This is a genomic window from Ligilactobacillus apodemi DSM 16634 = JCM 16172, from assembly GCF_001434405.1.
Classification (GTDB): Bacteria; Bacillota; Bacilli; order Lactobacillales; family Lactobacillaceae; genus Ligilactobacillus; species Ligilactobacillus apodemi.
Genome location: NZ_AZFT01000030.1, coordinates 1,396 through 59,066, shown reverse-complemented (window position 1 = coordinate 59,066; position 57,671 = coordinate 1,396). Strand labels below are relative to the sequence as shown.

Genomic DNA, 57,671 nt, shown 5'->3' with positions numbered 1-57,671 from the left:
TCGGCTAAAACAAGTGAGATCCCACCAAGCCAAGGGCCAAGGTAGTACCCGATCAAAGTTGTGCCGATAAAGCCGATCCCGATCTTTACCATTGAATCCGAACCAAACGATAACTTGCTTAAAACGGTTTGCAATGCGATCAACATCGCCGCAAGTGTGATCGTTCTTGTGTTGAGTTTAGGACTTCTCCAAGTTAAATTCGTCATAAAAAACATCTCCCTAAAATTTTTGGGGGGAGACAAGCACCAGCAATGGTTAGATTATTGGTGAATGCGGAAGATACACGCAGCTAAAATGACGGTTTAGCTTTCTGCCTGTGTTCACATTCCGTTCCACAAGCCCGTAACGCATAAATTCCTACCCCTACAAGCGTTGATTTTAGCATTTATTACCTAATAAATCTACTGGTAAAACACGAACAATAAGAAAAAATATCTGTCTAATATTTTGTTTGCTACTAAACATTAACTTGATCGTCCTTCAAAATAAGTATTAATTAGCAGTTGTTAGTTCTATAATAAGGGCAGCATCGTGAAAAAGTTTGGGAGTGAAATTAATGTTATATCCATATGCCGAATTTTCAGGAACTCTAATTGTAACTTATTCACAAGAATTAGAAGATGGTACGATTTTTGTCCATTTTGAACACCCCTGTGATTGGGGATTCAAGGAAGCAAGATATATTTTATCGAGTAAAGAAAATCTCTATAGTGAGGGATTTACTGAAGCTGAAAAAAAGAATAATGAAAGAATACTCAATAACAATGCACGACTGATCAGTAAATATGCCAAATTAGGTGGTATTCCATTTGCCTAGTGGGATTGGGGGACTTAATAATAAAAGACCCACGTCGCATTTTTTGACGTGAGTCTTTTATTTATCCTAACTATTGTTAGCGAAAATTATTTTTGATGGTTAGCAATATGTTCTTTTAATAATGCTGCTCCGTAGATCAAGGCTTCGATCACAGTAATAAAGAAGCTGACCGGCCAATCGGTCAAGTAGCTAAGATATAAGCCAAACCAAACACCAAAGAGGATGAAAATAAAGTTTAAGATGATCATTTGGTGTAAACGATGGGCAAAGTACTTAGTTGCCGAAGCTGGGATCGTCAAAAGTACAAAGATCAATAATGCCCCCACGATTTGGGCAGTGATACTGATCGTTAGCGCGAGCATCACTAAAAAGATGATCGAGATCGTTTTGTTTAAGCGCTGGTTGTATTGTGCCCCTTGTGAATCAAAGGAATTATACGCTAAACGCTTGAATAACAAGGTGATGATCACAAGCAAAAAGATACTTAAAGCGACTAACACTTCAATATCACTTTGATCGATCCCAACAATACTCCCAAACAAGATGCTTGTCGCATAATTAGCTTGCTTATCTGACAGGGATAAAAATAAGATCCCTAGCCCTAAAAAGATCCCAGAAAAGACACTGATCGAAGCTTCACGTCGGCCTAAACGTTCACCGGAAAGACCGATCAACAAGGCGCTGGCACTTGTGAAAAGTAACATCCCCGCTAAAGGCGAGATCCCGATGAAGATCCCAAATGAAGCCCCCGAAAAGCCAATTTCAGATAAGGTATGGGTGAAAAATGACGTCTGTCTAGCAACGACAAACGTTCCCATCACACTACAGATCAAGGCGATAAAGACGCCAGCGATAAAAGCATAGCGCATAAAATCATAATCAAACATTATTTAGCCTCCTTACTGATCAAAGTACCCCTCTGATTTTCTAGATGCAATTCGTAATCAGCATACATTTCGATCAACTCAGGATCATGGGTGATAAACAAGATCGTCAAGCCGTGTTGTTGCATGACTTGTTTAAGCAAGCGCAAGAGCTCGTGTTTATTGGTCGTATCAAGGCTAGCCGTTGCTTCATCTAAGATCAATAATTTAGGGTCAGCACATAAGGCTTGCGCTAAATAAGCCCGTTGTTTTTCGCCCCCCGAAGCACGTCCTAGCGGTTGTATTTGGATCTGCGTGAGTTTTGTTTCTGCGAGAATTTGAGCTAATTTAGCTTCGTTTTCTTTTTTATGTCTGAAAAAAGAACGCTTCTTTAACCCAAACGCAACGAAATCACGAATACATAACGGATATTCATCATCGATACTACGATGTTGGGGAACATATTGAACTTCATCACGTGAAACAGCAAAATGGGTGTGGGCGGTGTAATTGCTAGTCAGATCTTGCAAGAGATGTTTGACTAACGTTGTTTTACCAACACCATTTTCGCCGGTGATGCACGTCAAAGCCCCTTGAGGGATCTCAAAGGATAACTTTGAAAAAAGGGTCCGATTAGGGATCACAAGATCTAACTCTTGGACGGTAAGGATCGGTTTCATAGCTTAACGCTTCTCTCTACTTTTATTTTGAACTGCTTTGGGCCTTTAAGACCGCTTGATATTCACTTTGAAGCCAAGTTACGTAAGTTTTTCCTTTAGGTAAAGTTTCGGTGACTTTTACGACCGGAACACCATATTTTTTACATAACTTAACGATGTTTTTGATCACAGAACTATCGCTTTGAGTGTTTTGCACAAAGAAAGCGATCTTTTTGTTTTTGATGTCATTTTGCAATTTCCGAATATCGGAGTAAGATGGGTCGCTACCTTCTTCAGTAGCTTGGGCAAAGTGTGTATTTGAGATCTTATAACCCATCTTTTGTAAGGAATAATCAAAAACAGGTTCAGAGACTGCGACTTTTTGATTATTACTGTTTTTCTTGATTTTGTCTAGTAGCGTCGTTAGTTTCGTTAAACTTTTTTTATATTTAGCGGCATTTTTCTTGAAAGTAGCCTTGTTTTCAGGCTGCAATTTTGAAAATTCTGTTACTAAACGATCAGCTAATTTTGACATTGTTTCGGGATCATACCAAACGTGTTCGTTGTCGCCATCTTTGACGTTCATCAAGCTTGCAACGGAAAGGGTCTTTTTAGGATTCAATTTAGTTACCCAATCGTCATAACCGGCACCATTGTAGATCACTAAGTCAGCTTTGGCGACGGTTTTAGCTGTTTTAGTAGTTGGCTCAAAATCATGGGGATCAACACTAGAACTAGTGATCAATGAAGTGACTTTGCCGTGATCACCTAGAACTGCTTCGGCAACTTCGCCGTAAAAATCAAGCGTCGAAACGACATTGATTTGGTCACTGGCAGCTTGGACCGTATTTTTGAGACTTGAGAAACTAAAGCATGCTAGCAAAGCGCTAGCGAATAAAAGAAAGTTGCGTAACTTTTTCGTCATTTTTGAATAAATTCCTCTCTGTTAAATTGTAATGATTACCATTAAAAATACTAACGTTTGCAAAATGAACTGTCAACCCTAAAAATGGCGTCAAATCAAGGGATTACGATTAAGCGAAAGTAAAAAATCACGTTATTTAGCCCCAAAATTTAGGTTCATTACGCTTTAAAAAAATTACAACTTATCTAAAAAGACGAAGGGATGCGCCCTTCGTCTTTTATTAAGTGAGATCTTATTCGGTTGGTGCTTCGTAAAAGTCAGTCTCATCACTAGTTTCAGTGCTACTTGAATTGCTGCTACTTTGACTGCTCGAAGATTTGAGCGTTTGTTCGGTCGTTGTCGTTTGGTTGAGCAACTCATTTAATTTGCCGATCGGATTCCAAAGCCATAGAAAAAGACTAATAATAACTAAATTGATCAAAGTGATGATCAAATACCAGTTGAATAATGCATGCATAACTCCGTTAGTAGTGGCTTTGGCTTTAAGATAAGCATGACGATAAGGATCGTTTTGACGTTCCATCATCCCTCCTCCTTTCACTAAGATTTTGCTAAGCCTTTTGATTATATCAAGAAAAAAAGTATTTTGGGCAATAAAAAACCCCCGTAAAAAATTACGGAGGAAAAAAGGAGTATGTTACCTGTAAGCAAGGGGGGCTTATCAGGTAATGTTTCAGCTATAGGACTACACCTGTGTGATGCTTTGCTTTAGCTTATGGTTATAGTATATGCTCGCGTTATAAAGAAAAGGTAATCGTTTACTTAAGGAATATATATAAAACGGTTAAAAAAATATAAACAATAAATATTTATATTACTAAACCCATTCTTCTTTCACAGCAGTCACAAATGAGCGCATCAAAGCTTGTCTTTGGGTCGCAATTTCTTTAGCTGCAGCAGTATTTAGCAGATCTTTTATTTTAAAAAGTTTCTCATAAAAGTGGTTGATGATCGTTTCATCGGCTAAATTACGATATTGTTCCTTGGTGAGATTTTCGCGGGGCAAGATCGCTGGGTCGTAGAGTTTCTCGTGGTGTTTAGCGCCGTAATAGATCGCCCGCGCAATTCCGATCGCACCGATCGCATCTAACCAGTCGGCATCTTGAACGATTTGACCTTCAAGACTTAACGTTGGACGATTCTCAAGCGAGTGCGCAAATGACATGTTGGAAATAATGTCAAAGATCGCCGTTTGTGTTTTTGCAGGGACCGCGATCTGCGTTAAAAAGTCTTTGACAGAAGCTTTAGCAGCGGTAATGTCAGTAAAGAGTTTTTCATCAATGACATCATGTAATAAGGCAGCTGCTTCAATAATGAATGGGTCGCCTAAATTATCTTGGTTTAGCTGTTTAGCCATCTTAACGACCCGTTTGATGTGTGCCATGTCGTGGCCAGTTTGGTCGTTACCTAATTTACTGGCAGTAAAGTCGTAGATTGCAGTCAATTGTTGTTGTTTATCCATGAGATCACGTTCCTTATCATTTTTTGGCAAAACTAGCAGAAATAAAATCAAACAGTAGATCTAAACTATATGGGGTGAAAAAGGCATCAGACGTACGCGTAGCTTCATCGAAGCAATAACGCGCTGTTTTTGGTTGTAAACTCGTCAAAGCCTCCGCCAGCTCTGCAAGCGAGACGTTTTCTTGTTTAGCTTCTAATAAGAGAAAAGGTGGCAATTTTTTGGGCGCAGTAGTTGTAGCGGTAACTAGTTGGTCGGGCGTGCGCGGTGCCAGTAAAATCGCGCCTTGATAACGCAACGGTGAACGACGGACGTCTTCGTCATTGAAACTTTGTTGTCCCTGATTAAAAATGCTAAGCGCGCTGAGATCGGCACCTTGTCCTTGCCCAAATAAAAGATAGCGGTAAGGATCAAGGTGGTATTTAAAGGAATGATCCAACAAAAAGCGCGTTGCCGAGTGGATATCTTTGACCATTTGGGTTTGATCGTCAAGGCGGTAAGAAACTAAAGCGACCGCATAGCCACGAGTAGTCAAAGTTAATAATTGTGCGAACCGCGCATCAGGACGTAAAGTACCAGTCTCATCCAAATCAGGTACCCAAACGATCAAGGGAAAATGGGGCTTAGTGTTTGGTAAAACTGGGGGAGTCATCAAAGTCAGTGTCAAGCTTTGGTGCTCTTTAGTCGCGTAGACTAGATCTGAGTAGATCTTGGGGTAACGTGGTGTTGTTGGCTCGGTCAATTCGAGTAGATTTTTTGAGGAAATAACGCTCACTCCAAACTACGATAAAATTATTGATTTAACGGGGCGGATACTTGTATTTCACCATTAAATAAATTACTATTATAATAGCACGTGAAACATAGAAATAAAACAATGTTTCACAATTAGATTTGGATAGGGGAACTAGATGACACCAGAAGAATTCAGAGCAGCAGTTGCTAAAAAAGGTGTAGTACTCACCGACCAACAAATGCAACAGTTTCAAACGTATTACGAATTTTTAGTTCAAACAAATGAACATGTCAATTTAACAGCGATCACGAAACAAAATGAGGTCTACTTAAAACATTTTTATGATTCCTTATTACCAGCGCTTGAAGTGACAGATCTCCAAACAAAAGAATTGAGTATCTGTGATGTTGGCGCGGGCGCAGGTTTTCCTTCGATCCCAATGAAGATCGTTTTTCCTAATTTGCGCGTGACGATCGTTGATTCATTGAACAAGCGAATCAAATTTTTAGAAGAATTAGCCCAGAAGTTAGCGTTGACTGACACCCACTTTTACCATGCGCGGGCAGAGGAATTTGCAGCTAAGAAAAGTGAATTTCGGGAAAGCTTTGATGTGGTAACGGCCCGTGCGGTAGCGCGTTTAAGCGTCTTAAGTGAGTTTTGCTTACCATTAGTAAAACAAGGTGGGCGTTTCATTGCCTTAAAGGCACAAAAAGCCCAAGAAGAGTTGGCCGACGCTAAGTACGCAGTCGCAACTTTAGGCGGGAAGATCGTTGAAGATATTGAAACAACATTACCACAAAGCGATGAAACACGGCATATTATCGTGATCGATAAGAAAAAACCAACTCCAAATAAGTATCCACGTAAACCAGGGACACCAGCGAAACAACCTTTACAGGCACCCCAAGGGAGGAAATAAAAGATGGCATTTTCATTTTTTAAAAAGAATAAAGAAGAACCAAATGATAAAAATCGGGTTCAAGAGATTCCATTAAGTCAGATCGTGCCTAACCAAAATCAACCCCGGACGATCTTTAGTGACGAAAGTATCGCCGAATTAGCTGATACGATCTATGAACACGGGTTACTACAACCGATCGTTTTGCGTAAATTAGCCGATGACCAATATGAAATCATTGCCGGTGAAAGACGTTTTCGTGCGGTCACTAAGTTGGGTTACGAAAAGGTTCCTGCGATCGTCCGCGAAATGAGCGATTCAGAATCTGCTTCGTTAGCGATCATTGAAAACTTACACCGTGAAGGCTTAACGGCGATCGAAGAAGCTAAAGCATACGATCATTTAATGAAGCTAAATGATCTGACCCAAAAACATCTCGCCAAAGAATTGGGTAAAAGCCAAGGGTTTGTCGCTAATAAGTTACGCTTGTTAAAACTCCCACAAGCCGTCCAAGATGCGATCTTAGACCGGACGATCACGGAACGTCACGGACGAAGCTTACTGACGCTTGATGATGAAACAAAGCAACTAGAGCTCTTAGCCCAGATCACGGAAAATGGTTGGTCAGTCAAAGAAACTGAAGAAGCTATCAAGAAATTGACAGAACCTAAAGTAGCCAAGAAAAAGAAGCGCGCTGTCAAAAGTGTGACTTCAGATCCAAAAGTGGTCGTTAATACTTTTAAAAAGACCGTTGAAATGGTTGAAAAATCAGGGGTCAAAGTGAACGTGACCGAAGAAGATACTAAGGGTTTTCATCGGATCATTATTGATATTCCGGTCGATAAAGACTAGGGGGTGTTAGTTTGGGAAGAGTCATAGCATTGGCCAATCAAAAAGGTGGCGTTGGTAAAACGACAACTAGTGTAAATTTAGCTGCTAGCTTAGCAGATATGGGCCAAAAAGTGTTGTTGATCGATATGGATGCCCAAGGCAACGCAACTAGCGGGATCGGGGTCGATAAAGGTGAGATCAACCAAGATATTTATAATGTTTTAGTTAATGAAGTTGAATTGGACGAAATTATTTTAAAAACAACGCGTCCCACACTTGATGTGGTTCCCGCAACGATCCGTCTTTCTGGGGCCGAGATCGAATTAGCTTCACAATTTGCGCGTGAAAAACGCTTGGCCGATGCGTTAGTGTTATCACGTGATGATTATGATTTTATTTTACTCGATTGTCCCCCTTCGTTAGGACTATTGACGATCAACGCTTTTACTACGTGTGACTCGATCTTGATCCCCGTTCAAAGCGAATATTATGCCCTCGAAGGGTTAAATCAATTGGTCAATACGATCAAATTAGTGAAAAAACATTATAATCCAGCGTTAAAGATCGAAGGCGTCTTGATGACAATGCTTGATGCGCGGACGAATTTAGGTAATCAAGTTGTCAGTGAAGTCAAAAACTACTTTGGTGAACGGGTTTACGAAACAGTGATCCCACGTAACATCAAATTATCGGAAGCGCCAAGTTATGGGATGCCGATCGCGGATTATGATCCTAAATCTAAAGGAGCATTAGCGTATAGTGCTTTAGCAAGGGAGGTTTTGGCGACGAATGCCAAATAAGAAAAAAGCATTAGGCCGAGGTTTAGACGCCTTATTTTCAAACTTTGAAGAAACAGATGATGCTAAAGATGCAGTTGTGGAATTAAAAATTGAAGATATTCGTTCCAATCCTTATCAACCACGGCGCACATTTGATCAAGCAGCCCTGGATGAATTGGCTGCTTCGATCAAACAACAAGGTGTTTTTCAGCCGATCATTGTCAGGTCTTCAAGTGTGATGGGCTATGAATTGATCGCCGGTGAAAGAAGATATCGGGCATCAAAAATCGCTGGTAAGACCACGATTCCTGCAATTGTAAGAGAGTTTGATGAAGAAAAAATGATGGAAGTTGCAGTTTTAGAAAACTTACAACGCGAAGATCTTACGCCCTTAGAAGAAGCCCAAGCATATAATTCTTTAATGGAGAACTTACACTTAACGCAAGCGCAAGTCTCAGAGCGTTTAGGTAAGTCACGGCCATATATCGCTAATTATTTACGTTTATTGAGCTTACCGCCAGAAGTCAAAGAGATGTTGCAAGCGGGCGACCTTTCGATGGGGCAAGCTAGAACTTTGTTGTCACTTAAAAATAAGAAGAATTTACCACAATTAGCTAAAAAGACAGTGCGCGAAAACTTGACGGTGCGCCAGTTAGAGCAATTAGTCAGTGAATTGAATAGTGAAAGTGAACCAAAGAAAGCAACTAAGAAAAAAGTTGCGCTTGATCCGCATCTCAAAAAGAGCGAAGAACTACTGAAGAAGCGCTTTGGGACTAGTGTTTCGATCAAGGGTAATGCCCGGACGAAAAAAGGTAAGATCGAGATCCAATATTTGTCGTTAGATGATTTGAATCGGATTTTGGATATATTAGATATTCAACTAGACTAGGTGAGGAATGCTTATGTATGAATTACACGATATCGTTGAAATGAAAAAAGCACATCCATGTGGGGTCAACCGCTGGGAGATCATTCGCATGGGAATGGACATCAAGATCCAATGTACTGGATGTGGGCGCTTGATCATGATGCCCCGCAAAGAGTTTGATAAGAAGATGAAAAAAGTTTTGCAAAAGGCAAATACTGAAGATTAGTAAGAAAGAGTGGAATAGATAAATGGCATTAACAGCAGGTATCGTTGGCTTACCAAACGTTGGTAAATCAACATTATTTAACGCGATCACAAAAGCAGGCGCAGAAATGGCGAACTATCCTTTCGCAACGATCGACCCTAACGTGGGGATGGTCGAAGTTCCTGATCCACGCTTAGCACGAATCAATGAAATCATCCCCGCTAAAAAAATCGTCCATACGACCTTTGAATTTACCGATATTGCGGGGATCGTTAAAGGTGCAAGCAAGGGTGAAGGTTTAGGAAACAAGTTCTTGGAAAACATTCGCCAAGTGGATGCGATCGTGCATGTTGTCCGTGCTTTTGACGACGAAAACATTACGCACGTTGCTAATAAAGTCGATCCGTTAGAAGATATCCAAACGATCAACTTAGAATTAGTCTTAGCCGACTTAGATTCGGTCAATAAACGCTATGCGCGCGTTGAAAAAGTGGCCCGGACAAAAGATAAAGATGCCGTGGCTGAATTTGAAGTGTTAAAGAAGATCAAGCCAGCCTTGGAAGCTGAACAACCAGTGCGTTCGCTTGAGTTCAATGAAGATGAACAAAAGATCGTCAAAGGCTTGTTCTTGTTGACTTCTAAACCAGTACTTTACGTGGCTAACATCGCCGAAGAAGACATGGCTGATCCAGATAGCTCGAAGTACTACCAACAAATCAAAGAATTTGCGGGAAATGAAGGCTCACAAGCTTTAGCTGTTTGTGCTCGGACAGAAGAAGAGATTGCCGAAATGGACGACGATGAAAAACAAGAATTCTTGGAAATGGAAGGCGTAACAGAATCTGGCCTTGATCGTTTGATCCGTGCATCTTATAAATTATTAGGCTTAGCAACATTCTTTACGGCTGGTGGAAAAGAAACACGTGCTTGGACCTTTAAGCAAGGGATGAAAGCTCCCCAAGTTGCCGGTGTGATCCACTCCGACTTTGAACGTGGTTTTATTCGCGCTGAAACAGTCTCTTTTGCAGACCTTGATAAATATGGCAGCATGCAAGCTGTAAAAGAAGCTGGTCGTTTACGTCTTGAAGGTAAAGCTTACGAAGTGCAAGACGGCGATATTATTGAATTTAGATTTAATGTTTAATCAAGAACACCTAAAGTAACAGTTCCAGTTGGGAGGACGATTTCGTGGCAGATAACAGCAAACGCAATGAAAATGCGGCAAAAAAACAACAGGCACGCGCAAAAGAAGTGCAAGTGACCATGCGAGATGGACGTTTTGCTGGCTTGACAAAACGTAATGAAGACTATCTTTTTCACCTAAATAAAGCCTTAACTGAAAAAGGCTATGATCCAGAGAAAAAAGAACAAGTCTTGACTGAAATGTACCAAGAATTAAAAGATAAACAACAGCAAGGGGTCGTGGCTACCAAGCTTTATGGTACAGTGACCGAAAGAGCCGAAGAGATCATTTCTGGACCTAAAAAAGAAGAACAGAAAACGACTTTGCCTAAGTTTTGGATCTTAGCCTTGGATAACGGTTTGATCATGTTTATGATGTTTTGTATCATGTACACGCTATTGGGCTTGTTCTCACCAAAACAAGCTGAACTCAGTGGTGGCTGGATCACCTTGCTTGCAACCTCAACGATCGCTGGTGTGGGGTTAGCCTTCTTTTATCGGAGTATGTTTGAAGCTCGGAAACAAAAAGGGCGTAAGCGTTGGTTTAGAACGATCTTGATTACCTTAGAATTGATCTTAATCTGGGTCGTAGCCTTTTGGATCATTGCCTTTATTCCAGCTTCGATCAACCGAACGATGGAACCGATCGTTTATGCGATCTTAGCTTTAGGTGCCTACTTGGTACGGCGTTATTTAAAGAAAAAATACAATTACCAAAGTGTAATGTTTTAAGCAAAAAGTGTCGCTTGCGGCACTTTTTTAGTGAAAAATAATAGTTGATCGTACTCTTTTAAGGTATAGTTAAAAAAGTGGATTTTTACTTGAAAGAAAGTATAAATATCCGCTAGACTGAGTGTGGGTCAAATAATTGACCTACTTAATACCTTCTTTCTGTAATCAGCAGGAAGATATAGCGACTTTTTAACTTCAGCCAGAGAATCTTGTTCTCTGGTCTTTTTTGTTTGTAAGAGCGGATATGGTATCATTTGAAGTGAATAAAAATGAAAGGATCAAGCTGATGTTAAAAAAAGAACGCTTATTGAAAATCGTTGAAATAGTTGAACAAAAAGAGATCGTCACTGTAGGCGAATTGATCGAAGCGCTCAATGTTTCTGATATGACGATCCGACGTGATTTGGATGAATTAGATAAGAGTGGGAAATTGATCCGCTTGCATGGTGGCGCGCAACGCCTTGAAAATAGTGGTGAGATAGAATTATCACGTAATCAGAAAAAAGAGCTACATCTAGCTGAAAAAAGAGAAGTTGCTAAGTTAGCTGCCGCCAAGATCAAAGCGGGCGATACGATCTATATTGGAGCTGGGACAACGCTAGAATTGATCGTTGATTATGTTGAACAACCCGATAGTTTACGCGTGGTGACCAATAGTTTACCGGTGTTTGAAGCTTGGCAAAAGACAAACGCTGAGTTGATCTTAGTGGGGGGCAATTATCGCAAACACTCGGGGGAATTTATTGGGAGTTTAACGATCAAAGTCCTAGAAGATCTTAAGTTTACCAAGGCTTTTGTGGGCGTAAATGGGGTCAATAATGACAGTATGATGAGTGCTAATGCCGAAGAAGGGCAAGCTGAGGCGTTAGGATTAAATAATGCCCAAGAAAAAATCGTTGTTATGGATAAATATAAATTCAACCGTAACGATTTTTACAACTTCTATAGTTTATATAATGTTGATGTATTACTCACAAATAGTAGTGTTTCGCCCGATACGTTAGAACATTATCAAACTTACACTAAAATTGAAAAATAATTGCTAAAAACACGAATAGTCCGCTGCGGATATCTTCAGCGAACTATTCGTGTTTTATTATTTGCAAAAAAATTATCATTTATGTTAAATCGGGACTTGAATTACTTGGACGCCGTGATTTTCAAATTTTTCAAGCATTTTCGGATCGGCAAATGAATCAGTGATCAACAAATCAACATCGGTGACACTGCCGACTGTGAAATTAGAAACTTTGCCGATTTTTGTATAGTCGGCTAAAACGATAACTTTGCCAGAATTTTCAATGATCTTGCGGTTGATCCGTGCTTCATTCAATTGCGAAGTTGAAATGCCCGTTTGGACGTCAAGCCCATTACAGCCGATCAAAGTTACATTAGAACGCATACTATTGAAAGAATTAAAGGCAATATCACCGATTAATACTTCTTTTTGGTAGTTAACTTCTCCCCCGGTCAACAAAACGTTAGAGCGGGCATTTTTTTGATATTTTAAAGCCTGCAAATTATTGGTTACGACCGTAATGCTTTTTTCCGTAAGGTATTCGAGTGTTTTAGCAGCCGTGTTACTGGAATTGATGAAAATAACTTGCCCGTTGTCGATGTAGTTGCTTGCCTCTTTAGCGATTTTTCCTTTTATTTTATTTAGTGGATCTGTTTTACTTTGTTCATCAGCTTGTTTTAGGTAGCTGATCTTACCAAATGAGCGTTCCAAGATCCCCATTTTAGCGAGGATCTCACAGTCGCGGCGGATCGTCATTTCAGAGACGCCTAAATAGTCACTTAACTCCTTAACCGTGGCGACTTGGCTCTTTTTTAAATAAGTTGTCAGTTCATCTCGTCGCTGTTTGATGATTTGATTTGAACTTTTCACATTAATGTGCCCCCTTTGCTCAACCAAATGTCAATGTGTTTTGATATTCACGTGTCAACTTGAGATATTTTCCGACCTGTTGTTGATCGTTTAAAGCCCGATATTCAGTTGCCAACATATAATAGTAATAAGATCTTTCTCGCGCATTTAAGCGTTCCACGGAAAGCTTATCTAAACAGCGGATCGCTTTTTGATGTAGCCCATTAGCTGAAGCGATTAAGCCATCGATCTCATCAAATGAGAAGAGCGGACTAAATTTTCGTTGATCACTTTGTTTAAACTCTGCCAGTTTTTGGCCACATTTAAGCATTTCAGCTGGTTGGTCCAAAAAATAATGGCATAAAAGGCGGTTGTGCCAATAGATGAACAAATAGTCTGGTGTGCCAAAGAAGAACTTGCGGTGTTTTTCCATATGAGCAAGGCAAGCTTCATATTTACCTTCATCCATTAATAATAAGGAATCAAAAATGATCAAAGAACCTTTAAATCCCTTAAAAACATCTCTTTTTAGCAGTTCAGCTCGTGCTTTTTTAGCGGCAAAAATATCGGTTTGCATTGTTAAAGCGGTTGTCATTTTAGTATAAAGTATCTTTAAATACTCGTAGTATAACGCGCCACATAACACAATACCACCACCAATTGCATAGATAAGTTTTGCCCCCAGTGCAGTAGCGTCAATTGTAATGTGAATAATATAAATTGCAAAAATTAGGTAGATCACTAAGAGTCCTAGGCGTCGTAGCAATGGATAGGTGCGCCAAAATAAGTTAGTCGAAAAATTTTTCATGGTCTTAATAGCCCCTTTCTCTCACATATTCTAATTAAATGATAACAAAAAGCGTTTACATTCACAATAAATTATTTTTAAAGTGCTAAAAATTGCTGTTATTTGTGTTAATTCACATAAAAAGTAACAAATTAACATAAAAAGATAGTGTAAAACGCTTTCAATGGTGTTATTCTATAAACGTAAAGAAAAAGGAATAGAAGAAGTGGAGGAAGTACTTTTATGGCAAAAACAATCAATGATGTGTCACGTGAAAGTTGGATCTTATCAACATTTCCAGAATGGGGCACATATTTAAATGAAGAAATTGCAGATACAAAGGTAAAAGAAGGTTCGTTTTCGATGTGGTGGCTAGGCTGTACCGGCATTTGGCTCAAGACTCACGAAGATACTAACATTTTATGTGATCTCTGGTGTGGTACGGGGAAACAATCACACGGCAGTGGTAAGATGCGTAAAGGTCACCAAATGATGCGCATGTCGGGTTGCCAAAACTTACAACCTAACTTACGTAACCAACCATTTGTGATCGACCCATTTGCAATTAAAGGTGTTGACGCTTTATGTGTTTCACACGTTCACTCCGATCACTTAGATATCAATACGGCAGCAGCAGTTAACGAAAACTGCCCAGATGCTAAGTTTATTGGACCTAAGCAAGTAGTTGAAACTTGGAAAAAATGGGGCGTACCGGAAGAAAAATTGATCGTAGTTAAACCAGGTGATGAAGTTAAAGTTGGTTCCGTAACGATCAAAGCAATGGAAGCTTTTGACCGCACAGCGTTAGTTACCGCTGATGATCCAGAAGAAAAATTAGCCGGCAAGATGCCACAAGATATGGATCAAATCGCAGTTAACTACATTTTTGAAACATCCGGTGGTAATCTTTACCATGCAGCTGATTCACATTACTCCAATGCGTTTGCTAAACACGGTAATGAAAACAAGATCGACGTTGCCTTAGGTGCTTACGGTGAAAACCCACGTGGGATCACAGATAAAGTAACTTCGATCGATATCTTACGTATGGCAGAATCACTCAAGACAAACGTTGTGATCCCAGTGCACTATGATATTTGGACCAACTTCTACGCTGATCCAAAGGAAATCACAGAGTTGTGGAAATTAAGAAAAGACCGTTTACAATATAAATTCAAACCATTTGTATGGCAAGTTGGGGGTAAATTTACTTATCCAGAAGACAAAGATCGCCTAGAATTCATGTTTGATCGTGGCTTTGATGATGTCTTCTCAACTGATAACGATATTCCATTCCCATCATTCCTATAATATTGGAGGACATTAGCGATGTTACGATACTTTTATGAAAATAACCTTGTTGCTTTAGCCGACCATGTCCCAAGCGATTGGGAAGAAGCCATGCGCTTAAGTGGTGAGGTGTTGAAACAAAATAATTTGATCACCGACCAATATGTTGATCAAGTGATCGCAGACGTTAAAGAATATGGTCCCTACATTGTGATCGTACCTGGCGTTGCGATGCCCCACTCATCTTCAAAAAATGAAGGCGTTTTAGGAACAGGGATCGGCTTTACGATCTTGCCGGGGGAAGTTTCTTTTGAAGAAGGTAATCCAGAAAAGAATGCGCAATTATTCTTTATGTTAGCTGCTAAAGATTCAGAACAACATATGGAAAATATTGCTAATCTATCAGATCTTTTAATGACAGATGGCTTGATCGATGATTTAAAAAAGGTTACAACAATGGACGAATATGTTGCCATAATGGAGAAATATGATCTCTAATTAGCAACTATTCATAAAAAGGAGGAAAAGCCATGGAGGCGATACTCAACATCTTGATGGGTATTTGGGATTATTTTGCCCAAAACATCTTGACGCAGCCAGCCTTTTTGATCGGGTTTATCGTTTTGATCGGTTACTTACTTTTGAAAAAACCGCTATATGAATGTATTTCAGGTTTTTTAAAAGCAACGGTAGGTTACTTGATCTTAAACGTTGGTTCGGTCGGATTAGTTACAAGTTTTAGACCGATCTTAGTCGGACTAAAAGAAAGATTTCACTTAAGTGCGATGGTTACCGATCCATATTTTGGACAAAACGCGGTAACTGCGGGGATCGAAAAAACATTTGGTCGTACTTTTGGGGACACAATGCTTCTCTTATTGATCGCATTTATTTTTAACATTTTACTCGTTCGTTTCAAGAAATATACAAAGTTACGGGCAGTATTTACTACCGGTAACGTGCAAGTTCAACAAGCAGCAACTGCATTTTGGTTACTCTTATTCTGTTTCCCAGATATGGGACGTTTACCGATCCTATTTATCATGGGTGTCATCTTAGGGTTATACTGGGCAGTTGGTTCCAACTTGACTGTTGGGATCACGCAAGACTTAACAGAAGGTGCTAGTTTTGCGATCGCTCACCAACAGATGTTTGGGATCTATATCTTCGCACGCTTAGCTGAACGCTTTAAGAGCAAGAAATCAAATAAGCGCTTAGAAGATATCGAATTACCTGGTTTCTTGTCCATGTTTAATGACAACATGGTGGCAACTTCGATCTTGATGCTCTTCTTCTTTGGAATCATCTTAGTTGTTTTAGGACCAGATTATCTCATCCAAGCTAAGTTCATGGAAGAAGGTCAAAGTTTTGTCTTCTATATCCTCGAAACATCCTTAATGTTTGCGGTGTACTTAGCGATCTTACAACTTGGGGTCCGGACTTTCGTGGCCGAGTTGACTGAATCTTTCCAAGGTATTTCAAATACTTTACTTCCTGGGGCAGTTCCAGGAATCGATATTGCAGCAACATTTGCGTTTGGTTCGCCAAATGCAGTTACGATCGGGTTCTTGATGGGCTCATTAGGTCAGTTCTTGATGATCGTCTTATTGATCGTCTTAAAATCACCTACGATCGTTGTTGCCGGCTTTATCCCACTCTTCTTTGACAACGCTGCGATTGCGGTTTATGCCAACAACCGTGGCGGGATCAAGGCAGCTGTGCTCTTCCCATTTATTTCCGGGATCATCCAAGTCTTGGGTTCAGCTTTGATCGCAACTTGGATCGGTTTAGCACAGTACGGTGGTTACATCGGAATGTTTGACTGGGCAACAGTTTGGCCATTCTTCACCGTCTTGATGAAATATGCAGGTTATGTCGGAATTGGTTTAGTAGTCTTGATCTTAGTGATCATTCCACAATTACAATATCGTGCCGATCCAGAAGGTTACTTCTTGAAGGCTGAAGATTATGATAAATGGCTTGAATTGCAAGAACAAAAAGCAGGGCAAGCTTAGTAGACAAAGACACTTATAACACACAAAATTTGGAGGTATTTAAAATGAGAGTTTTAGTTTCATGTGCAAATGGTTCAGGTACAAGTTTGATGATGATGCGTACAGCGCAAAAGGCTTTAGAAGGTTTAGGCTTTGAAATTACCAATATTCATCACTGCTCAATTTCAGAAGGTAAAAACACAGCGCGTAACTATGACGTAGTGTACACCCCAACAACATTTACTGATATGTTTAAAGATGCTGCAGCTCGTGGCGTTGAAGTTATTGGGATCAAAAATCCAATGTCAGCTAAAGAAATTGCGGAAGCAACTGAAAAATCATCACTTCCAGAACGTTTCTTAAACAAATAAAAAGGGAAAAAGAGGCTCTAGGTAGCCTCTTTTTAAAGAAAGGGAGAATTTAAATGGCAAAACCAAACTTACAAATCGCATGTGATTATAACGACTTACCAAGTGCTTTAGCCGACTTGAAAAATGTGGGGGATGCAGTTGATATTATTGAAGCAGGAACGATTTTGATCTTACAAGGTGGTCAAGATGTCGTTAAGAGTTTCCGGGCTTTATATCCTGATAAAATCATCGTTGCCGATACTAAATGTGCCGATGCTGGGGGAACAGTGGCTAAAAACTGTGCTGACGCTGGCGCTGACTGGATGACATGTATCTGTTCTGCGACGATCCCAACGATGGAAGCTGCAGCCAAAGAAGTTTCTGAGATCCAAGTTGAGCTTTACGGTGACTGGACTTATGAACAAGCCCAACAATGGTTAGATGCCGGGATCTCACAAGCAATCTATCACCAAAGTCGTGATGCCTTGTTAGCCGGCGAAACATGGGGACAAAAAGATCTTGAGAAGGTTAAAAAATTAGTCGATATGGGCTTTAGAGTGTCGGTAACAGGTGGTTTAAGTGTTGATACCCTTAAACTATTTGAAGGTATTGATGTCTTTACCTTTATCGCTGGTCGTGCGATCACTCAAGCACCAGACCCATTACAAGCAGCTAATGATTTCCAAGCCGAAATCAAGCGCATTTGGGGTGAATAACGGAGGTGTGCCTAAATGATCTCACTTGGAATCTATGAAAAAGCACTACCACGAGATATTTCCTGGGAAAAGCGGTTATTATGTGCCAAAGAACTTGGGTTTAACTTTGTTGAATTTTCGATCGACGAAAGTGATGAGCGGTTAAGTCGCCTTGACTGGAGCGAAGAAAAGATCGCCGAAGTTAGACAAGCGATCGTGACTACAGGGATCCCATTATACACGATGATGCTAAGTGGGCATCGCCGTTATCCGTTAGGTTCACTTGATCCTAAGATCCGCCAAAAATCACTGGAAATTTTCCAAAAAGCGGTGATCTTAGCAGGAAAATTAGGGATCAGAAATATCCAAATGGCAGGCTATGATGTTTTTTACGAAGAAAAATCGGCTTTGACGCGCGAATACTATGTTGAAAACTTACGCAAATGTGTTGAGATCGCTGCTGCTGCCCAGATCACTTTGGCGATCGAAACGATGGATGATCCATTTATCAACACTTTAACCGATATTGCGCAATTTAAAAAGCAGATCAAGAGTCCATGGTTACAAGCATATCCTGATTTAGGTAATTTATCGGCTTGGTCAGGGGATGCAGTGCCAAAAGATCTGGAAGATCACGTTGACTTGATCGCTGCGATCCATTTAAAAGATACACTTCCAGTCACCGAGACATCTAAGGGGAAATTTAAAAATGTCGCCTTTGGTAGTGGTTGTGTTGATTTTAAGGGGTTGTTAAAAACACTCAAACGCTTAGGCTATTCAGGTACCTATACGATCGAATTATGGTCTCAAGAAACCTCAGGTGATCCTTGTCAAGAAACAGCCCAAGCTAAGCAGTTTTTCGATGATATCTTTGCTGAACTTGAAATCAAGCAACGCCCAGTCATTTAAAAGAAAGTAGGAAAATAGATGCTAAGCGAATTAAAAAAGGAAGTATATGAGCAAAACATGCGTCTCCCAGAATTAGACTTAGTCAATTTTACTTGGGGCAATGTTTCGCAAATTGATCGTGAAAAAGGACTCTTTGTGATCAAACCATCGGGCGTTGATTACGAAGAATTGACACCTGAAGACATGGTCGTGTGTGACCTTGATGGTAACGTGGTCGAAGGAACGATGAACCCATCCAGTGATACACCAACGCATGCATATTTATACCGTCATTTTAAAGATGTTGGTGGGATCGTGCACACTCATTCACCTTGGGCAGTTTCATTTTCACAAGCTGGTAAAAGTGTCGCTGCTTTGGGTACGACCCATGCGGATACCTTTTATGGAGATGTTCCGGTGGCACGTGCTTTGAGTGAAGCAGAGATCACGGAAGCATATGAGGCAAATACAGGAAAGGTTATCGTTGAGACCTTTGAAAAAGCAGGGCTTGATCCGATGGCAGTTCCAGCCGTTTTAGTCCGGCAACATGGGCCGTTTACTTGGGGTGAAAGTGCAAGTAAGGCAGTTTATAATGCAAAAGTGTTAGAAGTCAGTGCGGAAATGGCTTATCACACCTTGCAGTTGAATCCTGACCAAGAAAGAGTTCCGCAATACTTGTTAGATAAGCATTACTATCGTAAACACGGTGAAAATGCTTATTACGGCCAAAATAATCCTAAATCTAAGTCACATTGATGCAAAAAGGCCTGTTAGTCAACGGGCCTTTTTTTAGATAAAAGTAAGATTTTATAAAAAAATTTAAAAAACGTGCAATCGTTGATTATTATTAGTTTTTCCGAATGATAACCATAAATGTGTAAGCGCTTAGATTTCTAAATTGAATGGATAAAATGGAAATAATATAATAAACTTAGATAAACGTTTTAAGAGTGAGGCGAAAATATTATGGAAAAAATAATGATTATCAACTCCGGCAGCTCAAGTTTAAAATTTAAGCTGTTCAATAACGAAAACCATCAAACTTTGGCGAGTGGGATCATTGAACGGATCGGGATCCCCGGTTCGCAAATCAAAGTTAAGTATGGTGATAATGAAAAATATGAATTAAAACATGAGATCACCAACCACTTGCAAGGGATCGAATTATTATTAAAAGTTCTCAAGCAATTGAAGTTAGTTGATGACTTAAATGAGATCAAAGGGGTAGGTTACCGTGTCGTAGCGGGGGGTGAATATTTCACTGGTCCAGTTGTCGTTGATAGCCAAGTGATCGACAAGATCAAAAAATTGGCAGAATTAGCTCCGTTGCATAATCCAGCTAACTTAAACGGAATCAAGGCCTTCCGGAAATATTTGCCAAATGCCTTATCAGTAGCAGTTTTTGATACGGCGTTTCATCAAACACTTCCAGAAGAAAATTACATGTATAGTACGCCTTACGAATGGTACCAAAAATACGGTGTTCGCCGCTATGGGGCACACGGGATCAGCCACGAATACGTTGCACATCAAGCTGCTGAAATGATGGGACGCCCGCTAGAAGAGCTTAAATTGATCACTTGTCATTTAGGGGCCGGTGCTTCGATCACAGCGGTAAAAAATGGTAGATCATTTGATACGTCAATGGGCTTTACCCCGTTAAGTGGGATCCAAATGGCAACACGTGCAGGTGACGTAGACATTTCTTTAGCTAACTACATTATGAAAAAGCTAAACGTCAAATCGATGTCTGATATGGTCTATCTCTTAAATGAAAAGTCCGGTTTCCTAGGTGTTTCTGGGGTTTCAGCCGATATGCGCGATGTTGAAGAAGCAGCTGAACAAGGAAATAAACGGGCGATCCTTGCGATCAAACTCTTTTATAACAGTATTTTACGTTACGTTGGCCAATACATCACTGAAATGGGTGGTGTTGATGGCATCGTCTTTACTGGTGGGATCGGTGAAAACTCACCAGAAACAAGTGAAGAGATCATGAAAAAATTAGCTTACTTAGGCGTAACGATCAACGAGACCGAAAATAAAAAACGCGGCGCAAAGACGATCATTTCCGGACCAGATTCCAGTGTGACTGTCATGCGGATCCCAACCGATGAAGAGTATATGATCGCGCAACATGTGTGGAGTTTGTTAACAAAATAAGGGCTTTTTGGTGACAATAGTAAATTTTAGTGCTATAGTCAATAATTGAATATAAATCTTTATTTATTAAGGTGGTTTTCAATTATGGAAAAAACAAAACGCAGCTTTGACTGGTTTAGTTTAGTAGTTGGGATCGTGTTAGTCATTGCTGGGGTAGCGGCTTACATGAACCCTGATAGAACTTTAGAGTTCGTTTCGATCTGCATTGGGATCGCAGCTTTACTTAAAGGTCTTTATGAACTATGGTTCCGTAAAGGTATTAGCAATTTATTCGGTGAAAACTCCGGTTGGCTTTTATTTATGGGGATCGTTGACATTATCTTAGGTCTACTCTTCATCTTTAAAGCAGCAACGATCGCCGCAGCAGTTGTTGTAGCCTACATTTTTGCGTTCTGGTTCATCTTTGATTCGATCGCTGAAATTTCTACAGCAAGCTACTTCAAGCAAATGAATCGTGGCTACTACATCGCAGTAGTTATCTTGAACATTTTTGCACTTTTGATCGGGATCGTGTTATTGTTTAATCCATTGATCGCAGCTTCAACCCTTGTTTTGTTACTTGCATTCTACTTAGTTTTAGTCGGGATCATCAAGATCGTGCAAGCATTCTAAAACATAGATTATATATTTTAAAACGGATCTGGTTTATGCCAGGTCCGTTTTTATTTTGGCGTAATTTGGTAAAATAAGGCTAAACAATAAATGGGGGAAAATAGATGAAACAGTCAAAACTTCCAACTAAAGTTGAGATCAAAGGTGCTAAAGTCCACAACCTAAAAAACATTGACGTTGAGATTCCGTTGAACAGCTTTGTTGCGATCTCAGAGGGTTCTGGTTCAGGAAAAAGTTCCTTAGCAAATGGGGATCTTATATGAAGAAGGTTCACGTCGTTATCTGGAAGCTTTATCAACGTACACTAGACGCTGAATCAAGTTGGGAAATAAAGCACAGGTGGAAAGTGTTAAACATATTCCCTCGGCTTTGGCTTTACGTCAACGCCCGACGATTCCGTCGCAAAGAGCTACGGTGGGGACGATGAGTGAGTTATTAAATGTCTTACGCTTAGTCTTTTCACGCTTGGGTCGTCCACTTTGTCCTAATGGGCACCAATTAGAGCCAAGCTTAAAGATCGCCCAAGCAATGAGCAAAAGCGATGACGAATTAGGGAAAGTAACGTGTCCGACTTGTGGAGTAGAATTTTATGCGTTTAGTGCCGAAGATTTTGCCTTTAATTCCCAAGGTGCCTGTGAAACTTGTCAAGGAACGGGTGAAGTGCGCCAGTTAGATGAAAATAAATTGATTGCTGATGAAAATTTATCGTTAAATGACGGGGCGATCGCTTCCTGGCGGCTACCCGGGCGAAACTTTATGCCTAAAGTTGCCGAACAAGCGGGGATCAGAGCCGATGTTCCCTATAAAGAATTGACGGCCAAGGAAAAAGAATTTGTCTTACATGGTCCCAAGAAGAAATATAAAATGGATCTGCACTCGGGGACAGGCCGAGTTTTTCATGATTTCAATGTTCTGTACGAAAATGCCCATGAAGCTGTGTTAGAATCGGCTAAAACAAGTAAAAGTGAGCGTGCTCAAAGAAAGATCAGTGAATTTTTCCATTATTCAACGTGTCCGACTTGTCACGGGACACGCTTACGCCCGGAGTTGTTAAAACAAGTGGCTGGAGGCAAAAACTTAGCGCAGGTAACAGAATTGACCTTAGCCGAATTGTCAGCCTATAAACAACAAGTTTTAGCTGGTTTACCGCAAGAAATGTTGCCGATGGCGCAGACGATCTTTGACGATTTTGATGATGAGTTAAAGCCACTATTAGAGCTAGATTTGGATTATTTAACGCTAGCTCGGGCAGGAAATACGTTATCGACAGGGGAATTGCAACGGATCCAGTTGGCGCGGACATTACGCACCGAAACTACGGGCGTTTTGTATGTTTTAGATGAACCTTCGATCGGGCTTCACCCAGATAACATCAAGGGCTTGTTAAATGTTTTTGCAAAACTGGTGGCGCAAGGAAATTCCTTAGTCGTGGTTGACCATAACGTTGACATCATTAAAGCTGCCGATTGGATCATTGAGATCGGTCCGGGTTCAGGTAAAAATGGGGGCCAGATCGTCCGGTTCCTTAGCCGAAATCTTAACGGCTAAAACGCCTGCTAGTTTGACCGCAAAAGATTTGGCTGAGTATTGTGCTCGTTTTGAATAACTATCAGATTGAGTACACGAATTTCAACTTACGAAAAAAGAGATGTCATCATGACGCTAGTTTTTACGCCAGTTTCTTTTGCGACGCCAGCATTGTACGTTTTTTCGGATAAATTACCGTGGCTAGTAAAATTTTTAGTGGTGATAAATCCCCTGACATACCAACTAAGAGCAATTAGAACCGTGGCCTTTGGAAAATTTGAATTAGTTCTACTATTAGTTGCTGCTTTTTTGACGTTAGGGATGATGGCTCTTACAAACGGAGTCCTAAAGAGAATGCCTCTAAAATTTTCCGAGCATTAAAAAAGCAGCCCAGTTGACTGCTTTTTTGGTTAATATTCAGCATTATCTTGGTAACGATTAAAGTAAGCCACGGTGATCTTGCCGTTGTTGTCAACATCAAGGCGGGTCGCTGAGCCATTTTTAGGACTGACCGTAATATCGATCTCAGGGGCAAAGTGATGGGTGATGCTTCTGATCAAAGTTGCATGGGCAACAAGCAAGATCTTGTCGCCATCGTTAGCAATCTGGTCTAAGTAAGCAAAACCTTGGTTGAGCCGCTGCCAATATTCTTCGTTGTTTTCAGCGTCATGGAACGGGTCAGCTACTTTAGTAAAGTCACGTGCTTGTTCGATCGAATATTTGGTGATGATGTCATTAAAGGTGCGACATCCATGGTCAGCGCCGATCATCAGCCAAGCTTGACTGGTGTCACTGCCTTCAAAATAGCCAAAGTTTTGTTCGCGAAAACTTGGTAAGGCTTGGGGTGTTAAGTCAGCCGAACTAGCCACATTTTCGTCTAAAATATACTTACAGGTGCGAGTAGCGCGCGTTGTGTCACTGTGAAAGGCGTGGGCAAAATTTAAATGCGCAAGTCTTTTGCCTGCTTCATGCCCGTCTTCAATGCCTTTAGGTGTCAAAGGTGAATCACACCAACCTTGGATCTTATTGTAACGGTTGAGATAAGTTTGTCCGTGGCGGACAAGGTAGATCGAGTATGCCATAAGAAAGCCCCCTAAAAACTTTTTATCACTTCTGATTATAACATGAAAGCGCTCTGCTGGTGATCAGCAGAGCGCTTTGTGTTATGAAGTGAGTTAAAAAATAAAACGAACCGGTCGTTATCGATGGAAATAATTAGGGGGAATATTGACCAATGTTCAAGCATAACTTTATTTTTAGGGGTAAAGGGGATAAAGCTACTTAGAACATGCAAAATCATCTCATCTAATACCAGATTAAGTCTTATTTTAAAACTCTGTCAGTTGGTTCCTGATTTAATTGTACCTGTGAACGGTCAATTCGCAAAGTTTTTTGACTTATAAAATTTCGTGAATGAAGTTTTAGTGTGGCAATTACCTATATTCGTTTAACTTACTGATTTTTTGACGAATGTCACTGACAATGTCTTTATTAGCTGAAAATAGAATGTGATCGCCTAATTGGATCTGCGTATTTCCGTTAACCGGAATCGCCTTATGATGTCTAAAGATCCGACTAACGGTGATCTCTTTAATGAACGGTAACTTCCGTAATTCAAGGCCAGCAAATTTAGAATTGAGCACAACAACTTCGTAAAGACGAGAATCGCCAGTGATCAGATCTAAGGTTGATGGTGATTCGATGATCGCCCGCATCATGCCGACCGTCGTGGCAAAGGAAGTGAAAAATTCGACCCCAGCATCGGATAATTTTTTATCCATTTCCGACATGCTGGAAGGATCACTGTTTTGGATCCGCGTGATCACGCGTTCGACCCCATATTTTTTAGCCGCCAATGCTAATTCATAATTAACTTCAACTTGGGAATGACCTAGAACTAAAATATCGGTGTCAAAAATTTGGTGCTCGATCAAATATTTAGGATCTAAATTATCTAACAGATGAATATTGGAGCGGTAATTAAAGGTCTGATAGTTTTTCTCCCAGTCGGTATACATTTGAATATCATACCAATCGTCGTCTAATTGTTCGGCAGTATTGATCGTAACTAAGTTAGTACCAATAAAGTGGATCGTGCTCTTTTGTAGATCTTCTGGTTCAGGTTTGTTTAGCTTATTAAAGGCTAATGGCCCGAGAATACAGCTTAAAACGGCGGCCAAAATAAAGGCACCGGATTGTTCGTTTGTGACCACATTTAAATTTTGCGCAACGGTCAAGGTTGCCAAAACTAAGGTGATCGTAGTTTGTGAAAGCATAGCGCCTGCTAAGGCATTGATGCGCTTGAAACGTTGGCGTAAACCAAAGTAAGTGGGAACTTTTGCTAAAACATAAGCAATAAAGAACAATGGGATCAACAACAAGGTCTTAGGCGAACCAAGAAGAGATGGAATATCGATCTTAGCACCAGTCATGATGAAGAAAAAGGGAATAAAGACCCCATAACCTAAGGCATCTAATTTTTCTTTCGTACCTTGCGCTGGTTGTAATAATTTGATCACGATCCCGGCAACAAAGGCACCTAAAATATCTTCAGCGCCAACCGTTTCAGCTAAGACAACCAAAGCGGTGATGATCAAAAGTGATAAGCGAATATCAACTTGGGTCGTTGATTTATTGATCTGATCAAGCGAAGTAAAGAAACTGCGGAACCGCCGAAAGATGATGGCACCAGCAATAAAGATCAAAAAGACGAGCCAAGAACTTTCACCTTTGCCAGAAACAAATGAACTGTAGACTGTTAAGCAAAGTAATGGTACCACTTCACCTAAAACAGCGATCAAAAGTAAGGTTTGCCCTAAAGGCTTATTTAACAGCTCATTTTCCTTTAAAACAGCAATTACGACCCCTAATGCAATGGTCGAAAACAAGATCGTTGCGAGGGCGATATTGCTAAAAAGCCCGAGATACTTAAATAAAAATGCCAACAATAGTGCCATCAATAAACTTCCACCATAGGCTGTGACGGCCACTTGAACAGGGGAAGTTGACGACGCATTGGCGGCCTTTTTACGGGCTAAAGGTGTGAGCGGACCATTATTTTTCTTGAATAAGGAGAAATCGATCTCCATCCCACTTAAGAAAAGTAAAAAGATCACACCATAGTTTGAAAGAAACGAAAGAGTCCCGCCGGTTTGAACGAGACCAAAGCCACTTTTTCCAATAATGATCCCGATCAAAACTTCGGCGACCGCTGTAGGTAACAGACCGATCTTAAAGCGGGTCAAGACCATCGGCGTTAGAAACGCGAAAAAAGTGACGATCAAAATAGGAATTGTCATTTAACCACTCCTTGTGAAATATTGCAGTCTATTATACACAAGAAACTAAAGTTCGTATAGTTTGTGAGAAGTAAAAAAATTGTGCTACAATAGAATACCGAAAATTCATGTGAGCGGAGGAAAAAAGATGGAAAGCATCAAACAAACAGAACAAAAACGCATGGATCACGTGGTATCACAGATCAAACAAGCCGAAAAAAAAGCCCAAAAAAATATTGCGACAGCAAAGAGTGATACTAAAGCGATCCAAGATGATTTCAAAAACAATCTCCGCATCAAGACCGGGACTTACTCAGGAATGATGGAAACAGCCTTGACGGTGCGCCAACAACAACAACAATTGGCGGAACGAGAAAACAACCGCACGCAAGCTGCTAAGCGCTTAGACGTGTTAGAAAAAATGGAGAAAAAGCCATATTTTGCCAGGGTCGACATTAAAGAACAAGGCGAAAAACAAGAAAAGATCTACATTGGACTAGCTTCATTTTCCGATGAAAAAGATAAATTCTTAGTTTATGACTGGCGTGCCCCGATCTCTAGCGTTTACTACGATGGTGGTTTAGGTAAGGTCAAATACAACACTCCTGTCGGTGAACGCGAAGTTGAGTTGGAATTAAAGCGCCAATTCATGGTCGAAGACGGTCAGATCGTGACTTTGTTTGATACCGATGAAACGGTGGGCGATCAAATGCTCCTAGAAGTTTTGGATGAAGGTTCCGATACGAAGATGAAAAGTATCGTGACCACGATTCAAAAAGAACAAAATAAGATCATTCGTGACACTGATTCAGAATTGCTCTTTGTCCAAGGTGCAGCTGGTTCGGGGAAAACTTCGGCGGTGTTACAACGGGTTGCCTTTTTACTATATCGTTACCGTGGTAAATTGAATTCGGGACAAGTAGTTTTATTTTCACCTAACCAATTGTTTAACGACTATATCGATCAAGTGTTGCCTGAATTAGGCGAACAAAACATGGTCCAAATGACTTACCCACAATTCACGAATCGGCGTTTACCAAAATTACGAGTGGAAACTTTACAGGAACGTTTTGAAGAAGAAAATAGTGGGATCAATAAAAAGATCAAGGCATTAAAAGATAGCTTGAAGTTCTTTAAGGCAACGACCGCTTATAGTAACTATCTTGAGAAAAAAGGCATGCGTTTTAAAAACATCATGCATGATGGCGAAGTGTTCTTCTCCAAAAAAGCGATCAGAGATATTTACTATAGCTTTAACGAAAACTATCATTTAGGCAACCGGCTATTTGCCACGAAAGAAGCTTTGATCAAGCGCTTGAATTCTAAAGTTGGTCAAGCTGCTAAAACCGATGAAGTTCAAAAAGCGGTCCAAGGTTTGTCACAACAACAGCTAAATGCGCTTTACGGGGATGAGCCACGTAACTTTGAAAATGGCGATAAGGAATTGAATTTCTTAGCGCGCCAATATGTTATGCAAGACTATAAAAAGATCCAAACGGCGATCTTACGCAATCGTTTCTTAAACATCAATGCTCAATATGTGCACTTTTTGCGCAGTGTGCCCGAATTGCTTGATTTAAGTGAATTTGATCTCACTAAAGAAGAATGGGAACAAGGGATCGACCAAACGATCAAGCTCTTAAAAGAAAGGCGCTTATCGTTGACCGACGTGACGCCATATTTGTACTTGTATGACCGCATCACTGGCAAAAAAGGCGACCGCGAGATCAAGCAAGTCTTTATCGATGAGATCCAAGATTATACTGCCTATCAATTGGCATATTTAAAGACGGAATTTCCGCGTGCTAAATTTACAATGCTCGGTGATTTAAACCAAGCGATCTTTACCAAAGAAAACAGTCATACGTTGCTAAACGAATTAAGTACGATGTTTCCTAAAGAAAAAACAAAAGTTGTCCAATTAACGACTTCTTATCGTTCGACCCAACAAATCACGGACTTTACAAAAGAAGTTTTGGTCAACGGTGAAAAAGTGACAGCTTTTGCCCGTAACGGCGCTAAGCCAACGGTGATCGTGGATCAAGATCAAGCAGCTTTAGTCGATGATGTTGTTGAAATCTTAGCCAAAAATGATAAAGCTAAAAAGACCACAGCAATCATTGGCAAGAGTTTAGCTGAATGTGAAGCTTTATTTGAACAATTGCAAAAAAAAGGTGTAGCCACGACTTTGATCCGCACCGAAAATCAACGTCTCGTCCCAGGAACGTTGATCGTGCCGTCATACTTAGCTAAGGGGCTAGAATTTGATGCAGTGATTATGTGGAATGCTAACAAGCAAAATTACCATGATGAAAGTGAACGCCAACTAGTTTACACGATTTGTTCGCGGGCAATGCACCAACTTGACATTTTAGCGGCAAAAGAGTTATCCCCACTCTTTGATACTGTGGATAAAAATTTATATACGTTGATCAAACGTTAACCCGAAGCTGCCTCAATTTGAGGTGGCTTATTTTTTTACATAAAAGCATTAATTTTAAAAGAATGATGTAAGAGCGAAAACAATTGACAAGCACTAATGTTGGCAGTATGATCGGGTATCACAAAATTAAAAAGGGGAAATTTAATATGGTGAGGAAATCAAAATTACAACTATATTTTGCGAGTAACTGGCTCAAGTCTAGCTTTTTCAGTGATTTTGTTGCTTAGTCCCGTGGCGCTACTAGTAAGTAGCCCGTTTGTTGGGACGATCGTGGATCGAACTGCACGCAAACGTGTCGTCTTGTGGGCGCAAAGTGCAAGTATCTTAGTGGTCTTGGTCATGTATGGCGCCTTTAGCTTAGTTAAAGCACCATTACTTCAAGTAGTGTTGGCGGGTAGCTTAGTCTTTTGTTTGACGCTATGTGATAATTTTCAAAAGGTTGCTTATAAAGCTGCGACAGTTAATTTGGTAGCTCAAACTGACCATCAGCGGTTGATCGCAGGCGAACAACTGGTGGCAGCGTTGATGATGTTAGTTGCACCGATCTTAGGCGGGATCTTATTTCCAGTGTTGACCTTACAACAAGCAATGCTAGTAGAAGCGTTCGTAATTTTACTATTAGCTAAATTGAGTTTTACTGCCTTTGGTGAAACTTTTGTACCCAGCAACGATGAAAAAGATTGGCACGGGTTTCGCCGTGGCTTGGAATATATTGGGCAAGATAAGATTTTAGTAGCGCTACTTTCACTTGGTGTGCTAGCAAATTTAGCATTATCGGCAGTGATCATTGGTGAACCAGTTGTTTTGTTACAGCAACAACACCTAAGCACCCAAGTCTATGGCTGGATTGAGGCGAGTTTAGCTTTAGGGATGATCAGTGGTAGCGCATTAATGGGAGTTTTTAGCGTCACCGGTGATACACGAAGCTATACGGCTAAAGTTGGCTTTTTGATCACGCTAGTATTGTCGCTGTTAGCGTTAGCTTGTTTGGGAGAGCAGCGTTTGTGGATCAGTGTAGTCTTTGCGATCGGGCTGTGTCTTTTAGGCAATGCGATCTGTTTAGCTAACACCCCGTATATGTTGCACATGCGCACCAAGGTAGCTTTGAAGCGTCAAGGGCGGATCAATGCGACGGCAGATGCACTCACTAGCATTGCCTCACCAGTGGGCTTAGGATTATTTGGCTTTTTGTTTAAATATCTTCCTGCCGGCACGATTTTTTTAGCAGCAAGTTTGGTCGTTTTGCTGGCAAGTATCAAGTTGGCCAAACAAGGCAAGCAGTGTGATTGAGCGAGGAAGTGTTGTGATTACATAAAAATTATCCCCAGACGTTGGTTCTGTGGATAAAAATTTAGCCGAGACAGCGTTTGTGGATAACTTTTAAGACAAATAAAAGACGAACTTTGCGCAAGCTCGTCTTTTTAGTTAGGTAAATGTTATTTTTTAGCCTTAAATTTAAAATACGTATCCAATAAATAATAAAATCCAAAACAGACAAAAATAATGATGACGCTATTAGTTAAAAGTTGCCACCAGCTATCATTGGGCAAATACCAGTACAAAAAAAGCGCAAGGGGGATCCCTAGAATTTCAAGGTAACCATGTTCAACAAATTTTTCCATCATATAAATCCTCCTTTTTTTGGTTCTTACTACTGTTGATTTTACTAAAGAAAGGTAATTTCAAACAAGATTTTGAGCACAAAAAAAGCTTTGGACCTAGCAAGCTGCTAGCGAGCCAAAGCATTTTATGACCTAAGATTTTTTACGCTTAGGTAAGAATGCACCTAAAGCAGAGAAGATAGCTGCTAAGCCTACAAATAAGAAGTTATGCGACTTCTCACCGGTTGCTGGTAAGTCAGCAGTTGCTTTAGTTTGTGTTGTTTGTGGTAATTTTGTTGCCTGAACTGTATCAGGTGTTGGTGTTACTTGTTGAGACAGATTAGTTGTTTGGGCTGGTTCTTGCTGCTTGTTTGGCTGAATGTCAGCGCTGTTTTGTTTATCATCCACCTGAGTATCTGTTTTGGATGTATCAGCATTGTTATCTTCAGCTGTATCATTTGAGTTGCCCAAATTATTCGTCGGAGCTTGTTGATCTGTTGTGTCAGGTACAGGAGAAGTATCAGGAACAGTAGGTGTGTCAGGCACGACAGGAGTATCCGGCACGACAGGAGTGTCAGGAACAACCGGAGTATCTGGCTCGCTTGGAGTTACTTCTGGCTGTTTTGTTCCAATTGCAATGATCTCGTTGAGTGGTTCTGCCACGGTTTCTTCGGCAATAACTTGGCGTCGTTCTTGGTCATCAAAGACTGTAACTAAGGTCGTGATTGCTTTTTGACCAACTTTACCTACTTGGATGACTTGGGTGGTACCAACGGCTAAGGTTGGATCGTTTTGTGTAACTGTTTCAAACGGTAGCTCTTGGTAGGTAGTCTCAAGTGTCCGTGGGCGGTAGTAGGTCGCCAATTCGAAGACTTCCATCCCTGGTTTTTCCCAAGTTAATTTCACGTCAAGCAAATGTTTTGCCGTATAAGGCGTTTCCAGTCTGCTAAAGCCTTCGGTCAACGTTCCAAGTTGGATCCATTCTGAAGCGACATTTTGATCATGCGTCGTCGCATCTTGTGCAACTCTAGCATAGACGGTAAGTGGCTTTTGTGCCGAAGCATTTGAGACGATCGTTAAGAAGTTATCTTGCGTATTTTCGGATAAATGATATGTCAAAGATCCACTATCTATGGACCGCGACTGGAGCGACGTTTGGCCCTAAAGTCACCGTTTTTTTAGCGATTCGAACCATGGCCGTAACTGGTAATTTTTCACCTAAAACATCAGCGATCCCTTCAATTTTAACGTTGCCTACTTGGTTAAAGACTTCCGGTGCGGGCAATTGCCAAGTAACAGGGAATTGAGCCGCAAGCAAGGTCCCATCATTTTGGTAAGCTTGAATCGTTGCCGGTAAATTAGGCGTTTGTCCAACTTCAGTAGCTAAACTGATATTTTTGAGTGCCCCGATCTGATCAATGACCGAAACTTGAAAATCGATTTTCAACCCAGTATCGCCTAGTTCACCTTGCGCAACAAATGATTCTCCGGTTGCAAGGGCGTTAATGATCGCATCGGTGTCAAATTTAAGTGGTAAAGTGGCAGTCGTTTGATCACTGTAACGCACGGTAACTTTTTTAGGTAGGCGTAAGCTACCATCTTTTAGCAGATAGATATTTTTAGCTGCAAGATAGCTCGTTAAGATCGTTGGTTGGTTCTCGTCTGTTCCTGTGACTGGGAAAGTTACGGTTGCTGAAGTTAAGTTTTCTGCACTAGCAGTAACCGAGACTTCACCAGTTTCGCCCGTCATTTGAACGATTGCTAAGACTTTTCCGGCATAAAGATTGCGTGAAGTTGCTTGATCGACTTTGACTTGATGAGGCTGCAAAAATGAGTACGTTAATAAAACACCAATGACCACGAACCGCCCCCTAAGCTAGTCTTGCGGATCGCATAGCGGTAAACTTTTGGTGGATTGTTTTCCTTATTAGCCATGGTTAGATAATTCCTTCCTTTTTTGGTGTAACATAAAATTTGCAAAATTTATTTTTTTGAAAGCGTTTAAGAAAAGCTTAACATATCTTAATCTTTTATTCACCGAAAAAAACTTGTAAAAAACCGTACAACATCAGTGTTTATCGCTGTTTTTGTGAACGTTTTCGGAATATTTATTTTAATAATTAAGGGTTATTTTTATAAAAATATTTTTTGCTAGTAGCTAAGATTTAGGAAGTTTTTCGCGGTAAGGTCGGTTTGGTTAGAATAAAGATAATTTTTAAAGTGCCTAAGCGTAAAGGAAAAACTAAAAAGGGCTTCATGAAAAGAAAAGTGAAAATAAGTAACATTTAACAAAATATATGAGTCAGATGTAATGTACAATAATCAAAAAAACACCGCGAAAATATCGCCGGTGTTTTTACTGGATCAAAGATTGAACTTTTCTTTTAGCGCTTGGGTCATCAATTCAGAAAAATTGACTTGCTGCTCTTTACCTAGTTCGTTGAGATAATTAGGGATCGTGATCGTTTTTTTGACAACTTTTTTGTCATGCCTGCGACGATAGGCGGAAATATTCACAGTCACTAAAGTAGCTAGTGAATCAGCTTTAACTGCAGGTAGGGTCGTTTCAGAAGGTGGCAACTCAGCGGAAAGTGAATAAATTCCAATGTAATCGCGTGCCATTTCGATGGCATCAGCAATGTCGCGCCCCTCTGTCATCCCGTCTAAAGCGGGGATCTCTACTAGATAAGGATATTTGCGTTCATGCGGTACTGGGGTAATAATGATCGGAAAAACAACGATTTTGTCCATGTCCAACAGTCCTTTCTTAGCCGTTCATGTTACACACTTTATACGTGTATGGTACGTATATCAAGTTAAAAGTACTGGGGATTTGGATAAAAATGGGGATTTGGATAAAAACAAAAAACTCGCAGAAAATAGCTAGAGCTACTCTCAGCGAGCTTCTTTAAAGCGATATTAGTTTAAATTAGTGAGCTTTTTTGCTAAAAGTGGTTCAAGTTGCTCGACTAGTTGTTGGTAGGCAGCTTCTGAATAATGAAGATCGTCTGCTTGTAAGAGCTTGGTTGGTGCTTGATCTTTACAGTGATCATACCAATCAAGAGCTGGGATCTCAAATTCTTGTGCTACTGCCAAAGTCTCTTCTGCATATTGTTCCATTTTTTCTAAAGGACGGAGATTTTGGCGTGTGGGCCCCGAGATCCCAGGTGTGATCAAGATACATTTATTAGGCTTGATCGAAGTCAGCATATAAGCTAAGTTATTGTGATAGTTAGCCAAAAAGACTTCTTGGCTAGAAACGTCATTTGTTCCAAAGAAAATGACGACTAGATCGGGTGTTTCACTCAAAACATCACTGCGTAGTCGCTTGCAAGCGTTGCGCGTTTGGTCGCCAGGTAGACCACGATTGATAAATTGCACATCAGGGAATTTATCTTCTAACAGACGGGTAAAAATTCCCGTGGGGTGGCCGTTAAAGACTCCTGCCGTCAAGCTGTCCCCAAATAAAACTACTTTAGTCATACTCCCGCATCCTTTGCTAAATGAATTTTTAGATCCGTGCTATAATTGATTATTATAAAATAGAAAACGCTATACAAGGAAATAAAATGCATGGAAAATCAGATTAATTACTACAAGATCGCCCGGGAAGAATGGCGCAACTTTTATCAAGACCACATCATGCCATTGACCCAAACAGAACTTTCAAAGATCCAATCGCTAAATGACCGCATCTCAACTACGGACGTGTCTGAAGTTTACATGCCACTGATCCATTTGTTAAAAATGTTTGTGGCCACGCACCAAAAATTACAAGATCAACAAGCCGACTTTTTAGGGATCAAACCACACAAAGTTCCCTTTATTTTGGGGATCGCTGGCTCAGTGGCGGTCGGAAAAAGTACGACCGCGCGCCTGTTAAAGACGCTGTTAAGTGAAGTTTATCCGACTAAAAAAATTGAACTGATCACGACTGATGGCTTTTTATATCCCAATGCAGTTTTAAAAAAGAAGGGGTTGATGAGTCGCAAGGGCTTTCCTGAAAGTTATGATATGGAACGCTTAGTGCATTTCATCAACGATGTGAAAAATAACTTGCCCGCTAAAGCGCCCGTTTATTCACACGAAGTCTATGATATCGTGGCTGATCAGTATGAGGAGATCTATTCTCCTGATATTTTGATCGTTGAAGGGATCAATGTTTTACAATTGCCGAGCCAACAAAAGATCTACGTGAGTGATTTTTTTGATTTTTCGATTTACGTTGACGCTAAAGAAGAAGACATTAAGCAGTGGTATTTAGAGCGTTTTGGCATGTTGTTAGATACAGCCTTCAAAGACCCAAAAAACTACTATTATCCTTATGCTTTAGGTGATCGCAAGCAAGCATTTGATATGGCAGCTAAGGTCTGGGATGAGATCGATCACCCGAATTTACATGATTATATTTTACCGACACGCAATCGGGCAGATTTGATCATTGTAAAGGGAAAGAACCATCGCATAAATGAATTGTTATTGCGTAAGTATTAATCCACTAGCAGATATTCGGTTTCTAGGTAGAATTTAATTATTTTCATGAAAAATGTACGTGAAAAACGATTGACCCAGCTAGTTTCAATGAGTACAATGTAAGGTAACACATGCAAAAATTTTATGATGAGGTGAATATCTTGGCTAATGTTGATATGCAGGCTTTTGACAAGATCATTGTATTGGACTTTGGGAGTCAATATAACCAATTGATCACACGCCGGATCCGTGAATTTGGGATCTATTCTGAATTATTATCCCACAAGATCACAGCTGAAGAGATCAAACAAATGGCACCTAAGGGAATCATTTTCTCTGGTGGTCCAAACAGTGTCTACGATGAAGGGGCATTTAAGGTCGATCCTGAGATCTTTAACTTAGGTATTCCTGTGCTTGGGATCTGTTACGGGATGCAATTGATGACACAAGAACTCGGTGGTAAAGTTGAAGCTGCTGATAACAAGGAATACGGTAAAGCAGAAATTACAGTGACTGATGCCGATGCCGTAATGTTTGAAAACTTGCCTAAGGAACAAACTGTTTGGATGAGTCACGGGGATTTAGTTACAGATGTTCCTGCTGGCTTTGAAGTAACAGCTACAAGTGCTAACTGCCCAATTTCAGCAATGGCTAACACAGCCAAGAAATTCTATGCGTTACAATTCCATCCAGAAGTACGCAACAGTGAATACGGAAATGACATCTTACGTCACTTTGCTTTTGATGTTTGTGGCGCACGCGATAACTGGTCCATGGATGACTTTATCGACATGCAAATCGCTAAGATCAGAGAACAAGTGGGTGACCGCAAAGTCTTATTAGGTCTTTCTGGTGGGGTCGACTCCTCAGTTGTAGGTGTCTTATTACACAAGGCGATTGGTGACCAATTAACTTCGATCTTCGTTGATCATGGCTTGTTGCGTAAGGGTGAAGCAGAACAAGTTATGGAAAGTTTAGGCGGAAAGTTTGGCTTAAACATCATTAAAGTTGACGCCAAAGATCGCTTCATGGATAAATTAGCTGGCGTTTCTGATCCTGAAAAGAAACGTAAGATCATCGGTAACGAATTTATCCGCGTCTTTGATGATGAAGCAACTAAGCTTAAGGGCATTGACTTCTTGGCACAAGGGACACTTTATACTGACGTGATCGAATCTGGAACTGATACAGCCCAAACGATCAAGTCACACCATAACGTTGGTGGTTTGCCAGAAGACATGCAATTTAAATTGATCGAACCATTGAACACACTATTCAAAGATGAAGTGCGTGAATTAGGTGAAAAATTAGGGATGCCACACGAACTCGTTTGGCGTCAACCATTCCCAGGCCCAGGTCTTGGGATCCGTGTTATCGGTGAGATCACGGAAGAAAAACTTCAAATCGTGCGTGACTCTGACCTTATCTTGCGCGAAGAGATCGCTAAGCACGGTTTAGATAAAGAAATTTGGCAATACTTCACGGTATTACCAGGTATCCGTTCTGTTGGTGTGATGGGTGATGGCCGGACTTATGACTACACAGTAGGTATCCGTGCCGTAACTTCGATCGACGGGATGACAGCTGACTTTGCCAAGATTCCATGGGATGTCTTACAAGAAATCTCCGTGCGTATCGTAAACGAAGTCGCTCACGTTAACCGCGTAGTTTATGACATCACGTCTAAGCCACCGGCAACGATCGAATGGGAATAATGAACTAGATATAGAGAGACTTTTTCTGGTTAGCCAGAAAGGTCTCTTTTTTTGGTTCAAAGTGATGTTGTTTGCTGGTAAAGCGAGATTATGCTTTAATTTTTATATATAAAAAGGAAGTGACATTATGGATAAGGTAAAAATAGTGGCGAAGACTCTTCTACTAACGCTGGTGCTATTAGTGCTCGCAACGCTTCCGCTCCAAATAGCCATCATCATTACGAGTTTGATCTCGATGTTTGATGTAAGCCACATCACGCTTTATCAACCGTTGGCGTTAGCGCTAGGCTTGATGGGTGAAGGGTTCGTCTTGTTTGTTTTGCGACAAGAATTCAAAGGCGCTCAAGCGCGCTTGCAGCAGGTGATGCCGTTTGATAAAAAAGGCGCTTTGATCCGCTATGGGACAGGTTATGTCTTAGGGACGATCACTTTTGCCTTACTTTGGGGCGTAGCCGTCTTAGGTAAAGCTTTTCGCGTGACCGTTACTTGGGAAAATAGCAATTGGCTTTTCTTTGTCTTGTTTTTAGTCGGTTTTGGGATCCAAGGCATGGTCGAAGAAGTTATTTTTCGAGGTTATCTACAAGGAAAACTGACAAAAGAGCTTTCGCAAAGCGGGGCGATCGTGATCTCAGCTTTAGCGTTTGCGGTGGCGCACTTAGGTAATAGCGGGCTCTCGTTTTTAGGTTTTCTCAATTTGACTTTATTTGGGCTCTTGATGAGTCTCTTTCGGATCTATGCCGGCGATCTTTGGCTTGCGGGTGCTTTTCACAGCGCGTGGAATTTTGCTGAAGGTCCCCTATTTGGGACACCTGTTTCTGGGATCGTTGGCACAAATGTTGTTTTAGGCTCACAGTCGGTGGCGGCTCATCCGCTATTGAATGGTGGAAACTTTGGGATCGAAGCCAGCCTGTTGACTTTCAGCGGGTTCATTTTGTTGATAGCGTTCACCTATTACTTAGGGCAAAATTATGCTAAAAAATCTAATCGGATCGAAAAAATAATTTAGAGGCGGTAGTAAATGAAAGCTTATGCATTAACTAAAAAAGATAGTCATGGTCTAGAGGCGCTTGAATTGATCGAGGCGCCTGTGCCACGACCACAAGCAGATGAAGTATTAGTCAAAGTTGAAAGTATCGGTTTGAATCCAGTCGACTATAAATTGATAAAACGACCATTGCCAAGTTTTACTTATCCCCATATCTTCGGACTTGATGCGGCGGGGACAGTGGTAGCTGTCGGCGAAAATGTGCAAGGATTCAAAGTGGGTGACCGCGTGTCTGGTCATAATGATCTGCATCAAAACGGGACCTTTGCTGAATATGCAATTTTTCCGGCTTATAGTTTAGCAAAGATCCCAGCTGAAGTTTCTTTCAAGACAGCAGCTGCTCTTCTTTGTGGGGCGATGACAGCTTATCAGACGCTCTTTCGTAAGTTGAATTTGACAGGAAAAAAGACGATCTTGATCCATGCTGGGGCCGGTGGAGTCGGTTCGATCGCATTACAATTAGCCAAATTAAAGCACTTGGAAGTCTTAACGACTGTTTCGACCGCTAAAAAAGATTTTGTCAAAGCTTTTCATCCAGAAAAGATCATCGACTATAAGCAAGAAGACGTGACAAAAGCTGTTCTTGAATATACGAACGGCCAAGGTGTCGATCTGATCATAAATACAGTGGGAAGTAAAGAAGCTAAGCTTGATCTTACAGAACGGTTAGCTTACAATGGTGAACTTGTGTGTTTAGTCGAAGTACCTAAGGTCGATGATCCAGCATGGTTATTTGAAAATGGGCTTTCCCTTAGTGCGTTGAATTTAGGGGGCGCCCATGGCAGCACTTCGCCGACGCAAAAAGCTGATCTAGGACAAATGGCGCGTGAACTTTTAGAGTTAGCTAAAACAAAGCAGCTCGACCCGAATATCACGACTGTTTTGCCGTTTGAAAAATTAGTCGTAGGTCTAAAAAAACTCTATCAGCATGATTCACTTGGAAAGATCGTCGTTACTATGGGAAAATAAAAGATTGATTTATGAAACGTATCTTCGAGGTAATGTGGCAGGCATTACCTCTTTTTTCTTTAAATGAGACTATCGAAGTGAGATGATACGATCTAGCTAATTTTGAATTAACAATAAAAAAGAAGTATCACTTTGAGATAAGTTTTCACAAAGTGATACTTCTTTTTTAATTTAGGCTTTCAGAGGGATCATGAGCACTTGTTCGAACCAGTAATTATTAGAACGACAGTTGTCTTGGATATTTGGATATCTAGCCAAGATCATTTGGAGATTTTTAAGTCCGATCCCATGAGAACTGCCAAGTTTACTTTCTTGTTGTGCTAGAGTACTTAGATCGATCATTTCTTCTTTTGTTGAATTCCCAATGATCAAGTATTGGATCCCTTCAGAATCAAAAAATGAAAAATTGACCTTTTTTTCTTTAGAATTTACCGTAGCATTGATCGCGTTATCTAAAAGGATCGAGATACAACGGACAGCATCTAAGAGATCAAATGCCTCGGCTAATTTGATCTTGTGTTCGATCTCGACCTCAAAAGTAAGTCCTTGGTCTAAGGCCTGCATTATTTTATTGTAGATCAAACTTTTAAGCTCGATATTTTGGAGATTTTTCAGATCAGCTAAAACACTAGTTGAAGTTGTCACATTTCTTTGAGTCGGAATAACTACTGAATCAAAAGCTTTTTTGACAAGTTCGATATCGTTTGTGTCGATAGCACTAGATAAGCTGTACAAGATATTTTTATAGTCATGGCGGAAACGACGCATATCGTCATACATAACTTCGATCTGGCTAGTGTATTGTTGTAGTTCAGTCAATTCAAACATCGTGCTATACGAGAGTGTCTTGAATTTATAGTAATCTGCTGTGTGCTTTATAAACCAGATCCCGCAAATGAGCAGGATGCTACCGAGTAAGTAAAAGATCGATAGTGAAACGGAAAGCATTCTATAGTTGATCGCATAAAGAAGATATAGTGATGCGATAGTGGAGATATTAAAGCACCATGCAAGAAGCGGTGTTTGTGTAACGACATAGCGACTATAGCTTTCAAAGTATTTTGTCGTGAGTTTGATCACGTACAGTATTACTACTAAAGCACATGCTAATCGGATAAAGCTAAGCTGATAAAACGACACAAAATAAGTCGGTGTAGGCGATATAGTGCGATAGCTTAATGTAACGAACTGTCCGATCAATCCATAGAGCCAGTTACATAAAAAATTGGTATAAAAGAACTGTGCTGCAACGATGTTCAGATCTGTCCGCTTATGTAAGACAAAATAATATAAGACTAACGTCATTAAAATAATTGCAAAAGTTGTGCCGATGATAGTAATTGCAAAAGCGTAGATAATACCTGCGATCACGTAATAGATCGGTGCGATACGAGTTTTAGTCAAACGACTATAAGCATATAAAAACATTGATCCATAGCACAAATTAAAGAGTACTGCGGATGAAAGCCAAGCCCATAAAGATGGATATTGGGTAGGTATAAATGTTGGAATTGCAAAATATGGCATAATAAAATATTCCCCCTTAAAAGCAATAAGTGTTACTATAGTGTTAAAAATCACTTATGATTTTACCATAAATCAAATAGGTTGTGATAAATATTGAAAATATTTTTAAGCTGGAGGATATTAATTGAGTAGGAAACAGCCATATCGGTATAGTCTAGTCTGTCCAAAATGTGGGAAATTATGCCCTTTAGGTAGTAATTGGTGTAGTAATTGCGGAGCTTCGTTGACAAAAAAGAAAGCTCCTTTTTTGAAAAATCTTCGGAAAGTTCCTAAAAGTTTTTTACAATCTAAAAATGTATTCGTTATTTTTAGTAGCCTGATGGTCTTGTTTGGTGGGATAGGAATATTTTATGGAGTAAGAAAATATACATCTGTTAGTTATACTGAGCAAAATTATAAGAAGATCAAAGTTATCTACTTAGATAAGAAAAAACACCCATTACAAACACAATACTATGTTATTCGTGGTGATGGAAAGTCTAGTAATTATTTCAGCAATAAAAAAACATATTGGAAAAACAAATCTATTATGGAAAAAAAGGTTGCTTTTATCAGTAACAAAGATCGAAACCTCAACATAGTAAAGGCATATTTAAAGAGTCCAAAGGGGAGGATGAGAATAGATACTGCAAATAAAAAAATTGAGTTTATGGATCGAAATAGGATCATATTATCCTCAAAAGATACTAGTAACAATTTTTTAGATGTTCTAATAGATCATGGAGTTTGCTTTTACAAAGGAAAACCAAAGATCAAGTACTATAAATGGATCGTTATAAGTTATTAAAAGAGCTGTAGTCTACAAACCGACTATAGCTCTTTTAATGATCGTATATTATATTTAGCAAATTCTTTTAAGAAGCTGCGATATCGCCCGCGGGCAATGCTGATCTTAGTTTGAACATGCCCTGCTAAAACAAGGTAATGTTCTTTGTAATTGATCAACTCGATCGCATAAGGATTGACAAGATAACTTCGATGTGGTTTTAAAAAGACTCCAGGATACTTTTTTTCGATCTCACCTAATTTTAGATTGATCTTGTACTGACGGTTATCCCGAGTAAATAAAACAGTAGAATGTGCCCCTTTACTAAAAGTTGTGAAGTAAGAGATCTCCTCTAAAGGAATACGAACTATGCCAGTATTGATCTTTAGAGAGAGAATGTTTTTGTTGAAAACTGACCAACTGTCTAGTTTTTGAATAACTTGCTCAATATCAGTTTTTAACGTGTCATATAATTCATCGTTATTACTTTTAGCAATAAAATTCAAGGCCTCGATCCGATATTTGTAAGTTACGCTCAAGAAGTCCTCGTGCACTGTCAGGAAAATAATGGAGGCATAGAGGTCTTTTTGACGAATATATTTACCGATCTTCAGACCAGCATATTTATCACCTTGAAGCTCTAGATCCAAAATATAGATATTTTGGGGAGAAGGCAACAAGAGATTATTTTCCAAGTCTGTAGTTTTTGAAAAGGCCTCGATATTTATATGCGATAAAGATAATTCGCCCGCGATTTTGCGTAGTATTTTTTCCAAAAGTATTTGCTGGGTCCGATCGTCATCTAAAATGTAAAAGTTAAACATAATAAAATCCCCAATAACAATATTATATCTCCTATGATAAACACTAAAAATCAGTTTTTGAAGCGAGAACAAAAATAAATTTTATTCGCGTAGAAATTACTACATTTCACGCTAAAATATTAATATTTGTTTAAAGTTTTGTAAAATACTTACGTATAGTGTTAAAGATAAAAAACTATGATAGTAGGTAAATGAGTAAGTAGATATACATAATAAAAATCATCTGGACTATGATTTTTGGATATATCTGGGATAAAACTCGAATTGGAGATAGGGGGATCATTTAAGATGAAAAAAGTTTTAACTGTTAGTGCATTGAGTTTAGCAACATTTAGTGCGGTTCAAACAGCCAAAGCTGATGAGACGCAAACGAATTCAGGGCAAACTGACGATCGATCGACACAAGTTCAGCAGCAACAAGTATCGCCAGTCGATCAAGCACAGTCAAAAGTTACTGAAGCGCAAACAAATGTTAATGTTAAGCAAAATGAAGTAAACCAAGCCCAGGCTAAGGTAGATCAAGCACAAGTTAATTTAGAGACAACACAAAATGAATATAATGATGCTGCAAATAAAGAACAACAAGTTGCTAATGATGTAAATCAAGCTAAACAAGCTCAACAAGAAGCAGAAAAAACTGCTGAAAATGCAACGTCTGAAAATATCCAATCAACTAAAGATGATATTAATCAAACTCAACAACAAATTACAGATCAACAAACACAAGTTGATCAAGCTCAATCAGATTATGATGCTTCACAAAAAGTTGTTGAAGATGAACAAAACAAAGTAAATGATGCTCAAGCAGTTGTTGATCAAGCCCAAACTAAGGTCGATCAAGCTCAAGATATTGTTGATAATAGTAGTGCAAAGGATGCTCAAGATAAAGTAGATCAAGCTCAAGCTAATTTACAACAAGCTGAACAAGATAAAAAAAATGTTGAACAACAAATTTCTAACACAGAACAAGAAATTAATTCTAATCAAAATAAAGTAAATGATGCTCAATCAACAGTTGACCAAACTAAATCTGATTTAAATACTGCTAATGAACGAGTTGACCAAGCTAAAACAAATGTTGATAATGCTAATAAAGCTGTTTCAACTCAACAAAATAAAGTAAACGATCTTCAAAGCAAAGTAGATTCTTTAAAAGATCAAGTTGACAATGTAGTTATTGTGCCACAAATGCCAGAAAATGCAATGAAAGAAATTTTAGCTAATAATGTTTCAGCTGAAACTGCTAAAATGTTGCAAAATATGTATATGGATCCAAAAACATTTATCATTAATAATGATTACTTATATCATGGTCCGCAATCAGATAAAAATCGTCCAGCAGATTATGCTAATTTGACTTATGATCAAGCTAAAGAACTTACATTATTTGCTGCTGATCTAGTAAATCAATATCGTTCACAAGCTGGATTACCTCCAGTTAAAGTTAATGAAGATTCGATTTTATATGCTCTAGAAGCTGGACAAAAATCAAATGTTAAAAATTATCATGATACAAAAGTATTGCAAACTATTATGAAGGAACATAATGTATCATCATATGAAAATTTGCATAAAAGTTATAGTTCAGCCGAATTAGGTGAAATGAATACTATGTACGATTTAAAATATGAAATTTTTCAAGGTGTCGTTGCAATGATGTTTAACGATGCTGGATCTAATTGGGGACATGCTTATACAATTTTAAGTTCACATGAAAATGATGATTTTGAAAATAAAGATAATACATTTTTAGGTGTAAGCACCGATAAATTTGGCAACGTTCATTATGAATTCATTTATCCTATTACTTTATATAAGGATCAGTTTGCAGATTTGAATACAAAAGACTCTCAATTTAGCCAACAAAATTTGATCGATATTCCAGATAATGCAGCTACTATTAAAGAATATAATGATCAAAAGAATAAGTTAGCTACTGAAAATGCAACTCTGGATAACTTAAGATCTGTAGCACAAAAAGCAGAACGATCATACGCTGTTCAGTTAAACTCACAAAAAGATGCACAGATTAAAGTCGAGCAAGCACAAACAGCATTAGCTCAAGCTAAAGATGCTTTAGTACGCAGTCAAGCCCAACTTACTAAGCTAAAACAAGATCAACAAGTTGCTGTGAATAAAGTAGCTGTGGCTACACAGAATTTAGAACAAGCTCAAAATGCACTAAAAGCTGTTGAAGTAGAATTTAAATCTGAATTAGAAAAATTAGCTCAAGCCAAAGAAGAACTAAATACTGCAAAAAATCAGTTAGTTCAAGCTAAAACAAACTTATCTCAGGCCGTTGCTACTAGTGAAGACAAAAAGACTGAGTTAGAAAAGCAGATCACCAAATTAAATAATCTAAAAGCTCAGTTGGTTCAAAAGCAAGCTCAGTTGGAAAGTTATGAAAAAGCCGGAGTTAATTTAGCGAAGGCAAATGAAAACTATGCAGCTAAACAAGCTGAACATGTAACTGCTAAACAGGCATTAACATTCAAAGCAACAAAACTAGACCAAGCCAAAGCAGAATATGAAACGGCTAAAGCGGTATTGGATAAAACGACTGATGAACTGATTCAACTACAAAGCGAGTTAACTCAGGCTCAAAATGATCTTGCTCAAGCACTTAAAGAACGATCAGAAGAAGAACAAAGAAGACGTGAGCAAGAAAAAGAATTACAACGTGTAGAAAATGAACTAGCTGTTAAAGATAAGGGCTACCATGAGCATAATGGTCAAGTTGTAGATCAAAATGGTAAGCAAGTTTCAGGTTGGACTACTAAAAATGATAAGCTTGTCGATCCAGCAGGAAATGAATTTACTGTAGTTAGCAAAGAAGCTTCAAACGATACGACTGAAACACCTACTACGAGTTTTGAAAAGAACGCCCAAGATAGTGCTGCAAAGAAGGCAGAACTTGAGAAAAAAGCTCAAGTAGCCGTTCCACAAGCTTCTGAGAAAGTAACAGCTACTACTCGTGATAAGGTTGTAGCGCAAGTGACTGCCACCTCGGTAGTATCAGAAACAAGTAAAGATGAACAAAAACAAGGAAATACATTGCCACAGACAGGAGATAAGTCGGAAATGGGACTTGTTAGTCTTGGATTTACAATGATCCTTGGAATGCTTGGTGTAAATATCTTTAGAAAAAAACGTGTTAAGTAGTCTAAATAAATAATGTGGCATATTTATAATTACAAGTAGAAAAATTGTTGGAGGATATAAAAAATATGAATAATAAAGTGTTTTATAAAGAAATCATTCAAGATAATGAAGGGATGGATCAACAAGTTACAGTAACAGATAAAATGATTAGCTATGGTGGAAATAGTATATCCTTAAAAAAGGTAAACAATGTATCAGTTCAAAAGTATGGTGTGCCTTTTCCGAAGAGATCACTTTTAATCTTCGGATTAGCTCTTTTAGGATTGATTTTCTTCAATGAATTTGGATTATTGTTAGATCTTATTTTTATATTGGTAATGGGATTTTGTGGGTATAACATTTATTTTTGGACTCAAAATAATGTATATGGATCAATCGAATTTATAACCTCTGCAGGACAAACACATAGGATATTTTCTAGCCCATCTGATTTTCAGAAATTGAATAAGTTACACACTTATATTCTAGAAGCCATGGCTGAATTTTGATGTAGTTGCTAATTGAAAACGATAAGAAATTAATATTTAAAAAGTTTATATCTAGGTCATTTTAGTCTTTGATATAAACTTTTTTATAATCAGGATACTTAAACTGAGTAGCAGTGAATTATTTATAGGTGTAGTAAATTAGGTAGTTTAAATATCACTATGGATATAGATATCTGTTGTTTAAGGCATTTTCATATAAAGAGGGGGAGTATTGATGAGAAAATGTCCTAAATGCGGTCATAAAAACGATAATGATGCAAAGTATTGTAGTAATTGTAGAGAAAAATTAGTAGCTGATAGACATTCTGAAAAGAAAGAAGAAAATAAGCTCAAAAAATTCATGCCATATTTGTTAATAACGTTTTGTGTAGCTATAGCCGTCGTTATTTTTTTCTTTTTCAGTGGCAATAATACAAGTAAAACTACAACTAAAGTAACGTCAAGGATAGAAAAGAAAAGTAGTAGTGCAAGCACAGAAGATAAGCCAAAAAAGAGTAACTCCTCGATCAAGATGACCTCGTCTAGTGAAGAAAGTGAAAAATTGATTGTTAAAGATCTAACGCCAGAGCAAACTGCAGCGGCGATCATTTACTATGGATCGAAAAAAACAATGTCAGATCGAAATGTTTGGGAACCACTCTATGTATCTACTGAGCCAATAAATATCAATATAACTAAGAAAATAACATCTAATTTGGAAAAGCCAGGGCAAAATGTTCGGTATGCGGCGACGAATGCAACAGACGAATCTAAGAAGACTGCGTATTCTGGTAAACAATATATCGCACCTTCTTATACGATAGATCCAGATAATACGATCAATTATTATGATCCTAGAACTTTAGATGAAAATTTTGATAATATTTCGGCAGTAGAAAGCGTGAATTTAAAAGATATTGTCGAATATATCAATGAACAACATGCAGTTACAGAAGTCGATGCATTAAGTAAAAGGATCTCTATTCAGGATAACCGTTCTGAAGGGGATGGAAATGAAATAACAGATAGTGATCTAACAAATGATCGTTTACTGTGTGAGATCTTGATTTTTTATGCGATCAGTAATTACAAAGAATTTAAGGTACTGGATCAGGCAAGTAAAGATAGTTATCTGAATGTTTTGACTGATGACGACTATAGGACGCTCAAGGTCGCTGATGAACAAAATCGTAATACTTTTGTGATCGCTTATATTCCTAAAGTAAATGGGCAAGTAGTCAATATGTACACATTTGGTAGTTTAAATGCTGATCATCAAGTAGATCTAGTTACGAGTGGAATGACACCTGTCGATAGAAGTGAGATAGTAAAGTACGTAAATCAAGCAGGCGGTAAACGTGTTTTAAAAGATATGAAATTGAGCATAACAGATAACTGAGTAAAAGGAGGCGCAACATATGAAAAAGTGTCCAAAATGCGGGCATAAGAATGATAATGATGCCAATTTTTGCAGTAATTGTCGGGAAAAACTGGAAGAAAAAGTCAGCAGAGTCGATCAAAGTAGTGGCAAGAAGAAAAAGACTATTACTGTGATCGCAAGTATATTCTTGATATTGGTACTTGGAATCATAGCTGTCTTTTTGTTTACTAGAAATAACGATCAGACTACTACAGCTACTTCAAATAGTGGTACTGAAAGTTCTAAGAAAAGTAGCTTGACTGCTAAACAAAAGTCAGAATCAACGACCAAAAAGGAAGCTACAGCTAATTCCAAAAAAGAAACAGATAAATTAGTCGTTAATAAATTGACCCCGCAGCAGACAGCAGCAGCGATCATCTACTATGGAGTAGAAAATGTAAAACCATACGATACATGGAAAGAACTATATGATGCAAATTCGATCAATGTTTACATTACAAAGAGATTGATCAGTAATTTGGACAAACCAGGGCAGGGTATTCGGTACGCTTTGATAAAAGATACTAACACAAGTGATGAAAACTATATTGGGCCTTCGTACACTTTGAGTGCTGATAATACTGTCAATTACTACAGTTTTAATGGTTTTGGTGGACAACGTAGTACCAATTCTGAACAAAGTGTAGCCTTAGATACGATCATTAAATATATCAATGATAATAATGATCTAGCGACGATCAATAAGTTAGCCGAAAAGATCTCAGTTGAAGACAAGCGAGCTGAAAGTAGCAGTAATACTATTACGATAGATGATTACAATCAAGACCAACTGCTGAAGTATAAAGCCTTGATCTTATACGGTATAAATCACTGTGAAGAATGGAGGGCCTTACGTAATCCTGGCGCAAAATTTATTGTTACAAGCGGTGGACCTCTGATCACTATAACTCTTGATCAAGCCGGTGGTGGATTCCAAATTGCTGAAACTGCCGCTACCGATGGAGCAAAGAATGATCGCTATGTATTTGGGGGAGCCGATATTAGAACAGGTAAATTTTTACCAGGCACTAACACTGATGGAAGAGTAGGACTGATCAGCAGTAAAGAAGTCATCGATTATGCTAACCAAAGTGGTGGAAAGCAAAGACTTGATGAAATGAATGTGGAGATCCAATATAAGTAACTAATATCCCTAATAAAAAATAAAGGTGGTAACTTAGTTTAGTTGACCACCTTTATTTGGTTTAATCTTCATGATCATTACGATGAACTGTTTTTGAGATAGTGATGAAACTTTGAACGAGTCGTTTTTGATCAGTGGAAGATAATTGTTGAAGCTCGTGTTCTAATTCTTCAATATAGTGAATTTTTTCAGTTTTTGTTTGGGGTGCAACTAGAGTCGTAATAGGGACATTTAGAGCTGAAGCAATTTGTAGTAATTTGTTGAACGTGATCCCTTTTGTACCACGCTCGACAGCAGAGATAAAATTCAAGGATAACGAGCTTTTTTCGGCTAATTGTTCTTGTGTATAACCTCTCTTTTTTCTAAAAAAGCGAATGTTATCCCCGATATTGATGTTATTTTTCATGAGATCACCTTATCGTCAAGTATAAATATAACGATAGGTTAAATATTAACTGGTTTTAACTTCCTATTGGAATTATTAATAGTGTCTATAGTGTGAATTAATGTATAATTTAAAAGTACGCTATCTATTCTAAAGTACCTTGTAGATTGGTTTACTGCTAAAGATAGCACAAAAGTAAGTTAGGGAGAAATGTAGATTTATGACAAAAAGAAATTATGGGATCGATCTACTCAGGATCGTTTCGATGTATATGATCGTTTTGAATCATGTTTTGCTTATTGGGGGCGTGATCGGTCAAGCTACACAATTAGGAACAGGAACGTTCAATTATAAATTGAGTTGGTTGCTTGACATTATCTGTTATGGAGCTGTTAATTGCTATGCTTTGATATCGGGGTATGTAGGTGTTACGAGTCGATACAAACCTCAAAACATCATCCGCTTATGGTTACAAGTTTTATTTTATTCAGTCGTTTTGAATGTTGCAGTGGTAGCTTTAGTGCCTGGTCTAAAGCTAAGTAAAGAAGATATTCTGGCAATGTTTATGCCGATCTCATATCAAAGATACTGGTATTTTTCCGCGTATTTTGTGCTTTTTCTTTTTATACCGCTTTTGAACTATCTTTTGAATACTCTAAGTCGAGCTTCATTGCAAAAAATGCTCTTCATGCTGATCATGATCTTTTCTTTTGGCGAGACCTTTATCTTTCGGGTCAAAGATTTTCTAGCACTTAACAGTGGGTACAGCGCTTTATGGCTTCTTGTCTTGTATTTGATCGGGGGCTATATTCGCTTATATGATTGGAACTTATGGCATGCCGATCGACTGGTATTTAGTGGACTTGTACTCCTTTCTTTTATTTGCTTTTTAGCCTTTGGTGGTGAGGCAGGGCACGGGCGAGTCTTAGTCAACTATCCGGCGCCCACGATCCTGTTGATGGCAATTGCATTATTAGCTTACTTCAAAGACCTCAAACTTGATCCTCGAAGTATCAAATGGATAAAAGGTTTTGCTCCTTTGACGTTTGGGGTCTATTTGATCCACTTACAACCCATGGTAGCAGTACATCTTATACAGGGGCGTTTTAGCTCACTTGCAAAAGAGGCGCCTTTGATCTTATTAGTAGATGTTGTAGGTGGAAGTTTGTTGATCTATTTAGGATGTTCATTGCTTGAAAAATTAAGGCAAGTACTTTTTAGCTTATTAAGAATAGAGTTACTTGTCCAAAAGCTAGAAGCTCTTTTATTACGAGTCGTTCATTTAGGAACGAGGAGATTATAGTTGATGATCGAGGTGGATAAAGTGAACAGATCAAAAAGAAATATTGAGATCTTGATATTATTTTGTTGTTTGAGTTTCTTTTTTACCTTTTGGGTAGCCAGGACGCAATTATTGAGTGGCTTTACTTCAGACGGTAGTTTTCATTTCTCACGAGTAGAAGAGATCTATCAAAACTTGCGTTCGGGACAGTTATTTACATTTATTGCAACGCATACTTTCCACAATAGCGGTGTCGGTTCATTCTTATTTTATCCGACAGTCTTTTTATATCCTTGGGCGCTTTTAAGATTCGTATTTGATCCGATCATGGCTTTTTATATTTGGTATGGCCTTTTCATGTTTTTGACCCTTAGTTGTGCATATTATGCTATGTATGGTTTTTCACGTGATCGCTTGCGGGCGGTAATGTTTGCCCTTTTTTATACGATCTCGGTCTACCATGTTTATTTGGGACTTAGAAATTACGTTTTAGGTGAATTTATCGCCTATACTTTCGTTCCTCTTGCATTGTATGGCTTTTACGAAGTCATCTGGGGCGATCAGCGTAAGTGGCCCTTTTTGGCAGGAGGGATGGCCTTACTGACTTATAGTCACATGATCAGTGTTGTTATTGCAGTAGGGCTTTTTACTTGTTTATTTCTTTGCCGACTGGTAGTAGATCGCCATTTTCCAAAAGGAAGATGGATAGCACTTCTTAAAAGTGTAACAGTAACTTTTCTTTTGACCGCTTGGTTCATATATCCATTTGGGACAGATTTTATCAAAATGCGTTTAGGTACCCCTAGTTTTGGCTTTGCATTTTTATATAGTATGCAAGATCTATGGCAAGCATCTTTAGAAAATTATGCGACTAACCGTGGTCTAGGGATCGTTTTACTTGCAGTAGCACTTGGTGGTTGGTATTTTGTACGCCGTGATAAACGTGAATTGAGTCTCTATATCTTAGGGTTGATCTTTATCGTGTTGTCGACAAATCTTTTCCCATATACTGAGATAGCTCGGATCAAGCTTCTGAGGATCTTAGGCGTGATCCAGTTTCCATATCGATTTACGACCTATTCGTCATTATTTATGGCGGCTATCTTATCTTTGATCTTGGCGCGCATATTTAGACATTTCCAAGGTAAAGCAAAAGTATTAGTAGGCTTGTTTGTGCTTAGTATTGCAATGTGTTTATATGTTCAGACACTTACTCCTGTGCTGGAGCGACTCTATAATGTTTCAGCAACAACTCGATTAAAGAAAGCAACAGATAAATTTGCGATTCCTTCAGAAGGAGCTGTCATAGATAAAGGAAACTACTATGATCTTTATACTTATCGAATTCCTTATGGTGAGACCGATTATTATCCTAAAGTTGCATTTGACGGAAATATGATCGAGACAAATCCTAAGACGCAAAGTATTCTTTTACATCAGGCTTATATCGATCATAAAACGGTGGTGGTTTCGCCACGATCACAAGCTAATGCACTTGAGTATCAAATAAAATTAAAAAATGCGGCCACGGTCGATCTACCAGTCGTAGCTTATTCGAGCGAAAAAGTTTCCGTTAATGGTCAAACGAGTGCATATACAATCAGTGAGCGCGGAACAATTCAAGTCAACTTAGAACGTGGTGTGAATAAAATCACCGTCCGTTTTGAAATGAAGAAGACTTACTATGTTTTATTTGGTCTTGCCGTGCTGACATGGTTTGTTTTGCTCGTGACACCATTTATCAAATTGAAAAAAGTATCGCGCGATAGTAATTTATAGCCATACTTGAGTTCTAAACTTTCAACGAGTCCATTGATTTAGAGAGCTGGATGAGTTTTTGGGGAATATATTCTAGAGAGATGTTCAAAGTGGTTTGATCAATGTCATAATGATCATGTATTATTTTATATTACCCTTTCGAGGGTGATCGTGAGGTAGCCGGGCGGGGCTACCTTTTTTTAGATAAGTCAACTGAAGTGAGATGAATAAGATTATCGTCGCAAAAAAAGTGAGACGATTAGCGTAATCGTTGCAAAAAGATTGCGACGATGATACGATTTGGACAAGATAGGGGTGGGCCTAATGAAAGAGACAAAGACACTCGAATATAAAGAAAAGATCACCAATACTTTTCTTAAAACAGTCAGCGCTTATGCTAATTACGAGACAGGGGTCATCAAATTTGGGATCACAGATAGTGGTGAAGTGGTCGGGGTCACAGATCCTAAAGCAACTTGTTTGAATATCGAAAATAAGATCAATGATAGCATTGATCCTCGACCTAATTTTAAGTTAACGATCGAAGCGCATAACGTTATTGCTTTAAAAGTATTTGAGGGGTTAGAAAAACCGTATTTATATAAAGGCAAAGCCTATAAACGAAATGATACAGCTACGATCGAAGTTTCTCGGGGCGAGCTCAATCGCTTGACGTTACAAGGCGTGGAAAAAACTTTTGATGAGCAGCTAACATCGACTAAAGAACTACATTTCACAGCGCTTGAAAAAGAATTACAAGATAAACTGGGGATCAAAAAACTCACTCCTGATATTTTGAAGACGCTAGATCTTCTTTCACCTGCTGGGTATAATCACGCTGCAGAGTTACTCGCCGATGAAAATGACTTTACTGGGGTCGATCTAGTCTGATTTGGTAAGAGCATCGATGAGATCATGGAACGAAAAACGTTTAGACAGCGCTCGCTCTTGCTTCAATTTAGAGGTGCACTTAAGCAGTATCGAAAGTATTATGAATACGAACAAATAAGCGGAACAACAAGAAAGAAGGTACAATTGCTCCCTGAAGTTGCTTTTCGCGAAGCTGTGGCGAATGCTTTGGTACATCGGGCTTGGGATGAACGTGCGAATATTTTGATTTCACTGTATGAAGACCGGATAGAGATCAAATCTCCCGGTGGGTTACCCTTTGGGATCACAGAAGCTGGAGTATCTTAGCGGCTATCTTTCAGTTCCTCGTAATCCGCTCATCGCGAATATATTTTTTAGATTAAATTATATTGAAATGTTTGGTACAGGAATTTTACGCATTAAACAAGCCTATGTAAATGAAATCGTTTCGCCTAAATTTAAAGTAACACCTAATGCGTTGGTGGTGATTTTACCTGTGTTAAATGTTGCTGATGATTTGTCGGCGAATGAATGGCAAGTATTGGCACAATTTGAAGCAGACAAGCCATTATCTAAAAGACAATTAGTGGCTCAAACTAATTTGAGTGCTAGTAAGATCAGTCGCATCTTACCTAACCTAGTAGAGAAGAATTTACTCACTAAAATAGGTGCTGGTCGAGCAACGCAATACCATAATAACCAGGGAAATACAAAATGACCCCAGTCAAAATTTTTGACTGGGGCCTTGTTTGTTTAACCTTTAATAGCTAATAGTTTTTCTTTGACTGTCTTTAAATCTAGTGTGCTAAGATAAGGGATCGCTTCTTCCAGTTGTTCTGGCGAGAAGTCCCACCATTTTAAGTCTTCTAAGAAATTGATCGTTTCTTCATCAAACCGGTAGCGGATGACTTTGGCTGGATTTCCCCCGACGATCGCATATGGTGGCACATCTTTAGTAACTAGCGAACGGGCACCAATGATCGCACCATTACCGATCGTAACGCCAGGCATGATCATTGCTTGGCGTCCGATCCAAACGTCATTACCAATGATCGTATCGCCCTTATCAGGCATATCTTTTTTCGTCATCCCTTGTTTGTGGAGCCATTCTTCAGAGTATTCACCAAAAATATAGGTCGAGAAACTCTGAATCGGGTGGTTGGCAGCCCCCATGATGATTTCGACGCCGTTTGCGATCGAAGTAAATTTACCGATGATCAAATCACCGTGACCAGGGAAATTATACAAAACATTATCACGGTCAAAAACAACATCTTTTTGCCCATCTGTCCCATAGTATGTGTAGTCGCCAACTTTTATATTACTGGCAGTCACATGGTCTTTGAGTAATAACATCTTATCGTCTTTACTTTTTTTCATCGTGAGTCTCCTTTTTGTAGCTTATTTATATTGTATCCAACGCATCTAGCGTGTCAATCTAATTTTAAAATAACAAGCAATAAATATATAACAATTTAAGTTGTATATTATTTATTGTATAAAAACATATTTATAGAACTAACCAACATTTTTTCCGGATAAAAAGTTGTATTACCATAAAAATAGTTTTATAACAATATTTGATAGGCAGGATGTTTTTTAGGGAAGCATATTTTACAGAACGGGGAAGATGGTATTATGCTCTCAAAAAACAATCATAATTTACGTATACAAAAAATGGCATCTAAGCGCCAAAGATTTGCGATCAAGAAATTCACTATTGGGGTAGCATCAGTCTTGATCGGGACAACTTTTGCAGTTTATGCAGGTTCAAATAGTGTTCTGGCTGATCAAACGGGTAATGAGCAGCCAACACAAAGTCAACCGCAAGCGTCAACTACAGCTCAGGCACAGACAGCAACTTTAGGTGAAAAGCAGGCAACGTCTGAGCCAAAAGTAACCTCAGTTGCAGCTACAACAGTTAATACGCCAGCTGAACAGTCACAACAATCATCAGCACAAGCTAGTCAAGCAACGGCAGCTAAAGAAGTTACTGCACCTGAGCAAAAGGCACCGGTAGCATCGCAGTCAGTGGCTACGACACCACAAACAAATGCTACAGCAACAACTACGCCAACACAGGCGCCAGCAGTTGCAGCAACCTCAGCGGAAGTAGATTCACAGTCAGCGCCAACGCCAGTCACAAGTTCACCAGCACCAAAGGCAACGGTAGCAACAACGCCACAACCAACATCGACTGCGCCTACACCAACGTCAGCTGCAAAACAACCACAAGCAGCGACCGCCCAACCAGCGCAACCAACAGTAGTTCAACCTGAGACGGCGACGCCTAGTGTAACTGCAAGTCATGTGTCGAATATGACGCAATTTCAAACTGCTTTAAATAATAAAGCGGTCAGTGAGATCGTTTTAGATCAAGATTTAAAAAATACAACAAATAGTGATGTTTCCGTCAATAATAGTGGAGTAGCACGTAACGTTACTATTTGGGGAAATAAGACTGACGGGCAAAATGCAACTCTAGATATGGGAAATTCGTCACTTTATTTTTACAGCACAACGGCAAATACCAATAAAAAATGGAATCTCACCTTTAAGAATTTACATTTGCTGACAAATAATTATCAAGGGCATGGAGTCGTTAGATTTCAAAATAATGGCACTGATGCGACTGTAAATTTTGAGCAAGTTACTAATGATGGTAATGGGGTTTTAGCTTATGTTCCGAATGCTACTGTCAATTTGACCGATGTAACGTCTAAAGCTACTGCGCCAGTTAGTTCAGCTCAACCGACTGTGACCGCTAATAATGTTAATTTAGCTGGTAAAGTAGATTTAGCATCGTCCGTATCAAATACTAATACTCCGCAAAATCTGTATGTCAGTGGTGTTGTAACAGCTAAGGCGGGTTCGCAAGTCAATTTGACTACTAATAACAGTTATGGTAACCGCTTCCGGAATCTTTATGCAGGTTCTTTGAATGTAGAAAAAGGGGCAAGCTTAACAGTTAATGCTAATACGACCGCAAGTGGAGTTGCTGTGCCAAGTGGTGGTACTTCGGGTTACTTGGTCAATGGTTCGACAGCTGTTTATGTCAATAATGGTACGGCCAATATTGCTGGTGATCTAACAGTCAATGCAACTTCTAAAGATCAAACCTCAAATGGTGTAGTAGCTGCGCTTGTGTTAGGTGCCCCTGCAACAGCTGCTGGTGATCTTAAAGTTAGTGGTACATTGACCGTTAACGCAACCGATTCCCCTAATACTCGTGGTGTCTATTTTATCAATGATAATCATGTATTTGGGTTGATGAAAGATGCTAAAGTCACTTTAAATATGGGGCATGGTGTGTCAAGTGCAGTGTGGGATCCTGATAATTTAGTGCTAAATGAAGGCTCAAAATTACTGATCAATACCTATCAAGATAACAATGGTGGCACTAATGCTGGTATTTCAGCTAGTGGAGCTGGAGCACACTCAGGCGTGATCACTTTAAATTGGAATAGTAAACTCAGTCCAGATAATACCGACTTATTGACTGGTAATGTCCATGGTAACTTAAACATTAATAAAAATGCGACTTTGAAAATCGTCCGTAAAATGGATGTAAGATCTAAACAAGCAGCAACCCCGTTGATCTCGTATGGTGGTACTGGTGCAAATAATGGCTCGACTGCTTTAAATGTCGATCAAGGAACTTTAGATTTAGAAGATGGTCTGCAAATGGATAGTATGTATGGCACGCTTGATTATTACTATGACTATTTAGGGATAACAGATGACGCTAATTCACCGATCTATCCATTAGGAATGGTCGCAATGTACGGGGTAGCTACGGTCAATCGAGTGAATGTGGTTGATCCTAAGCTATTTAAGATGGTTCGGACAGGTAGACAAAAAGGGATGCTTTTCCGTTTAGAAGGAAAAGATAATAAAATCACGGTCTCAGCTACTAATGAGAAGACGATCCCGTTAAAATATGGCACAGTTGGTAATATTAAATACAGCAATGGTAATGTGTCTCAAGCCAAAAATTATGAGTGGAAAATAAAAGCTTTAAGCTCAAATAATTGGCAAGGTGACTACTCCATGAATTACAACGGAAGTAAAGAAGGAACACCATTTGGTTTGGCGAACTTAAATAGCGTTAGCTTTGCGCAAGATACTCCTCAAGCTGCTAAAGACGATTTTAATAACTATTTTAATTGGTGGGGTTCAAGTAATCTAGTGATGGGCACAGATTTAATTGCTTACCATCCAGTATATGAGTCAACAGCTGTAATGCAGACTGAAACTAAGACTGTAGTTGTGCAATACCAAGATAAAGAAAAGCCAACAGATGTTATGTATTCCTTAGTTGATCCAAATAAGGAATTTAGCTGGGTGACCGTAGCTCCAGATGGAACTTTGACTGTGGCACCAACAGCTCAAACAAAAGTAGGTCTGTATAACGTACCTGTAGTAGCTACATTTTCAAGCGGTGAAAAGAAAACAGTTTATGCAGGGATTGCGGTTGTTGATGGAACAACAAAGGTCACTTTTAATGATAAAGGAGCGTTATTTGCAGAAGTATCTCCGGTCGTAACGCATAAGACAAGTGGTCGTAATATTTTTCCAACTGCGACTCAAGTGGTAGATTCACTAACTACTTATCAAAGGGATCCTAGGACAGGAGATTATTTTAAAAATGCTACCTACTTTATAAATGCAGAGCAAGATTTGGTTAATGAAAATGATGGTAGCCTTTTAAAGGGTGCTAAGGTATCTTGGCAAGATAATGATTTAACGACAGTTGTACCAACTGGGAGTGATGATACTAGCTCTAGTGAAGAAAATGCTGTGATTGGAGTAAATAATGAAAATGTTGATTTTCCTGATTTAGGTAAATTTTCAAACTTAGGAAATATGTCGGTACCAGTCAACGTTTATGGAGCAACTCCAAATAATGGTAAGGCAGTGACCCAAGGGGTATATAGTTCGATTCCTAGGGCAAGTTCGATGGTTCAAACTACAGATCTTACAGCTAGTCACAATTCAGGTTTTACTTCGATAACTTGGCAAAAACAGCCATCCTTGGAAGAAGTATATCCAGTAGTAGTAAGTGGTAGCGTTAATATAAACTTTGCCGATGGAACACACTTAATTGTGCCGGTAACCCTTATGGTCAATAGTAGCTTAGCTAGTCAATATACGCCTAAAGGTCAATTAGTAAAGACGGATTTAAATAAGTCCCCATTGGCTGAAGCTGGAATAGCTAATAAATCTGAATTACCAAAAAATACAGCTTATGCTTGGGTATCGCCGGTAGAAGTTACTACGCCAGGATTGAAAAATGGTACGGTAGATGTAGCTTATCCAGACGGCTCAGAAACTGAAGTGTCAGTGCAAGTGAAAGTAGGCACTGATGCTGATCAATATCGTCCACAGGGACAATTAGTGAAAACCGATTTAGGT

General features: G+C 39.3%; 56 protein-coding genes, 1 pseudogene and 1 riboswitch (1 of these 58 running past the window's edge). Of the genes and pseudogenes, 37 read left to right on the top strand and 20 right to left on the bottom strand.

Annotated elements, in window-relative coordinates; translation table 11 throughout:
- Nucleotides 1-206 carry the beginning of a folate family ECF transporter S component gene (locus tag FC32_RS02495; RefSeq protein ID WP_056957246.1) on the bottom strand. 328 nt of this gene lie to the left of the window's left edge, so 206 of the gene's 534 nt are visible here — the first part of the coding sequence; its start codon is at nt 204-206; the stop codon falls past the left edge of the window.
- Between the two features lie 56 nt (nt 207-262).
- A riboswitch (THF riboswitch) is annotated at nt 263-367 on the bottom strand.
- A 189-nt stretch (nt 368-556) separates the two neighbouring features.
- On the opposite strand from FC32_RS02495, the gene FC32_RS02490 reads away from it, so the two are divergent.
- Nucleotides 557-817, top strand: coding sequence for a hypothetical protein (locus FC32_RS02490; protein ID WP_025087372.1), 261 nt, complete (start codon nt 557-559; stop codon nt 815-817).
- Nucleotides 818-903: 86 nt separating this feature from the next.
- Here FC32_RS02490 and FC32_RS02485 read toward each other — a convergent pair whose 3' ends face one another.
- The 6 genes from FC32_RS02485 to FC32_RS02460 all read right to left on the bottom strand — a co-directional run bounded on the left by FC32_RS02485 (nt 904) and on the right by FC32_RS02460 (nt 5,498).
- Nucleotides 904-1,704, bottom strand: a complete 801-nt coding sequence (locus FC32_RS02485; protein WP_025087371.1) for a metal ABC transporter permease — start codon at nt 1,702-1,704, stop codon at nt 904-906.
- Complete coding sequence (locus FC32_RS02480; RefSeq protein WP_056957245.1) at nt 1,704-2,360, bottom strand: ATP-binding cassette domain-containing protein; 657 nt, start codon at nt 2,358-2,360, stop codon at nt 1,704-1,706. Before FC32_RS02480 ends, FC32_RS02485 begins: the two co-directional genes overlap by 1 nt.
- A gap of 22 nt (nt 2,361-2,382) precedes the next feature.
- Nucleotides 2,383-3,264 carry a metal ABC transporter solute-binding protein, Zn/Mn family gene (locus FC32_RS02475; protein WP_056957244.1) on the bottom strand — a complete coding sequence of 294 codons (882 nt, stop codon included), beginning with the start codon at nt 3,262-3,264 and terminating at the stop codon, nt 2,383-2,385.
- 232 nt (nt 3,265-3,496) lie between these two features.
- Nucleotides 3,497-3,787, bottom strand: coding sequence for a hypothetical protein (locus tag FC32_RS02470; RefSeq protein WP_025087370.1), 291 nt, complete (start codon nt 3,785-3,787; stop codon nt 3,497-3,499).
- A 294-nt stretch (nt 3,788-4,081) separates the two neighbouring features.
- Nucleotides 4,082-4,726, bottom strand: a complete 645-nt coding sequence (locus tag FC32_RS02465) for an HD domain-containing protein (protein ID WP_025087369.1) — start codon at nt 4,724-4,726, stop codon at nt 4,082-4,084.
- A 16-nt stretch (nt 4,727-4,742) separates the two neighbouring features.
- Entirely contained in the window at nt 4,743-5,498 is a 756-nt protein-coding gene (locus FC32_RS02460; protein WP_025087368.1) for an alpha/beta hydrolase, read from the bottom strand.
- A gap of 136 nt (nt 5,499-5,634) precedes the next feature.
- Here FC32_RS02460 and rsmG point away from each other — a divergent pair, with 136 nt between their 5' ends.
- The 8 genes from rsmG (at nt 5,635) to FC32_RS02420 (ending at nt 11,993) form a co-directional block, all read left to right on the top strand.
- A complete protein-coding gene (gene rsmG / locus FC32_RS02455) occupies nt 5,635-6,378 on the top strand; it encodes a 16S rRNA (guanine(527)-N(7))-methyltransferase RsmG (RefSeq protein WP_025087367.1) in 744 nt (247 codons plus the stop codon).
- A gap of 3 nt (nt 6,379-6,381) precedes the next feature.
- The gene (gene noc / locus FC32_RS02450) at nt 6,382-7,209 is read left to right on the top strand and encodes a nucleoid occlusion protein (RefSeq protein WP_025087366.1); all 828 of its coding nucleotides are present in this window, start codon (nt 6,382-6,384) and stop codon (nt 7,207-7,209) included.
- An 11-nt stretch (nt 7,210-7,220) separates the two neighbouring features.
- Nucleotides 7,221-7,988: a ParA family protein gene (locus FC32_RS02445; protein WP_056957243.1), complete on the top strand. Its 768-nt coding sequence runs from the start codon at nt 7,221-7,223 to the stop codon at nt 7,986-7,988.
- Nucleotides 7,978-8,856, top strand: a complete 879-nt coding sequence (locus tag FC32_RS02440; RefSeq protein WP_056957242.1) for a ParB/RepB/Spo0J family partition protein — start codon at nt 7,978-7,980, stop codon at nt 8,854-8,856. The genes FC32_RS02445 and FC32_RS02440 overlap by 11 nt, the downstream gene beginning before the upstream one ends.
- A 13-nt stretch (nt 8,857-8,869) precedes the next feature.
- Nucleotides 8,870-9,061, top strand: a complete 192-nt coding sequence (locus FC32_RS02435; protein ID WP_025087365.1) for a DUF951 domain-containing protein — start codon at nt 8,870-8,872, stop codon at nt 9,059-9,061.
- Between the two features lie 22 nt (nt 9,062-9,083).
- Nucleotides 9,084-10,184 carry a redox-regulated ATPase YchF gene (gene ychF / locus FC32_RS02430; protein ID WP_025087364.1) on the top strand — a complete coding sequence of 367 codons (1,101 nt, stop codon included), beginning with the start codon at nt 9,084-9,086 and terminating at the stop codon, nt 10,182-10,184.
- Between the two features lie 44 nt (nt 10,185-10,228).
- Nucleotides 10,229-10,954 (top strand): DUF1129 family protein, encoded by a 726-nt coding sequence (locus FC32_RS02425; protein ID WP_025087363.1) that lies wholly within the window; start codon nt 10,229-10,231, stop codon nt 10,952-10,954.
- A 286-nt stretch (nt 10,955-11,240) separates the two neighbouring features.
- Nucleotides 11,241-11,993 carry a DeoR/GlpR family DNA-binding transcription regulator gene (locus tag FC32_RS02420; protein WP_025087362.1) on the top strand — a complete coding sequence of 251 codons (753 nt, stop codon included), beginning with the start codon at nt 11,241-11,243 and terminating at the stop codon, nt 11,991-11,993.
- 84 nt (nt 11,994-12,077) lie between these two features.
- Here FC32_RS02420 and FC32_RS02415 read toward each other — a convergent pair whose 3' ends face one another.
- Together FC32_RS02415 and FC32_RS02410 are read right to left on the bottom strand one after the other, a co-directional pair.
- Nucleotides 12,078-12,842 carry a DeoR/GlpR family DNA-binding transcription regulator gene (locus FC32_RS02415; RefSeq protein ID WP_025087361.1) on the bottom strand — a complete coding sequence of 255 codons (765 nt, stop codon included), beginning with the start codon at nt 12,840-12,842 and terminating at the stop codon, nt 12,078-12,080.
- Nucleotides 12,843-12,861: 19 nt separating this feature from the next.
- Nucleotides 12,862-13,629 (bottom strand): hypothetical protein, encoded by a 768-nt coding sequence (locus tag FC32_RS02410; RefSeq protein WP_025087360.1) that lies wholly within the window; start codon nt 13,627-13,629, stop codon nt 12,862-12,864.
- 222 nt (nt 13,630-13,851) lie between these two features.
- Between FC32_RS02410 and ulaG the strand changes: the two genes are divergently transcribed.
- From ulaG to FC32_RS02355, 11 genes and pseudogenes are all read left to right on the top strand, one after another.
- Entirely contained in the window at nt 13,852-14,919 is a 1,068-nt protein-coding gene (gene ulaG, locus FC32_RS02405) for an L-ascorbate 6-phosphate lactonase (protein ID WP_025087359.1), read from the top strand.
- Between the two features lie 18 nt (nt 14,920-14,937).
- Nucleotides 14,938-15,396, top strand: a complete 459-nt coding sequence (locus FC32_RS02400) for a PTS sugar transporter subunit IIA (protein WP_025087358.1) — start codon at nt 14,938-14,940, stop codon at nt 15,394-15,396.
- A gap of 32 nt (nt 15,397-15,428) precedes the next feature.
- Nucleotides 15,429-16,913 (top strand): PTS ascorbate transporter subunit IIC, encoded by a 1,485-nt coding sequence (locus FC32_RS02395; RefSeq protein WP_025087357.1) that lies wholly within the window; start codon nt 15,429-15,431, stop codon nt 16,911-16,913.
- 44 nt (nt 16,914-16,957) lie between these two features.
- Complete coding sequence (locus FC32_RS02390) at nt 16,958-17,263, top strand: PTS sugar transporter subunit IIB (protein WP_025087356.1); 306 nt, start codon at nt 16,958-16,960, stop codon at nt 17,261-17,263.
- Between the two features lie 53 nt (nt 17,264-17,316).
- Nucleotides 17,317-17,958: a 3-keto-L-gulonate-6-phosphate decarboxylase UlaD gene (locus tag FC32_RS02385; protein ID WP_025087355.1), complete on the top strand. Its 642-nt coding sequence runs from the start codon at nt 17,317-17,319 to the stop codon at nt 17,956-17,958.
- A 15-nt stretch (nt 17,959-17,973) separates the two neighbouring features.
- A complete protein-coding gene (locus tag FC32_RS02380) occupies nt 17,974-18,846 on the top strand; it encodes an L-ribulose-5-phosphate 3-epimerase (RefSeq protein WP_056957241.1) in 873 nt (290 codons plus the stop codon).
- An 18-nt stretch (nt 18,847-18,864) separates the two neighbouring features.
- Nucleotides 18,865-19,581 (top strand): L-ribulose-5-phosphate 4-epimerase, encoded by a 717-nt coding sequence (locus FC32_RS02375; protein WP_025087354.1) that lies wholly within the window; start codon nt 18,865-18,867, stop codon nt 19,579-19,581.
- Between the two features lie 210 nt (nt 19,582-19,791).
- Nucleotides 19,792-20,988 (top strand): acetate/propionate family kinase, encoded by a 1,197-nt coding sequence (locus tag FC32_RS02370; RefSeq protein WP_025087353.1) that lies wholly within the window; start codon nt 19,792-19,794, stop codon nt 20,986-20,988.
- 84 nt (nt 20,989-21,072) lie between these two features.
- Nucleotides 21,073-21,600: an HdeD family acid-resistance protein gene (locus FC32_RS02365; protein ID WP_035459883.1), complete on the top strand. Its 528-nt coding sequence runs from the start codon at nt 21,073-21,075 to the stop codon at nt 21,598-21,600.
- Between the two features lie 104 nt (nt 21,601-21,704).
- A pseudogene (locus FC32_RS02360) lies at nt 21,705-23,118 on the top strand (excinuclease ABC subunit UvrA); the annotation flags it as partial.
- A gap of 138 nt (nt 23,119-23,256) precedes the next feature.
- Nucleotides 23,257-23,508, top strand: coding sequence for a hypothetical protein (locus tag FC32_RS02355; RefSeq protein WP_056957240.1), 252 nt, complete (start codon nt 23,257-23,259; stop codon nt 23,506-23,508).
- 29 nt (nt 23,509-23,537) lie between these two features.
- Here the strand turns inward: FC32_RS02355 and FC32_RS02350 are convergent, their stop codons facing one another.
- Both FC32_RS02350 and FC32_RS02345 read right to left on the bottom strand, forming a co-directional pair.
- On the bottom strand, nt 23,538-24,209 hold the full coding sequence (locus FC32_RS02350) for a histidine phosphatase family protein (RefSeq protein ID WP_025087350.1): 672 nt from the start codon (nt 24,207-24,209) through the stop codon (nt 23,538-23,540).
- Nucleotides 24,210-24,560: 351 nt separating this feature from the next.
- Complete coding sequence (locus FC32_RS02345) at nt 24,561-26,426, bottom strand: monovalent cation:proton antiporter family protein (protein WP_025087349.1); 1,866 nt, start codon at nt 26,424-26,426, stop codon at nt 24,561-24,563.
- 127 nt (nt 26,427-26,553) lie between these two features.
- Between FC32_RS02345 and helD the strand changes: the two genes are divergently transcribed.
- Both helD and FC32_RS02335 read left to right on the top strand, forming a co-directional pair.
- On the top strand, nt 26,554-28,848 hold the full coding sequence (helD, locus tag FC32_RS02340) for an RNA polymerase recycling motor HelD (RefSeq protein ID WP_025087348.1): 2,295 nt from the start codon (nt 26,554-26,556) through the stop codon (nt 28,846-28,848).
- A 177-nt stretch (nt 28,849-29,025) separates the two neighbouring features.
- Nucleotides 29,026-30,138, top strand: coding sequence for an MFS transporter (locus tag FC32_RS02335; RefSeq protein WP_025087347.1), 1,113 nt, complete (start codon nt 29,026-29,028; stop codon nt 30,136-30,138).
- 146 nt (nt 30,139-30,284) lie between these two features.
- Here the strand turns inward: FC32_RS02335 and FC32_RS02330 are convergent, their stop codons facing one another.
- From FC32_RS02330 to FC32_RS02310, 5 genes are all read right to left on the bottom strand, one after another.
- The gene (locus tag FC32_RS02330; protein ID WP_235722541.1) at nt 30,285-30,473 is read right to left on the bottom strand and encodes a DUF6007 family protein; all 189 of its coding nucleotides are present in this window, start codon (nt 30,471-30,473) and stop codon (nt 30,285-30,287) included.
- A gap of 129 nt (nt 30,474-30,602) precedes the next feature.
- Nucleotides 30,603-31,568, bottom strand: coding sequence for a G5 domain-containing protein (locus FC32_RS02325; protein WP_025087345.1), 966 nt, complete (start codon nt 31,566-31,568; stop codon nt 30,603-30,605).
- 7 nt (nt 31,569-31,575) lie between these two features.
- Nucleotides 31,576-32,310 (bottom strand): Ig-like domain-containing protein, encoded by a 735-nt coding sequence (locus tag FC32_RS02320; RefSeq protein ID WP_056957239.1) that lies wholly within the window; start codon nt 32,308-32,310, stop codon nt 31,576-31,578.
- Between the two features lie 503 nt (nt 32,311-32,813).
- Entirely contained in the window at nt 32,814-33,200 is a 387-nt protein-coding gene (locus tag FC32_RS02315; protein WP_025087342.1) for a hypothetical protein, read from the bottom strand.
- Nucleotides 33,201-33,368: 168 nt separating this feature from the next.
- Nucleotides 33,369-33,932: a GDSL-type esterase/lipase family protein gene (locus FC32_RS02310; RefSeq protein WP_025087341.1), complete on the bottom strand. Its 564-nt coding sequence runs from the start codon at nt 33,930-33,932 to the stop codon at nt 33,369-33,371.
- Between the two features lie 90 nt (nt 33,933-34,022).
- Between FC32_RS02310 and coaA the strand changes: the two genes are divergently transcribed.
- The 4 genes from coaA to FC32_RS02290 all read left to right on the top strand — a co-directional run bounded on the left by coaA (nt 34,023) and on the right by FC32_RS02290 (nt 38,651).
- Nucleotides 34,023-34,943: a type I pantothenate kinase gene (gene coaA / locus FC32_RS02305; protein WP_056957238.1), complete on the top strand. Its 921-nt coding sequence runs from the start codon at nt 34,023-34,025 to the stop codon at nt 34,941-34,943.
- Between the two features lie 140 nt (nt 34,944-35,083).
- A complete protein-coding gene (gene guaA, locus FC32_RS02300) occupies nt 35,084-36,637 on the top strand; it encodes a glutamine-hydrolyzing GMP synthase (RefSeq protein ID WP_025087340.1) in 1,554 nt (517 codons plus the stop codon).
- A 127-nt stretch (nt 36,638-36,764) separates the two neighbouring features.
- A complete protein-coding gene (locus FC32_RS02295; RefSeq protein WP_025087339.1) occupies nt 36,765-37,643 on the top strand; it encodes a CPBP family intramembrane glutamic endopeptidase in 879 nt (292 codons plus the stop codon).
- 12 nt (nt 37,644-37,655) lie between these two features.
- Nucleotides 37,656-38,651 (top strand): zinc-binding dehydrogenase, encoded by a 996-nt coding sequence (locus tag FC32_RS02290; protein ID WP_025087338.1) that lies wholly within the window; start codon nt 37,656-37,658, stop codon nt 38,649-38,651.
- A gap of 171 nt (nt 38,652-38,822) precedes the next feature.
- Here FC32_RS02290 and FC32_RS02285 read toward each other — a convergent pair whose 3' ends face one another.
- Nucleotides 38,823-40,178: a sensor histidine kinase gene (locus tag FC32_RS02285; protein WP_025087337.1), complete on the bottom strand. Its 1,356-nt coding sequence runs from the start codon at nt 40,176-40,178 to the stop codon at nt 38,823-38,825.
- A gap of 124 nt (nt 40,179-40,302) precedes the next feature.
- Between FC32_RS02285 and FC32_RS02280 the strand changes: the two genes are divergently transcribed.
- Nucleotides 40,303-40,965 carry a zinc ribbon domain-containing protein gene (locus FC32_RS02280; protein WP_025087336.1) on the top strand — a complete coding sequence of 221 codons (663 nt, stop codon included), beginning with the start codon at nt 40,303-40,305 and terminating at the stop codon, nt 40,963-40,965.
- 23 nt (nt 40,966-40,988) lie between these two features.
- Here the strand turns inward: FC32_RS02280 and FC32_RS02275 are convergent, their stop codons facing one another.
- Nucleotides 40,989-41,768 carry a response regulator transcription factor gene (locus FC32_RS02275; RefSeq protein WP_025087335.1) on the bottom strand — a complete coding sequence of 260 codons (780 nt, stop codon included), beginning with the start codon at nt 41,766-41,768 and terminating at the stop codon, nt 40,989-40,991.
- Between the two features lie 288 nt (nt 41,769-42,056).
- On the opposite strand from FC32_RS02275, the gene FC32_RS02270 reads away from it, so the two are divergent.
- The 4 genes from FC32_RS02270 to FC32_RS02255 all read left to right on the top strand — a co-directional run bounded on the left by FC32_RS02270 (nt 42,057) and on the right by FC32_RS02255 (nt 47,961).
- Nucleotides 42,057-44,930, top strand: coding sequence for an SEC10/PgrA surface exclusion domain-containing protein (locus FC32_RS02270; protein WP_025087334.1), 2,874 nt, complete (start codon nt 42,057-42,059; stop codon nt 44,928-44,930).
- A 65-nt stretch (nt 44,931-44,995) separates the two neighbouring features.
- Nucleotides 44,996-45,418 carry a hypothetical protein gene (locus tag FC32_RS02265; RefSeq protein WP_025087333.1) on the top strand — a complete coding sequence of 141 codons (423 nt, stop codon included), beginning with the start codon at nt 44,996-44,998 and terminating at the stop codon, nt 45,416-45,418.
- A 214-nt stretch (nt 45,419-45,632) separates the two neighbouring features.
- A complete protein-coding gene (locus FC32_RS02260; RefSeq protein ID WP_025087332.1) occupies nt 45,633-46,796 on the top strand; it encodes a zinc ribbon domain-containing protein in 1,164 nt (387 codons plus the stop codon).
- A 19-nt stretch (nt 46,797-46,815) separates the two neighbouring features.
- Nucleotides 46,816-47,961: a zinc ribbon domain-containing protein gene (locus FC32_RS02255; protein WP_025087331.1), complete on the top strand. Its 1,146-nt coding sequence runs from the start codon at nt 46,816-46,818 to the stop codon at nt 47,959-47,961.
- A gap of 61 nt (nt 47,962-48,022) precedes the next feature.
- On the opposite strand, the gene FC32_RS02250 is transcribed toward FC32_RS02255, so the two are convergent.
- On the bottom strand, nt 48,023-48,367 hold the full coding sequence (locus tag FC32_RS02250; protein WP_025087330.1) for a helix-turn-helix domain-containing protein: 345 nt from the start codon (nt 48,365-48,367) through the stop codon (nt 48,023-48,025).
- A gap of 199 nt (nt 48,368-48,566) precedes the next feature.
- Here FC32_RS02250 and FC32_RS02245 point away from each other — a divergent pair, with 199 nt between their 5' ends.
- From FC32_RS02245 to FC32_RS10920, 5 genes are all read left to right on the top strand, one after another.
- A complete protein-coding gene (locus FC32_RS02245; RefSeq protein WP_025087329.1) occupies nt 48,567-49,649 on the top strand; it encodes an acyltransferase in 1,083 nt (360 codons plus the stop codon).
- Between the two features lie 21 nt (nt 49,650-49,670).
- A complete protein-coding gene (locus FC32_RS02240; RefSeq protein ID WP_155891469.1) occupies nt 49,671-51,407 on the top strand; it encodes a glycosyltransferase family protein in 1,737 nt (578 codons plus the stop codon).
- 303 nt (nt 51,408-51,710) lie between these two features.
- The gene (locus FC32_RS10930) at nt 51,711-52,277 is read left to right on the top strand and encodes an AlbA family DNA-binding domain-containing protein (RefSeq protein ID WP_235722539.1); all 567 of its coding nucleotides are present in this window, start codon (nt 51,711-51,713) and stop codon (nt 52,275-52,277) included.
- A 24-nt stretch (nt 52,278-52,301) separates the two neighbouring features.
- On the top strand, nt 52,302-52,583 hold the full coding sequence (locus FC32_RS10925) for an ATP-binding protein (protein ID WP_235722537.1): 282 nt from the start codon (nt 52,302-52,304) through the stop codon (nt 52,581-52,583).
- Entirely contained in the window at nt 52,555-52,974 is a 420-nt protein-coding gene (locus tag FC32_RS10920) for an ATP-binding protein (RefSeq protein ID WP_235722534.1), read from the top strand. The genes FC32_RS10925 and FC32_RS10920 overlap by 29 nt, the downstream gene beginning before the upstream one ends.
- 35 nt (nt 52,975-53,009) lie before the next feature.
- Here the strand turns inward: FC32_RS10920 and FC32_RS11100 are convergent, their stop codons facing one another.
- Nucleotides 53,010-53,636, bottom strand: a complete 627-nt coding sequence (locus tag FC32_RS11100; RefSeq protein ID WP_025087327.1) for a CatB-related O-acetyltransferase — start codon at nt 53,634-53,636, stop codon at nt 53,010-53,012.
- A gap of 258 nt (nt 53,637-53,894) precedes the next feature.
- On the opposite strand from FC32_RS11100, the gene FC32_RS02225 reads away from it, so the two are divergent.
- Nucleotides 53,895-57,671: Rib/alpha-like domain-containing protein (locus FC32_RS02225; protein WP_202812952.1), on the top strand; the 3,777-nt coding region annotated here is incomplete at its 3' end.

Bases quoted from the DNA above. Each gene is read 5' to 3' on its own strand.
- rsmG (WP_025087367.1), top strand. From the start codon at position 5,635: ATGACACCAGAAGAATTCAGAGCAGCAGTTGCTAAAAAAGGTGTAGTA.
- FC32_RS02250 (WP_025087330.1), bottom strand. From the start codon at position 48,367: ATGAAAAATAACATCAATATCGGGGATAACATTCGCTTTTTTAGAAAA.
- FC32_RS10925 (WP_235722537.1), top strand. From the start codon at position 52,302: ATGGAACGAAAAACGTTTAGACAGCGCTCGCTCTTGCTTCAATTTAGA.
- FC32_RS02275 (WP_025087335.1), bottom strand. From the start codon at position 41,768: ATGTTTAACTTTTACATTTTAGATGACGATCGGACCCAGCAAATACTT.
- FC32_RS10930 (WP_235722539.1), top strand. From the start codon at position 51,711: ATGAAAGAGACAAAGACACTCGAATATAAAGAAAAGATCACCAATACT.
- FC32_RS02290 (WP_025087338.1), top strand. From the start codon at position 37,656: ATGAAAGCTTATGCATTAACTAAAAAAGATAGTCATGGTCTAGAGGCG.
- FC32_RS02285 (WP_025087337.1), bottom strand. From the start codon at position 40,178: ATGCCATATTTTGCAATTCCAACATTTATACCTACCCAATATCCATCT.
- FC32_RS02295 (WP_025087339.1), top strand. From the start codon at position 36,765: ATGGATAAGGTAAAAATAGTGGCGAAGACTCTTCTACTAACGCTGGTG.
- FC32_RS02265 (WP_025087333.1), top strand. From the start codon at position 44,996: ATGAATAATAAAGTGTTTTATAAAGAAATCATTCAAGATAATGAAGGG.
- ulaG (WP_025087359.1), top strand. From the start codon at position 13,852: ATGGCAAAAACAATCAATGATGTGTCACGTGAAAGTTGGATCTTATCA.
- FC32_RS02490 (WP_025087372.1), top strand. From the start codon at position 557: ATGTTATATCCATATGCCGAATTTTCAGGAACTCTAATTGTAACTTAT.
- FC32_RS02375 (WP_025087354.1), top strand. From the start codon at position 18,865: ATGCTAAGCGAATTAAAAAAGGAAGTATATGAGCAAAACATGCGTCTC.
- FC32_RS02365 (WP_035459883.1), top strand. From the start codon at position 21,073: ATGGAAAAAACAAAACGCAGCTTTGACTGGTTTAGTTTAGTAGTTGGG.
- FC32_RS02420 (WP_025087362.1), top strand. From the start codon at position 11,241: ATGTTAAAAAAAGAACGCTTATTGAAAATCGTTGAAATAGTTGAACAA.
- noc (WP_025087366.1), top strand. From the start codon at position 6,382: ATGGCATTTTCATTTTTTAAAAAGAATAAAGAAGAACCAAATGATAAA.
- FC32_RS02350 (WP_025087350.1), bottom strand. From the start codon at position 24,209: ATGGCATACTCGATCTACCTTGTCCGCCACGGACAAACTTATCTCAAC.
- FC32_RS02245 (WP_025087329.1), top strand. From the start codon at position 48,567: ATGACAAAAAGAAATTATGGGATCGATCTACTCAGGATCGTTTCGATG.
- helD (WP_025087348.1), top strand. From the start codon at position 26,554: ATGGAAAGCATCAAACAAACAGAACAAAAACGCATGGATCACGTGGTA.
- FC32_RS02385 (WP_025087355.1), top strand. From the start codon at position 17,317: ATGGCAAAACCAAACTTACAAATCGCATGTGATTATAACGACTTACCA.
- FC32_RS02395 (WP_025087357.1), top strand. From the start codon at position 15,429: ATGGAGGCGATACTCAACATCTTGATGGGTATTTGGGATTATTTTGCC.
- FC32_RS02470 (WP_025087370.1), bottom strand. From the start codon at position 3,787: ATGGAACGTCAAAACGATCCTTATCGTCATGCTTATCTTAAAGCCAAA.
- FC32_RS02480 (WP_056957245.1), bottom strand. From the start codon at position 2,360: ATGAAACCGATCCTTACCGTCCAAGAGTTAGATCTTGTGATCCCTAAT.
- FC32_RS02465 (WP_025087369.1), bottom strand. From the start codon at position 4,726: ATGGATAAACAACAACAATTGACTGCAATCTACGACTTTACTGCCAGT.
- ychF (WP_025087364.1), top strand. From the start codon at position 9,084: ATGGCATTAACAGCAGGTATCGTTGGCTTACCAAACGTTGGTAAATCA.
- FC32_RS02435 (WP_025087365.1), top strand. From the start codon at position 8,870: ATGTATGAATTACACGATATCGTTGAAATGAAAAAAGCACATCCATGT.
- FC32_RS02410 (WP_025087360.1), bottom strand. From the start codon at position 13,629: ATGAAAAATTTTTCGACTAACTTATTTTGGCGCACCTATCCATTGCTA.
- FC32_RS02370 (WP_025087353.1), top strand. From the start codon at position 19,792: ATGGAAAAAATAATGATTATCAACTCCGGCAGCTCAAGTTTAAAATTT.
- FC32_RS02315 (WP_025087342.1), bottom strand. From the start codon at position 33,200: ATGGACAAAATCGTTGTTTTTCCGATCATTATTACCCCAGTACCGCAT.
- FC32_RS02255 (WP_025087331.1), top strand. From the start codon at position 46,816: ATGAAAAAGTGTCCAAAATGCGGGCATAAGAATGATAATGATGCCAAT.
- FC32_RS02330 (WP_235722541.1), bottom strand. From the start codon at position 30,473: ATGATGGAAAAATTTGTTGAACATGGTTACCTTGAAATTCTAGGGATC.
- FC32_RS02380 (WP_056957241.1), top strand. From the start codon at position 17,974: ATGATCTCACTTGGAATCTATGAAAAAGCACTACCACGAGATATTTCC.
- coaA (WP_056957238.1), top strand. From the start codon at position 34,023: ATGGAAAATCAGATTAATTACTACAAGATCGCCCGGGAAGAATGGCGC.
- FC32_RS11100 (WP_025087327.1), bottom strand. From the start codon at position 53,636: ATGAAAAAAAGTAAAGACGATAAGATGTTATTACTCAAAGACCATGTG.
- FC32_RS02390 (WP_025087356.1), top strand. From the start codon at position 16,958: ATGAGAGTTTTAGTTTCATGTGCAAATGGTTCAGGTACAAGTTTGATG.
- FC32_RS02310 (WP_025087341.1), bottom strand. From the start codon at position 33,932: ATGACTAAAGTAGTTTTATTTGGGGACAGCTTGACGGCAGGAGTCTTT.
- FC32_RS02270 (WP_025087334.1), top strand. From the start codon at position 42,057: ATGAAAAAAGTTTTAACTGTTAGTGCATTGAGTTTAGCAACATTTAGT.
- FC32_RS02260 (WP_025087332.1), top strand. From the start codon at position 45,633: ATGAGAAAATGTCCTAAATGCGGTCATAAAAACGATAATGATGCAAAG.
- FC32_RS02485 (WP_025087371.1), bottom strand. From the start codon at position 1,704: ATGTTTGATTATGATTTTATGCGCTATGCTTTTATCGCTGGCGTCTTT.
- FC32_RS02345 (WP_025087349.1), bottom strand. From the start codon at position 26,426: ATGACAATTCCTATTTTGATCGTCACTTTTTTCGCGTTTCTAACGCCG.
- FC32_RS02355 (WP_056957240.1), top strand. From the start codon at position 23,257: ATGACGCTAGTTTTTACGCCAGTTTCTTTTGCGACGCCAGCATTGTAC.
- FC32_RS02400 (WP_025087358.1), top strand. From the start codon at position 14,938: ATGTTACGATACTTTTATGAAAATAACCTTGTTGCTTTAGCCGACCAT.
- FC32_RS02475 (WP_056957244.1), bottom strand. From the start codon at position 3,264: ATGACGAAAAAGTTACGCAACTTTCTTTTATTCGCTAGCGCTTTGCTA.
- FC32_RS02440 (WP_056957242.1), top strand. From the start codon at position 7,978: ATGCCAAATAAGAAAAAAGCATTAGGCCGAGGTTTAGACGCCTTATTT.